Consider the following 57,671-nt stretch of genomic DNA (forward strand, 5'->3'; position numbering starts at 1 on the left):
AACCCCCCCCCCGGAATCTGGCGAATTTCCCAAAACTCGCCCAGCAAAAACAACACATCACCCGCCTCTGCCACCTTCTGGCTAGGGTCGACGAGGGGCCGAGTACCTGATCGACGGAGGCTCCCATGACACTGAACCTTGAAGCACGCGACGTGGCCCCGCGCCTTGCCACCGGCGCGTTCATCCTGAATTCAGGGTTGAGCAAATTGAAGGCGGACGAGGAGACGGCCACGGGCGTGCACGGCATGGCCTGCGTTGCCTATCCGTTCTTGAAGAAGCTGGACGCACAACGCTTCACCCGGCTGCTCGCCTGGTCGGAGATCGCAGTCGGCAGCACGCTGCTCGCCCCCTTCGTTCCGACGCGGCTGGCCGGCGTGGCACTGACCGGGTTCTCCGCGGGGCTGGTCGGTCTGTACCTGAGGGTCCCCGGAATGCGGGAGCCCGGCAGTCTGCTACCTACGCAGAACGGCATCCCGCTGGCCAAGGACTCCTGGATGCTCGGCATCGGCATCGGGTTCCTGGGAGCGGGTTCATCACGGGGAGGCAGAAGTGCGTCCCGGTGTCCGTGGCACCGGTGCGGACGGCACTGACGGGACGGCCTGCGCCGGACCGGCGGTCAGCGCCCGCTGTCGTCGAGGCGCGCGGCGCGCGGCGGGTGGTGCAACGCGTGTCGATGGCAGGGTCCGGGCGCGTGAGCGGCGATGGTGTTCGCATGAACAGCGCAGATCTTTTGACGGACGCGTTCACACGAATCCAGGAATCGGTGCACTCAGCGGTCGAGGGCCTGTCCGTCGACGACCTGCACGTCCGGCTCGATGACGGCGCGAACTCGATCGCATGGCTGGTCTGGCACCTCACCCGGATTCAGGACGACCATGTCTCGGATGCGGCCGGTGTGCAGCAGGTCTGGTTCTCCCAGGACTGGGCCGACCGTTTCGCCCTGCCCTTCGACAAGGGCGCCACCGGGTACGGGCACAGCAGGAAACAGGTCGCGGCTGTCCAGGTGGGCTCGCCCGAACTGCTGCTCGGTTACCACGACGCCGTCCACGAGCAGAGCGTCGAGTTCATTCGTGGTCTCCACGCCAGGTCCCTGGATCGCATTGTGGATGAGACCTGGTCGCCGCCGGTCACCCTCGGCGTGCGTCTGATCAGTGTCATTGCCGATGACCTGCAGCACGCCGGCCAGGCAGCATTCGTCCGGGGTTCGCTGGAGCGTCGGTAGAACAGGACACGGCCGGGCGGCGCGCGGCGGTGAACCGCGTACTCTGCCCGGCCCCGGCCATGGTGCCCGCGGATCACGAGTAGAAATTGCGCTGCCACCGGTGCTTGGCCAGCACGGCCAACTGGTCGGCGGTGAGCGGACGCCCGTCGCTCAGGGCCGTGTTGCGCTCGACATTGCGTACCGAGCGCATGCCAGGGATGACGGTGGAAACCGCCGGCGAACTGAGCACGAACCGCAACGCGTGCTCAGCGATCTCATCGGGATCGATGCCGAGGTCGGCGACGATCGCGGCCACCCGCTGTTCGACCTGTGCCGGGCGGTCGTCGCGGAAGTAGCGGTTGCGCCAGTCACCCTCGGGAAACGTCGTGCCGGCGGTGATCCGGCCGGTGAGGCCGCCTTCGTCCAGTGCCACCCGCACGATGACACCGACGCCGTGCTGCTCACAGGCCGGCAGCAGCGCGTCGGCGGGCGCTTGGTCGAAGAGGTTGTAGATGACCTGCACGCTGTCCACGGCGCCGCTGCGGACGAGGGCGAGTGCGTTGTCGGGCTGGTGGTCGTTGATGGAGACGCCGAACAGGCGGATCTTTCCCTCCTGCTTCAGTTCGGCGATCGTCTCCAGCCAGTCGCCACGGTCGACCCAGTCATCGCTCCAGACATGGAACTGCAGCACATCGAAGTGGTCCAGGCCGCTGGTGCGCAGACTGGTCTCCAGGCTCTTGCGGATGTGCTCGCCCGGGAATGCCTCGGCCGGGTCCAGGCCATCGGGCGCCGGCCACGTGCCGTTCTTCGGCGGAACTTTGGTCGCGACGAGCACTTCGTCGTCGGCCCGCTCGCGGACGGCCCGGCCGACGATCCGCTCGCTCTCGCCGTAGCCGCGTGCCGTATCGATGAAGTTCACGCCGAGGTCGATGGCACGGTGCAGGGCGCGTAGGGACTCGTCCTCCGTGGCACCCACCCAGCTGGACTCACCGATGCCCCACGCGCCGTATCCGATCTCGGACACGGACAGTCCACTGCGTCCCAGCTCGCGGTAGCGCACAATCATCCTCCACGTCATGGTCCTCGTCCTGACCGAGCCGAGGCCGCCGCCAGGAATCACGTTGACAATAAGCGACCTGGGCGGGCGGGTCAGTTGGGTTTTGCGGCGGCCGAGGTTTCCTGCGCGTGGGCCGAAGCAGGGATCAGCCTTCTTCCGCGATCGGTGCCCCGGTGTTGCCTGCGGCGTCATAGCGCGGCGCGTGCCGCGGCCAGGGCTTGGCGGCCTCGATCTGCGCGGCGAGTTCCAGCAGGCGCTTCTCCCCACCGGGCTTGGCGACGAGCTGCACCGCGACGGGCATCGCGTCGGCGTCCACGCCCACGGGGACGGCGAGCGCCGGCCAGCCCGCGATGTTCCAGGAGCCGAAGAGTGAGGCCGTGCGGGTGCTGACCGCCGAGGTGCGCAGCGCGCCGTGCTCGCCCCAGCGCTTCGCCTGCGCTGCCGGCTGGCTGAGCGCCGGCAACAGCAGCACATCGATCTGTCCGAAGAAGCGTTCTGCTGCCTCGCTGCGCCAGCGGTCGCGCGCGCGGTCCCCCTGCAGGTGTACGGCCGCCAGCGCCCTGCCGACAGCGGCCAACCGCCGCGTGCTCCGGTCGAGTTCGGTGCGGTCGAGGCCCTCGGCGCTCAGGCGCGCCGAGGCGTACCAGGAGCTCAGCGACGCGGGTCCCAGCCATGCCGGGTAGCGTCGGGTGTGCCGGGACACCGCGTGCCCGAGTTCTTCCAGCAGACTGCCGGTTTCCGCTGCGGCACGGCGGTATCCGGGGGCGATCGCAAAGCCCGGCGAAATCGTCCGGACCGACACGCCGATGCGCAGCGTTCCCGGGTCGCCGAGTTGCGCGAAGTCCGGTTCGTCGGCCATCACGGCCAGTCCGAGGGCGGCGTCCTGCACCGTGGTCGCGATCGGGCCGTTCTCGACCAGGTCGAACCAGGTCGAGTCGTCCGGTGCGTGCGGCACGACGCCGCGTCCCGGCTTGATCCCGATCGTTCCGCAGCAGGCGCAGGGGATGCGGATCGAGCCGAACCCGTCGTTGCCGTGCGCCAGTGGGACGAGGCCGGCGGCCACCGCTGCCGCGCTGCCGCCCGAGGAGCCGCCGGGTGTGCGCTGCTCGTTCCAGGGGTTGCGGGCGATCCCGTAGACGCTGTCCGCCATCGGGACCAGGCAGAGTTCCGGCACGTTGGTCAGACCGATCACCACGGCGCCCGCCGCCCGCAGCCGCTCGACGATCACGTGGTCGACCGCGCTGCGGTCCGGTGCAGTGGCGGCGGATCCGGAGCGGGCCTGCTCACCCGCGACCGCGATGTTGTCCTTGATGGCAACCGGGACCCCGGCGAGCGGCAGGGAAGCACGGTCGGGCCGCCGGTCCACCCTCTCCGCCTCCGCCTGCGCCTGCTCCGCCCGCACGTGCCGGAACGCGGACAGACCGGGATCGAGCCGGGCGATGCGGTCGAGGTGCTGTCGGGTGACGTCGGCCGCGGCGGCCCGTCCTTCACGTACGGCGGCAGCGATCTCGACGGCGGTGCGGCCGGTCCAGTCAGTCATGGTTGATGAGTCAACCTCGCGCCGCCCGCGCCGCCAATCCCTCTGCGCCTGTGTTACCGAACGGTAATCTCTTGCTGCGCGGCATGGGGGAGGCCTTTCGACGAGTTGTGAGCGGGTCGCCGTGGAGGAGACTGGGAGCACGAACGCGCTGACGCAGGACGAGGCTGGTGGGCATGGGTGCACCGGACGTCGAACACAGCACGGACCGGCTCGACGACCATTCGATGCGAAACCCGGCCCGGGCCGAAATCGGGGTGCGAGGCGTCATCACCGGATGGAGTCCGGAAGCCGAGCAGATGCTCGGATATCCGGCCGAGTGGGTGCTGGGCCGCCCAGCGGCCGAGTTCCTGGCCACGGCCGAGGAATCGGCCGGCGCCGATGGCGTCACGAGTGTGGTGCGCCATCGCACGGGCCGGCCGGTGCCCTGCAGGCTGTCCATCCGCCCCGTGGCATCGACTGGGGCAGGAAGCGGCTCCGACGCGCGGTGGACGGTGACGCTTCTCCCGACGGGTCCCCCGGAGTCGGACCTGGACCGGGCGCTGCTCGAGGCGCTGTTCACCCGGTCTCCGGTAGGGCTCTTCGTTCTCGACCCGCAGTTGCGGCTGGTGCGGTTCAGCAGCGCTGCGGAAGGCATGCACGGTACCCCCACTGAGGGAGCGATCGGCAATCGGCCGACCGAGGTATGGCCCGACTTCAACCCGGAGCTGCTGGAACGGGTGCTGAGTCGCGTGCTGGAGTCGGGCGAACCGGTGATCGGATTCGAGAAACGCGGTAGGCCGCCGGGGGACCCGGAGCACACGCACGTCTACTCGGTCTCCGCGTTCCGCCTCGAGGACGACGACGGTCGTGTCCTGGGCGTGGCTGACGCCGCGGTCGACGTCACCGACCGCTCCCTCGCGCAGGAGCGGCTCGCGCTGCTCGCCGAGGGTGGTTCACGCATCGGAACCGCACTCGATGTGATGCGCACGGCCCAGGAGTTGGCCGAAGTGGCAGTGCCCAGGCTGGCCGACAGCATCGGCGTCGAGGTTCTCGAGCCAGTGCTCATGGGCGAGGAAATCTTTTCCGGCCCGGTGCAGCCCGGCGCCGTGCTGCGCCGGGCGGCGTCGCGGTCCCGGCGGCCCGACACACCGCCGGGCGCCTACCCGGTCGGCGAGAACAGCACGTTCCCGCCGACGGCACCGTCCTCCCAGGCTCTCTCCGATCTGCAACCGCGCCTGATCAGCCCGCTGACCGCTGACAGCGACTGGGTGCTGAGCGATCCCGTTCGCGGCCGGCGGATGCTGGAGGAGAACATCCACTCCCTCATGTTCGTACCGCTGGTCGCCCAGGACCGCGCCCTGGGGATCGCCACCTTCTACCGCTGGGGGGACCAGGGCCCCTTCCAGCAGGACGATCTCACCGTGGCCACCGAGCTCGGCCGCCGCACCGCGCTCTGTCTGGACAACGCCCGCCGCTACCTGCGCGAGCACAACTCCCTTGTGGCACTGCAGCGCAGTCTGCTTCCGGGGGGACCGCCCCGGAACAACGGGGTGGACGTGGCCTACGAGTACGTGCACGGCGGGGGCGGCGGTGACTGGGTCGATGTCGTGCCGCTGTCGGGGGCCCGGGCGGCGCTCGTGGCAGGCAGCGTTCCCGGACGCGGCATGGAGACCGCCGCCGCCATGGGACGGCTCCGCGCGGCCGTGCACGCGCTCTCCGATCTGGACCTGGAGCCCGACGAGGTGCTCGCCCGCCTCGATGACCTGGTACGGCGTCTCGCCGACGACGCCGGGCCCCGGCCCGACGGCAACGAACCGCCGCACGAAGCGGGCTCCGACGCGCCCCATGCGCCCCATGCCGGCTCGGGCGCCGGGTGCACCTTGCTCTATCTGGTCTACGACCCCATCTCCCTGCGCTGCTCCGCGGCCGGCGCAGGCCATCCCGGCCCCGCTGTCGTCCACCCCGACGGGAGGGCGACGATGCTGGACGTTCCGTCCGCCGCCCCTCTCGGCCTCCCCGGGCCGCCGTTCGGGAAGACCGAGGTGACGATGCCGGAGGGCTCGTTGCTCGCGCTCCACACCAGCGGGCTTCTCCAGGCGCGCGGTGGCGACCCGGAGGAGGCCCGACTCGCAGACCTGCTCGCCCGGCCGTCCGGCTCGGTGCAGGAGGCGGCCTCCATGCTCACCGAGGCGCTGGTCCCGGGGCGGGCCCGCGAAGACGCCGCCGTCCTCGTCGCCCGTACACACGCACTGGATCCCGACCGGGTCGCATCGTGGGACCTGCCGACGGACCCGGCCATCGTCTCCACGGCCCGGTCGCTCGTCACCCGCCAGCTCACCTCGTGGGGCCTGGACGAGGCGGCGTTCACCACCGAGCTCATCGCCAGCGAGCTCGTCACCAACGCCATTCGGCACGCCAAGGCCCCCATCCGGCTGCGCCTGATCCACGACCTGGTCCTGACCTGCGAGGTCTTCGACGGCAGCAGCATCGCGCCACGGCTTCGACATGCCCGCACCACCGACGAGGGCGGCCGGGGACTGCTCCTCGTCGCCCAGTGCTCCGACCGCTGGGGAACGCGTTACACGAAGCACGGCAAAACCATCTGGACCGAGCAGAAGCTGGTCCATGAGGCCGGGGAGCCGGCCTGACAGCCCTGCACCGGTCGGCCACGCAAGTCCCCTCGCAGTCATGGCCGGTTGCCCGGAGACGACCCCGAGGGGATGCCAGGGATGGTTGCCTGGCGCATGGACAAGGTCAACAAGTAAGTCGCAAGCTCGCCCCAAAGCGCAGCACAGCACAACACTGAGGTGGTCACGAGTGCGCGCTGGGATGGCGTAGGGTTGGGTTTACCGACGCGGGGTGGAGCAGCTCGGTAGCTCGCTGGGCTCATAACCCAGAGGTCGCAGGTTCAAATCCTGTCCCCGCTACTGCTGGAAGGGCCCGGATCCCTATACCCGGGCCCTTTCGTTTTTTCCCTACTTCCGGCTCCTGCCCGAAGTGGTGGTCCCACGCATGCCGAGTGCGTCCAGACACCGCCCGGGCGACGCCGTCCACGGCGCAAGCGAGCGCGAACGGGGCATCCTGCGAGTTCCCGACCACGCAGACGCAACTCGCCGAGCTGGACCCGCGCGTGAGTGACCTGCCTTGACGTATCCATCCTGGAGTCGTCATCGCCCGCGCCCGCTTCTGGCCTTGTTCGAGCGCTACGGCCGTTCGAGTGCGACCGTCACCGCGGCCTCCCCGAGTGGATGCACCATGCGGATGTGACGGGACAGCGTGACAACGCCCCAAACCGCGGCTGTGCAGGTGTAGAAGCGAAGTCATGCCAGGTCGATCCGCACGGACCCAGAAGGCGGCGCGAGTCCTGACCCGCACGAAGCGGGTGGCGGTCCGGGCCACCGGCGAGCGGAACGCCATGGCGCTGCAACGCTATGACGTGGCCCGCAGTCGGCTCGCTGAACGTGTGCGGCGACTGGTACGACCTGGTCGACCTGCCCGGCGACTGCGTCGGCGTCGCCGTCGCCGTCGGCCACGGTCTTCGAGCCGCCGGCGTCATGGGCCTGCTCCGCAGCGCGCTCAGCGTTGCTTCCTGCGTCGCCGACGGCCCCGCCCAGGCCCTGGAAGTAGTCGACCTGTACGCCCGTTCGGTCGACGGCGCCGAGAACACCACTGTCACGACGTACATCGACTGGGACACGCACACCATCACCTACAGCAGCGCCGGGCACCCCCCGCCCGCACTGCTGCACACCGACGGCACTGTGGAGTTCCTCGACCAGGCCACCGACCCCCCGCTCGGTGCCCGTCCGGACCCCGTTCCCCGGCCCGAGAACGCCACCGCCTTCGCCGCGGGGGACGCCCTCGTTCTGTACACCGACGGCCTGATCGAACGCCGCCGCGAGGACATCGACGTCGGCCTCGACCGCCTCGTCGACTCCCTCGTCCGCCACCAGGGAATCGACCCCGAACCCCTTGCCGACGCCGACCTGCTCGAACTGCTCCCGCCCGGCGGCGCCATCGACGACACCGCCCTGGTCATCGTCCGGCTCTGACCGTCCCCGCCGGCCGATGTCCTGCCACGCCCCTGGCCCGGACCAGGCGCCGCGAGGCGTGGCTGCCTGCGTCCAGGAGCGGAACACCTGGCCCATGATTCCCTCATGAGTACACGTCAGCCGCCCGCCGAGCGGCATGCCTCCTGGATCGAGCTCTTCTTCGACCTGGTCGTCGTCGCGGGTGTCCTGCAGCTCTCACACCTGCTGCACGACGGTCCGACAGTCGCTGACCTCGGCCTCTACGTAGTGCTCTATCTGGCTTTCTGGATCGCGTGGGTCTGCTTCACCGTCTACGGGAACGTCGAGGGAATCCGCGCCTGGACGCCCGGTTTCCTGCTGGGGATGTTCGGACTGGCTGTCATGGTCGCGGCCGTTCCCGGTATCCGTACCGACCACGCCCTGGCGTTCGTGATCGCATACGCTTTCCTGCGCTGGCTGTCCGGCCGGCTGTGGCGGCCCGGACAGGTCGTGGTGGACTGGCCGCTCGCCCAGGTGGGCGGCGGAACGCTGCCCTGGATCGTCTCGCTGTGGGTGGATGCCCCGGTGCGGTACTGGCTGTGGGCTCTCGGCCTCGCGTTCGACCTGCTGATCAAGCTCACCGCCTCGGGCAGCCGCATGCTCCGAGATGCGCAGGCACGCGTGCAGCGCATGGTCAGGAAGCGAGGCCAGTCCGATCGGCGGCCGGTCATCGAGGCGGCCTGCTCCGATGTGCCGCACCTGGTGGAGCGACTGGGCCTCTTCGTCATCATCGTGCTGGGCGAGGGGGTCGTCCGGATCACCTCAGCGGCTGCGGACACCGCCTGGGACGTGCCCATGCTCGGTGTCGCGACCGGCGCCTTCGTCCTGCTCGTCGCGTTGTGGAGCATGTCCCTGCTGTACGGCTTCGGCGGCGTACCGAAGGCCGGCCCGAACGACCTACCGGTGCGGGTCACCCTGACGCTGCACTGTATGACGAGCTGCACGATCGCTGTCCTGGCCGCGGGCCTGGGGCTGGCCATCGCGCATCCGCACGGCCCCGCCCCGGACGAGGCACGCTGGCTGCTGTGCGCGGGCCTCGCCGTGTACTTCGGTGTCGGGGTGCTGGCCGCGGTGGTGGCCGATGCCCCATGGGGGCACACCCTCACCTGGTCGCTGCCCTGCCTGCTGCTGACCCTCGCGCTCGCCGGATTCGCCGGCCACTTCGGTGCAGTGGGCCTGGTCTGGGGACTGGCCGCAGCGGTGGTTTGGCAGATCACCTGCGTATCGGAGGTGGGCGCCCGGCTGCGCCTGCGGAGCCACGCCTGACCCGCGCGGGCAGATTGCTATACGCGTACAGAAAGCCGTCGCGGGGGAGGTGGGAGGGACAATGGACACGTGTCGGGTGCAGAGAAGAAGCAGGCGGCAGCCAGGCGGTCCATGGGACGGCCGCGCAGGCTGGACCCCGACACGATGGTCGCCACCGCGCGCCGCATCCTCGAGGAAGAGGGGCTGGACGCCCTGAGCATGCGACGGGTGGCGAAGGAGCTCGGCAGCACGCCGATGGCGCTCTACCACTACGTACGGGACAAGGACGAGCTGCTGATGCTCACGCTGTCCGGGACCGCGGGTGCCTTCCCGCGTCCCGAACTGCCCGAGGACCCCCGCGAGCGGCTGCTCGCCGTCTCTGTGCACGCGCATGGGGTCCTCAGCCGGATACCGTGGGTGCTCGATGTCCTGGCGCTGGGCGAGCTGACCGACAGAGACGCCCTGTGGATGGCGGAGGAGATCCTCGACTGTGCCCAGAAGTGCGGTCTCTCCCCGGCCCGGTCGGTACGTGCCTGCTGGACGATATGGCAGTACATCTACAGCGACCTGATCTTCCGCAGGGCCGCCGCCCGTCGTGCGGAGCATCCGCCGAGCAGGCACTACTTCCCCGAGATGATTACTGAGGAGGACGCGGAGGAGCTGCCGCGGCTCACCGCGATCAAGGACCAGTGGCGCGCCTACGCCGCCGACTACACGGTCGCCGACGAACTCGACGCGATCATCGAGGGGCTGATCAGCCGGGGAACTCGCGGACCGGACGAGGCCGCCCCGCCATCCTGAGGCTCTTGGCCCTCTCGGTCCCCTTGAGGCACAGCGCGCGGGTGTGGGCGACAATGGGAGACGCAGGCAGCGGACTCGCCGCCGCAGATCGTTGGCCGGAGCTCCTCATGGATTACCCGGAAAGTTACGAGCTGGTATTTCAGGCATCCGCCGTCGAGGACGACGCCGTGATCGTTCGGCGGACCGCGAGGGAGGGGGCCGGCGGCTATCCCGTCTACGAGGACGAGACAGGCATCGTACGCGCGGAGATCAGCGACAGCGGCGAGGTCCGGATGCTGGCCAGCGGCGGTCACCAGGTCCTCGGCTCACCGCTGGTCCGCTCGGTCACCGAGCCCTGAGCACCTCGTACGTCGTTCACAACTGCTCGCGTCGGTAAGGTCGGTGGCGTACGTCATCCAGTGGCCGCCGTTCATGCCCGCGCGGTGTCCCGGGGGCGGCGCCAAGACCGGTTCGCGGCTGAGCAACCATGCTCCGGGTGGCCGACGGCGGAGGCCGGGACCAACGGCAGAGGCCGATGGTTCGCCGCCCACTCATGGACAGAACGGCGAAACCATCGGCCTGTGCGTGGTGCGGTCCTACTTGTGCGGGCGCGTCTCGCCGCTCATGTTGCTGAGCTGCTCGCTCTGCTCCTGCAGCTTCCGAGCCTTCTCCTCGAGCCGCTGACGCTGCTCCGGATCGGTTGCGCGCTCCGCGGCCTCGGTCATGTGCTTGGCCTTCTCGCGCATCTGCTGGGCTCGGCCACTGGTTTCGCCTGCAACGCTCATCGTCACTCCTTGGACGCTAGGGAAGAGCGGGCTCCATCAGAGAACCAGCGTCGTGGGCACTCCGCATTCGGAAGCGTTACGCTGCGTTACCATCGGGGCTGCGTGGCCGTCGGCCGGCGTGACGCTGGCATGATCGGGGGCATGAACGAGCGCATGATCGCCGCGTGTGACGGGGCATCGAAGGGTAATCCGGGGCCTGCGGCCTGGGCTTGGGTCCTGGCCGATGCACAGGGGCGCCCCGAGCGTTGGGAGGCGGGTCCGCTGGGCAGCGCCACCAACAACGTCGCCGAACTCACCGCACTTCAGGAGTTGCTGGAGTCCACCGACCCGGGCGCGAAGATCGAGGTCCGGATGGATTCGCAGTACGCGATGAACGCGGTCACGAAGTGGCTGCCGGGGTGGAAGCGCAACGGCTGGAAGACCTCGGCCGGCAAACCGGTGGCCAACCGCGATCTGGTGGTCCGCATCGACGCGTTGCTCAGCGGCCGCACGGTGAACTTCGTCTACGTGCCCGCCCACCAGGTGGACGGAGACCCGCTCAACGCCCTAGCCGACCAGGCAGCCAGCGAGGCCGCCGTGGCGCAGCGGGTGGCGGGTTCCGCACACGGCTCCCCGCTGCCGATGCCCGCCGCCGCCAGGGCGTCGCGGGGCCGGAGCGGCGGTACGGCGGCGAAGAAGACGGAGGGTGCGGCACGCGCCGCGCGCACCGGGGGCACCATCCGGGCCAGGTTCGCGGGGCGCTGCCACTGCGGAAAGCCCTACGCGGCCAAGGACATGATCGCCAAGAACCCGAACGGCTGGGGCCACCCCGAGTGCCGGTCCGCGCCTGCCTGAGGCGCCCGCCTGCCGGTCCGACCTCCGGAGTAGCCCCGCAACAGCGGCTCTCCGTGCCATGATGCGGCTCCGACCGCAGCGTCCGCGGTGCCCCGCCGACGCTGCGGGAACGGCTGGACGCTGGGGGGGCGTATGGGATCCACAGGAACGGTGCTGCGCGAATTGCGCGGTGCACAGAAGACCGCCAAGGGTGTGTCGCTCTACTCGCGGTACGTGAACCGTCCGGCCGGCCGGGTGCTCGCGGCGGGCGCCTACCGGTTCGGACTGACGCCTAATCAAGTCACCTTGATCAGTGCGGCATTCACCTTCGCCGCTATCGCTTCGGTGGCGCTGGTCCGTCCGTCCTGGGGGCTCGCGGCCGCCGTGTACGCCACCCTGGCCGTCGGCTTCGCCTTCGACTCGGCCGACGGGCAGCTTGCCCGGCTGACCGGGCGGGGCGGGCCCGACGGTGAGTGGCTGGACCATGTCGTGGACTGCGCCAAGATGATCCTCGTACACGCCGCCGTACTGATCTCGTTCCACCGGTTCTTCGAGCTGCCCGGTGAGGGCTGGCTGCTGCTGCCGCTGGGCTTCCTGTTCGTCGCGGTGCTGACCTTCTGTGCCGGTCTGCTGCGCGAACAGCTCGGTAAGGCCGCCGCCCGCCCCGCATCGCCCGGCAGCGCCACGGCTCCGGTGTCCCGGGTGCGGGCCGTGGCGCTGCTTCCCGCGGACTACGGGGTGTTCTGCCTGGTGTTCCTGCTGCTCGGCGACGAGGACGCGTTCCGTATCGGCTATGCCGTACTCGCCGTCGTGCACGCGCTGTTCCTGGTGGCGTTCCTCGCCAAGTGGTTCAGGGAGCTGAAAGCGCTCCGGGCGGCGGGCTGACGAGCGTGTCCAGTACCCGGCGCAGCTGGGTACTGGACGTATGCACGGTGTACGGGAAGTAGACGACCTCCACGCCGACTTCGGCGAAGTCGCGCTCGAGCCGCTTCCCCTTCTCCGTGCCCCGCCAGTCGTCCCCCTTGAAGATCACGTCGAACCTGACCTGCTGCCACGTCTCGACCTTGTCGGGCACGGTCTCGACGAACGCTGCGTCCACGTAGCGCACGCTGCGGACGATCTCCAGCCGCTCCGGCAGTGGAATCACCGGCTTGTGGCCCTTGGCGAGCGCGGCCATCTCGTCCGAGACGACCCCTGCCACCAGGTAGTCGCATTGGCTGCGGGCGTGCCGCAGGATGTTCAGGTGTCCTACATGGAACAGGTCGTAGACCCCCGGCGCGTAGCCGACCCTGTGCACCATCCGTTCTCTCCCCCCACGGTGAACGTGACGTCCGTGTCCCGGATGCAGGTGTCCGGACATGGTGTCCGGTCCCACGGGATATCGGTATCGGTGTTGATGGTGCAATGACCTTACTGTGAAGACCACTTGCGCATCACGTGAACGGATAAGCTCACTTTTGGGGCTGTTCCCTGGAGGGAACAGAGGCTGTACCGGGGGGAAGGCGATCGTCCGATGTCCGATGCTGATCATCACAAGCCGTTCGAAGACCGCAGGCTCCTCGTGGTCTCGACCAACTACGCGCCGGAGCTGACCGGAATCGGTCCGTACGCCGCCCAGCTCGCCGAGCACTGGGCGGCGGGCGGGGCCGAGACCCATGTGCTGACCGGCATGCCGCACTACCCCTCCTGGCGCACGGACGCCGACTACCGGGGGGTGTGGCGGACCGAGGAGAGCCGCGCGGGCGTCGCCGTCCACCGGCGAAGACACTATGTGCCTCCCCGTCAGACCGCCCTGCGCAGGGGAGTTTTCGAGGCCACCGTGCTCGCTCACGGTCTGCTGGCGCCGCCGGGGGCACGACCCGACGCGGTGATCTCGCAAATGCCGAGCCTGGCCGGTGGTGTCCTAGGCGCCCGGCTTGCCCGCCGCCACCGGGTCCCCTACATACCCGTCGTGCAGGACCTGATGGGCGCCGCCGCCGCGCAGAGCGGCATCCGCGGCGGGGACCGGGCAGCGGCCGTCGCCGCGAAGGCCGAACGCTACGCGCTCCGTGCCGCAGCCCTCGTCGGCGTCATCCACGAGAGCTTCGTCCCACGGGTCACCGCCTACGGCGTGGACCCGTCCCGTATCCGCCTCGTCCCCAACTGGACCCATGTGCACGGTCCTTCGGCCGATCGAGCCACCACCCGGGCCCGGCTCGGCTGGCGCGAGGGGACCCCGGTGGTGCTGCACTCCGGGAACATGGGCCTCAAACAGGGCCTGGAAGTCCTGGTCGACGCGGCCAGGCTGGCCCCGGACGTACGCATCGTGCTGATGGGTGACGGCAACCAGCGCGAGGCGCTGCGCACGCGTGCGGCGGGCCTGCCCAACCTCGACTTCCTGCCGCCCGCCGGTGCCGGCGAGTTCACCGACGTCCTTGCCGCCGCCGACGTGCTCGCCGTGACGCAGCGTGCGTCCGTGCTCGATATGAGTGTCCCGTCGAAACTCACGTCGTACTTCGTCTCCGGCCGCCCTGTCGTCGCCTCGGTGGCCGACGAGGGGGGCACTGCCCAGGAGGTGCGCCGCTCCGGTGCCGGGGTGCTCGTCGCACCCGAGGACCCCGGCGCCCTGCTGGCAGCCGTCCGGAGGCTCGTCGACGGGCCGGCCGAGGCGGACGCGCTCGGCGCCCGTGGACCGGAGTACGTCGCACATCACCTCAGCCGCGAAGCGGGCCTCGCCCGGTTCGATGCCCTGCTCACCGAGGTCCTCGCCGACGCGCAAGGGAGACCATGCCGATGACACATCCGATCCGCGCCCTGGAGGACCAGGACGAACCCGCGCTCCTGCGCGACCAGTTCAGACAGCTGCTGCGCTACCGGTCGCTCCTCGCCTCCGGCGTGGTCGTCGGGCTGCTCGGCGGCGGCTGGCTCGCGCTCAGCGGTGAGGCGAGCTACACGGCCACCGGTGAGGTGTTCGTACGCTCCGCCACCTCGGACCCCTTCGCCACCGGAGCCTCCGCCGACAAGGGCATCAACATCGGCTCCGAACGGCAGACCGCGGTCAGCGACGCGGTCGGCACCATCGCCGCCCGCTCCCTGGCGGAACGCGACGACCGGGTGGAGGTCGGGAAGCTGCTCTCCGGCCTCCAGGTCACCAACCCGCCGAACACCCTCGTCCTGCGCTTCTCCTACACCGGCCGCACCCCCGCACTGGCCAAGCGCCGGGCCGAGGCGCTCGCCGACGCCTATCTGGCGATTCGCAGGGAGCGCACCGAGAACAGCATCGACAACATGGTCAACGGCTACCGCGCGCAACTGAAGCCGCTCACCGAGCAGCGCGACAAGCTGGCCGAATCGGCGAGCGCCAGCGGCGACGACGTGACCAGCGCCCGGGCCAACCTGGTCGTCGCGATCTCCGAACTGAGCAGAAAAATATCGGAGTTGCGCGCTCTCGACACCACACCCGGCTACCTCAACAAGAAGCCCGTCGCGCCGGAGAAGCCCACCGGGGCGGGACTGCCCCTGCTGCTCGGGCTCGGCGGCGTCGTCGGACTCGCGCTCGGTCTGCTGCTGTCCTGGGTGCGTCTCGTCTTCGACCCGGCGGTCCGCTCCACCCGCGAACTGGTCCGCTCTCTCGGCGCCCCGCTGCTGGGCACCCTCCCCAGGGAGCGTGGCTCCGCGGGCACGCTGCTCGCCATCGGCCGCACCGACAGCCGACTGGCCGAGGAGTACCGGGCGGTGGCGTTCCGGCTCGCCTATGACCCGTCGTTCGAGCAGCGCCGCCGGCTCCTCGTCACTGCCCCGCGCGGCGACAACGCCGCGGCCGCCGCCGCGGCGGTCAACCTGGCAGCCGCCTTCGCAGAGATGGGCCGCGACGTGCTCCTCGTCGAGGCCGATCTGCGCACCCCGGCACTGGCCCGGGACCTCGGCCCGGCCGTCCAGGGCCGGCCCCGCTGGGCCGCCGAGGGCGACGACCGCGCATGGCCGTCGGACAGCCGCACCAATGTGGACGTGCCCGGCTCCGGCGCCTTCACGCTGATCGCGGGCCGCCGGGTCGACAACGTCCCGCGCGCCCTGACCTCGGCGCCCGTCAGCCGCATCGTCGCCGAGGCCGACCGCCCCGGCGCCGTGGTCATCGTGCTGGCCCCGCCCGTACTGTCGTATGCCGACGCCGTCGCGCTGATCGACCGGGTCGAGGGCGTCGTCGTGGTCTGCGATCCGCGCGAGGTGCACCGCAGCGACCTGGAGCGGATCCGCGAGATCATCGGCGCGGCCGGGGGCTCCGTCCTCGGAACCCTGCTGCACCCGGGCCAGGGCCGCCTCGAGCGCCGATCCCACAAGAAGTCCAGCAGGCGCCGTAGTGGCGGGGCGCGGCCGGGCAACGACGACCAGGACGGCCGGGGCGGACCCGACGGTCCGGAACACACCGGCGACCCGACCGAAACGCTGGGCCTGCGCACCTTCGACACCCCCGCAGCCCGCAGGTGAGAGCACGCACCGCGATCGTCAGCTCCGTCGCGGACCAGGGGGTGGCGGCGCTCACCAACATCCTGGTGCTGGTGGCAGCCGCCCGGCTCTCCACCGTCGACGGCTTCGCCCGCTTCTCGTCGGTCTATCTCGTCTTCACGGTGCTGCTGGGGATCTCCGGCGCGTACACGGGGCAGCCGCTCGTGCTGCGGCGCGGCGGCAGCGACGACGTGCGCGGCGCGTGCCGGTCGGCGGTCGCCTTCACTCTGCTCGTCGCGGCGGCGCTCGGCGCCCTGCTCGCCGCGGGCTGTCTGTTCGTGCCCGGGGACACGGCGCGCGCCCTGCTGATGCTGGGGCTCGTCCTGCCCGTTGTCCTCGGGCAGGACGCCATGCGCTACGCCTTCTCCACCCTCCAACTGCCGCACCTGGCGCTGGCGGCCGACGTACTGCGGCTGGTCTGTGTGCTGGGCTCCCTGGCCGTCCAGCCGCACGGCGCCCCGGCCGCAAGGCTCGTCGTCGTCTGGGGGCTGTCGGCCCTGCCCGCGCTGCTGCTGTCAGCCGCCCTGCTGCACCGCGAAGCAGCGGGCACGCCACTGCGGCTGTCGGTCCTGCTGAAGCGAGGACACCTCGGGCAACGGTTCGTCGTGGAGTTCGGTGTGGGGAACGCGACCAGCCAGCTCTCCGTCCTCGGACTCGGCGTGTTCGGCAACCCCTTGGTGGTCGGGGCGCTGCGCGGCGCGACCACGCTCTTCGGGCCGCTCAATGTGCTCTTCACCTCCGCCACCAGCTTCGGCCCGCCGCTGCTGGGACGGCTTGGCTCCGAGCGGCGGCGGGTGCGCGCCACCGTGGGCCTGGCCGCGGTCCTGGCGGCGACCGCCGCGGCCTGGGCGACCGCGCTCGCCCTGCTGCCCGACACGGTGGGCCGCCATCTGCTCGGTGACACCTGGCCTGCGGCGTCGGCCCTGCTGCCGGCGACCGGCAGCCAGTACACGGCGATGGCGGTCGGCACCTGCGGGCTGCTCGCGCTCCGGATGCTCGACCCGCGCACCACCCTCTCCATCCAGGTGATGTTCTCGCTGGCCGCCGTCGCCTTCCTGGCCGGTGGTTACGCACTTGGCGGCGTGCCCGGCGCGGCCTGGGGGCTGTGCCTGGGATCCGTCTGCAAGGCGGTCGCGACCTGGACCCGGGTGGCACGGCTGCGCCGCCGCACGGCACCGGAACAGACGCCGGTCAGTGCGCCCGCGGTCCGCTCCGGCCCCTGAAGCTCGTGACCAGCAGCAGGCAGAGCACCCCGATGGCCAGCTTCCCGGCGGACTGCAGCAGAGGTCCGCGCAGCAGGATGAAGGTGTACCCGGCGATCAGCGGTGCCGCGATCGCCAGGACACTGCCGGGCCCGGGGCCGTCCCGGGAGACCGCGCGCGCGTAACGGCGGTCGGTACGGGCGGCGGCGTACCCGATCAGTGCGAGACCGCCGACCATCCCCGCGGCGCCGAAGTCGACCCACAACTCCGTCCACAGCGGCGCCGAGAGGTTGGTCATGTTCATCCCCATCCACTGGCCGACCCGGACCCCGGTGTCCTCCGGCTTGCCGCTCCACACCGCCCGCGGCACGAAGAACAGTGCGGAGCCCGCCAGTTGGCGGCCGTACGTGTGGCCGCGGGTGTCGACCCAGGAGATGGTGTTCGCGAACATCACCGTCTGGTCGTAGTCCTTCGCCGCCAGCGGTTCGAAGACCGACGACGACTGCACCGGCCGGTACCCGGCGTCGTCGTACCTGAACCGGTCCGCGTACGGGAACAGCACCAGCGCCCCTACCACCCCCATCGCGAGCACCGACCGGTACATCGCGGCGCTGCTCGGGAACGCGGTGAACAGAAGCGAGACCAGCACCGTCAGGAACCAGTAACGGGCGTTGGAGATCGGGTTGTTGACGATGGTGTTGAGGATCGCGAGCGCGATCCAGACCAGGACCGTCGAGGGGGAGCGCCGGGCCTGCCGGGAAGTGACCAGCCGGCGGGTGTAGAACAGCAGCCCCAGCAACGCAGGTACCGTACCGAACCCCTTGAGGAACGCCGAACCCACATTGGACTCGGACGTCGCCACCGAACTGACCGCGACCGAGGCGCTGATCTCCTGGCGGCTGGTGAAGAAGATCGCGGGCCCGCCGAGCTTCAGGATGTAGTAACCGCTCGCCGCGAACGCGAGCAGCACCAGCAGCCGGAGCCTGATCCGGTTCGCGGCGGCAGGACCGCCGCCGCTGCGCGCCGCCGTACGAGGGCGCAGCGGCCGCCGGGACGCGAGCAGCGCCCCGAGGTCGAAGGCCGCGCAGCCCACCAGGATCAGCGAGATCGCCGTCACCAGATCGGACCGGGGCCCCACCATGGGCGTCGGGGTCTGCCCGATGACCGCCTGGGCGAACGGCGCCACCCCCATGGCGATGTACACGAACATCCAGAAGACGCCCTGCAGGAGCCGGCGCCCGGTGGACAGGATCATCGTGGCCAGCCGCGCCCCCGCGTAGCAGGTCAGCACGAGCTGCAGCCAGTACGCGTTGTCGCGGACGCCCGTGCCCGGCTGGGCGGCGATCACCGCGGGCAGGAAGCAGACCAGACCGAGGATGAGGGGCACGGCCAGCGCCCGGGAGAGCATCGCCCAGGACATCGGCCTCGCCGGCGGCTGGACCTGCTCGGCCCGGCCGCCCCGCCGTACGGGTACGGACGGCGCCGTCTCATGCACGGACGTCATACGCCCCCCGTTCCGTGGACCGGTGAACACTCTAACGAATCAACCCACTTGGGGTAATCAGGATGACTACTCTGTGAAGAGTAGGCCGAGGTCGAGGGGAACCCTGGTGAAAATCCTGCACGTCGTCACACTGCACACTCCGGACCATGCGTTCGGCGGTCCGACCCGGGTGGCGCTCAACCTGTCGAAGGTTCAGCGCGCCCATGGTGACGACGCCCGGATCATGGCCCTCGGCGACGGCTTCGACGACGGGCTGCCGAGCGAGGTCGAGGGGGTGCCCGCCCACCTCTTCCAGGCCCGCCACCTGCTGCCGATGTTCGAGGTCAGCGGCATCACTTCGGGCGCGTTGCTGCTGGCCGCCCGCCGCATGATGCGCGGCGCTGACGTCGTCCATGTGCACCTGATGCGTGACCTGGTGACCTTGCCGGCCGCACTCCTTGCGCTGGCTCTGGACCGCCCGCTGGTCGTCCAGACGCACGGCATGGTGGACCCGACAGAGAAGCGCGTCGCCCAGCTGACCGATCTACTGGGGGTACGGAAGGTGCTGCGCCGCGCCGACGCGGTGCTGCATCTGACGGAGATGGAACGCCGCGATGTGAATGCCGTAGCCGCTCCGGTGCCGCTCACCCGTACCGTGCGGCTGGTCAACGGCGTGCGGCCGCAGGAGTGCAAGCCCGTCCGGGACCCCGGGCGGCCGCCGACGGTGCTCTTCCTGGCCCGGATCCAGGAGCGCAAGCGCCCGGAGGACTTCGTCGCCGCGATGCCCGCTGTTCTGGCGAAGTACCCGGACGCCACGTTCGTGCTGGCCGGACCCGACACCGGAGCACTCCCCGGAACGCTGGAACTGGCCGCGAGACTTGGCGTGTCGGAATCGCTCGACCATGTGGGACCGCTCGGCCACGAGAAGGTCCTCGCCGCCGGACGGGAAGCCGATGTGTACGTACTGCCGTCGATCGAGGAACCCCTCGGGGTCTCCGTCCTCGAAGCGATGTCGGTCGGCACCCCCGTGGTCATCACCCGCACCTGTGGACTGGCCCCCGATGTCTCCGGGGCCGGAGCGGGCCGGGTGATCGACAGCCGGGTCGGCGAGGACGACTCCAACGCCCAGAAGGTCGCGCAGGCGATCCTCGAACTCCTGGAGCCGGAGGCCAACACCGAAGCAGGGCAGGCGGCGTGGCAGCTGGTCAATGAGCACTTCACCATCGAGGCCGTGACACAGACCCTCCGGCGGACCTATGAGGACGTGGTCCGCCGGAAGGCCGCAGCCTGCTGACACCGCAGGCAGGTCACCCCACCTTGCCCTCACGGGACTTGAGTGCGATCTGCCACCGGTAGAAGCTCATCGCCAACGCGAAGTCGAAGCCCGCCCGGCCGTCGAGGAACCCCCGCCGGTAGACGTACATGTACGCGAACGACACCAGCGGCTTGAACGGCGCCTTGTGGAACAGCTGCCCCTGGCGCGACTTCACCTGCCGGACCTGCTCCTTGACGTCCGGATGGTGCTCCAGCCACGCCTCCCAGTCCGAGTAGCGGTTGTGCCGCTCGAACCACGCCGACACCGGATCGAGGTCCTGGTGCTCGATGGGGTTGCGCAGCGCGCCGGCCGTCGGTGCGACCGGCTGGTAGTGTCCCTCGACCTCGCCGATGCCGGGCGCCGCGAGATCCCCGACCTCCGGATAGTGGCACCGGGTCCGGTCGGTCAGCGACCGCTTACGGATGGTGTATCCGTGGCGCAGCCGCCGGCCCGAGAACCAGTAGCCCAGCGGTATGTCGTACGCCGCAGGCTTCGGCGAGCCGGGATCGGCGAAGATCTGCCGCAGCTCGGCCAGCAGACCGGGACTGAGCCGCTCGTCGCCGTCGAGCAGCAGGATCCAGTCCAGGTCCGTGCGGACGTTCTCCAGGCACCACTGCTTCTTCCGCGGATGCCCACCGTCCCAGGTGTACGTCAGCACCTCGGCGCCGCAGCTCTCGGCGATCTTCGCCGTGTCGTCCGTGCTGTGCGAGTCGACGACGACGACCGCCTCGAAGTGGCCGAGGACCGATTTCACCGCCTCGGCGATGTTCAGACCCTCGTTCTTCGTGGGGATTGCCACGGCTATCGGCAGCTTGCTCATCCCTTGTCTCCTTCGGGCAGCCAGGCGTAGCAGCCTGTGGAGGTGAAGGCACGGGCTGTCCCGGCGATGGTGATCCCCACCCGCTTTCCGGTGGCGGAGGTGCCCGATGCCAGGTTCTTGCCTCCCGCCCCGGTGATCTGCCAGGTGCAGCTCTTGGTGGGGGTGACGGCGTAGTAGCGTCCCGGCCGGATCTGCGTGCTCTTGTACGTGCCGTCGGCGTAGCCCAGAGCGGCCCGCTGCACCAGGTCCTTGTGCTCGGTGCAGAGGTGGGCGACGGCGGGCTTCGCACCGGCGACCTCGCCGGTGACGATGGCCGCGACAGCGGTGTCCTTGTCGACCTTGACCAGGTACGACAGTTTGTCGCAGGTCTCCTGGCCGGTCTGGAGGACGGCTGCCGGGTCCATGCCCTTCGGCACCCGGTCCACCAGGTACTCCTTCTGCTTCTTGGTGAAGGAGCCGGTGGCTGGGGTGAGTCGGTCGGTGGGCAGTTTCGGTGCTTTGCTCGTCTTCTTCGCCGACGGACCGGCGGACGCGCTGGCGTCGGGCCCGGCCGCCGGCCCCGCGACGGGGGACTCGGCTGCCGACGGCTTCGCGTCACCTGCATCGCTGTGGTTCCCGTCGGAGGACGAGCCGCAGGCGGCCAGCGCCGCCGTCAGTACGACGACGGCGGCGCCGGCCAGGAACGGATTCCTCATCCACCGGTCCTCAGGGCGTAGTGGGCACTGATCGTGGAGCTGCTGAGCGCGGTCGGATAGACGGCGGTCTCGTCGATCTGCCCGGCGAAGAAGTCGCTCGTCGGACGGTTCGGCCAGCTCGCCAGGTTGTCCCCGCCGACCCGCCAGTACCCGTTGTAGCTCTCGTTGCCGCTGAACAGGATGTTGGACGCACGCAGCTGCCCGTCCACGTACAGCGCCATACCGCTGCTGCCCTGCGTGGCGACGACATGGTGCCAGGCGCCGTCGTTGTAGGCCCCGGTGGTGGTGACGGTCCGGGTGCCGCCGCTGTAGACCCCGAAGACCAGCCGGCCGTCATTGCGCATGTACACATGCTTGTCGTACTGGTTGCTGTTCTGCATGGTCCGATTGCCGAAGCCGATGATCTTCCCTCCCCTGGTGGTGGTCGTCTTGATCCACGTCTCCACCGAGAACTTGATGGGCTGCGCGTGCCGCTCGTTGCTGTATGCGTACTGGTTGGTGCCGTTGAAGCCGATCGCCGTCGACGGTCCTGCGACCGCGGCCGGACTCTGCCGGTAGGCCGGGGTGTTGCGCAGGAAGCCGTTGTCCAGACCGGCCCCGGTGTCGGCGGCGAACGTCGACGTCCCCTCGTCGTAGCGCCAGTACAGCGACGCACCGTCGGCGAGAACCCTGGCCGGGTACGCCTCCGCGGCGGAGGCCACGGTGGCGGTCTGCGCCGGGGACTTGGCGCTGGTGTTGGTGCCGTCGCTCGCACTGATCCGGTACGTGTGCGTCTCGCCCGGAGCAACAGCGGTGTCGGTCCACCTCAGCTGCGGCCGGTCCCAGAACAGCGAGGACCCCGTCGTGGTGTAAACGGGAGTGGCGGCACCGTCCTTGTAGATCCGGTACGTGAGTTCCCCGTCGTCGGTGTCGAAGCTGGTCTGCCAGTTCACCTCGACCTCGCCCGCGGCGACCGTGGACACGCTGACGTTGGGCACCCACGGGGCCCCGGTGTCCGGGCCGTCGGCGAACCGGGTCAGACTCTGCTGGGCGGAGCCGTTGACGGTGGTGAACTCGCCGCCGACCCACAGGTAGTGATGTCCGCCCTGATCGGTCTGGGCCATCACCCGCGGTCCGACCGGCTCCCCGATGCCGTCGTTCGTGTCCGGGAACCACGGCAGCAGCTTGGGGTCGTTCACCGACTGGGCGAGGAGATGCTTGCGCGGCTGGTCGGGGAACTCGCCCATGCTGGAGCAGTCATGGGCGTGACTGCCGCTGTACAGCACCCCGTCATGGACCAGCACGGCCTGCGTGGCGCCGAGGCAGGTGTCCCGCCAGCGCTGCTCGAAGTCGCTGAGGTCCAGCGCGATCCGCCCGTCGAAGACACCGCCACCGGTGCCTTCGTTGGCGGTGTAGAAGCCGGTGGCGTCCGTGGTCAGGTCCTGCACCGTGGAGGTGTTGGGGATGAACCCCGGGTAGCTCTTGGTGACCGCACCCGTGGTGGCGTCCACGACGGCGAGGGCGTGCGAGGTGGTGCCGTTGACGGTGAAGAAGTCACCGCCGATCAGTACATGCTGACCGTCCGGTGTCACCTGTACGGCCCGGCCGACCTCGTCCGTGTTGGCCGTCCACGGCTTCAGATCGGCGCCGGTGGTGACCGCGGCGAACTTGTTGCGGGTTTCCCCGGCCACCGTGTTGAAGTCACCGCCCAGATAGACGGTGTCGTCGGTGACGGAAAGCGCCCGCACCGTCGCGGAGACGGAGACCTTGAAGTCCTGGCGCGGGGTGCAGGTCGCCGTGTCGATCGCGGCGATATTGCTCACGCCGACCCCGTTCACCGCACCGAACTGCCCGCCCGCGTACAGCGTCTTGTTGTCGGGGGAGAGGGCGAGGGCCCGTACGGTCGCTGTTCCGGAGGAGAGGGTGAACGACAGGCTGCAGCCGGTCGGCGCACCGGTCGCCGCGTCGAACGCGGCGAAGTTGACCGCGGGCTGTTCGGACGTGCCCGCTGCCGCGTCCGGCGGACGGACGGTGGAGAAGGTGCCGCCGGTGTAGACGACTCCGCCCGTCGCCGCCATCGACCAGACGATGCCGTTCGTCTGCCAGGTGGAGAGGTCGTCCGCCGTGAGAGAGACCGGCGGCGTGAGAGACGCCGCCGGGGAGGCCCCGACCGCGGTCACGGTCAGGGCTCCGGCGAGCAGGCAGAGCGCGGCGGCCGCGGCACGCACCCGGCCTCGTCCCACGGGTCTGCGCCCCGTACTTCCGTTCATCATTCAGCTCCGAAGGTGAGAACGAGCTGCGGCCGGTAGGCCGCGGTTGACACCTCGCTCGACCAGATGCGGAGACTGTCCGTCCCGCTGCTGGTCAGGGCGAGTGAGTAGACGGAGCCGAGGGCTCCGCCCAGTGCCGACGCGTTCAGTTCCACCGAATGGTCGGTGGAGACCGAGGTCGCGCCGGTGATGGTCCCGAGCACGGTCGAAGAGAGCGACGGCCGGGTGTTGTAGGTGACCGCCGACTCGGTCCAGGCGCCGGTGACCGGCGCCACGGTGTGGCTGTCGGAGGACCCCGCCGTCGAGTCCGAGGACGTACGGAAGGTGAGCCGGGCGCTCTTGAGGACCTGGCCGGCGGGGGCCGCGGGCACGGTGAAGCGCAGATAGCTCAGGTACGCCGTGGTGCCGCGCGAGGCGAGCTGGTTGTCGTTGTAATTGGTGTTCGGCGCCACACTGTTGACGTACGCGTCGTCGTCCGGCGTCAGCGCGACGGTGGAGTCGCCGGGGCCGGGCGGAGTGTCCGCCAGATCGTGATGCGCGGCGGCCTGTGCGGCGGTCAGCGCCGACGGGTAGATCGCGGTCTCGTCGACCTGTCCGGCGAAGTAGGTGCTGGTGGGACGGTTCGGCCAGGTGGTCGGCATGGCGTCGCCGCCCACGCGCCAGAACCCGTTGTACGAACGGTTGCCCGCGGTCGTGTTGGAGCCGACGGCCACCCCGTCCACGTACAGCCGCATGCCGGACGGTCCCTGCGTGGCGACGACATGGTGCCAGGCGTTGTCGTTGTAGGAAGCCGTCGTGGTGAGGGTGGGTCGACTGCTGGTGCTCCCGACCTGGACGCCGAAGGCGAGGCGCCCGTCGTTGGTCATGTACACGAGCTTGTCGGCGATGCTGCTCGTCTGGCCCTGGGCGGTGCCGATGTTGTTGCCGTACCCGACGATCCGTCCGCCGGTGGTGGTGTTGGTCCGGAACCAGGTCTCGATGGAGTACGGCGTCGGCGAGGTGTAGTGGTGCAGCCGGTCGCTGTACACGTACTCGTCCGTGCCATTGAGGGACAGGGCCGTCGACCCGGCCACGGCGGACGGAGTGGAGCGGTACGTCGGAGTGTTCATGTACACGCCGCTGTTGTCGCTGTCCGAGGCGTCCGCGGCGAACTGTCCGCCCGTCTCGTCGTAGCGCCAGTACAGGTCGGCGCCGTCCGCGAGTACCCGTTCCCGGTACGGGCTTGCCGAGGTGGCGGCGGTGACGGAGGCGGCGGCCGAGAGCGCGCTGGTGTTGGTTCCATCGCTTGCCGTGACCCGGTACGTGTACGTCCGGCCGGCCACCACATCGGTGTCGGTGAAGGTCAGCTGCGGCCGGCTGAAGAACAGCGAGGACCCCTGCGTCGTGTACACGGGCACCGAACCGCCGTCGCGGTAGACCCGGTAGGTGAGCAGGCTGTCGTCCAGATCCAGAGCGGACCGCCAGCTGACCCTCACCTGACCGGCCCGTGGCGCCGACACGCTGACAGCGGGCGCGGCTGGTGCCCCCGTGTCGGGCGTGTTGGCGAACCGGGTCAGTGACTGCTGGGCGACTCCGTTGACCGTGGTGAACTCGCCGCCCACCCAGAGGAAGTCGCGGCCGTCCCGGGACGCCACGGTCAGTGCGCGCGGACCGACCGGCTCACCTATGCCGTCGTTGGTGTCCGGGAGCCAGCCGAGCATCGCCGGGTCGTCGACGGACTGGGCGGTGAGGTGCTTGCGGACCTGGTTGGGGAAACCGCCCATGGTGGAGCAGTCGTGGACATGACTGCCGGCGTACAGCACCCCCTGATAGACCCGCAGCGCCTGTGTCGCCCCCTGGCAGGTGTCCCTCCAGCGCTGGTCGAACGTACCGAGCCGCATGGCGAGCCGGCCGTCGAAGGAGCCGCCCCCGGTGCCTTCGCCCGCGACGTACCAGCCGTTGGAGGCGGTGTCGGTGACGATGTCCTTGATCACCGCGGTCGACGGGATGAAGTTGCCGGTGTAGGCGCGGGTCAGCGCACCCGAGGCAGCACCGGTCACGGCGAGCGCATGCGAGTCCGCGCCGCCGACGGTGAAGAAGTCACCGCCGATCAGGACGTTCTGCCCGTCCGGCGTGACCTTGAGCGCCCGCCCGGGTTCGTCGACGTCCGGGTTCCACCCGGTCACCGCGCCGGTGGCGGTGACGGCGCCGAAGAAGCGCCGCGGCTGGCCGTTGACGGTCTGGAAGTCGCCTCCCGCGTAGACCGTGCCGTTCGCCGCCACGTCGAGCGCCCGCACGGTCGCCGAGAAGTTCGGCGCGAACCCCGAACGGAGCGTACAGGTGGCGGTGTTGATGGCCACCAGACCGTTGGCTGCCGTCCCGTTGACGGCGCTGAAGTAACCGCCGGCGTAGAGGGTGGACTTGTCGGGAGAGAGCGCGAACGCCCGGACGGTGGCGGTGCCGCTGCTGCGGGTGAAGGAGAGCGAACAGCCGGTGGGCGCGCCGGTGGCCGCGTTGAAGGCAGCGAAGTTGACGGCGGCCGTCGTACCGCTGCCGGCGGGGGAGCCGGCCGGCCGGACGTTGGCGAAGGTGCCGCCCGCGTAGACCACCCCGTTCGTCTCGGCGAGCGCCCAGACGATGCCATTGGTCTGATAGGTGGCGAGGGAGTCGGCGGTGAAGCCGACCGGAGGGGTCAGCGCCGCAGCCGGGGGAGCGGTGGCCGCCGAAGCGGTGAGCACGCCCGCGGCGAGTGTGAGGACCGTGGCGAACACGCCACTGCGGCTTCGTCTGAGACGTCCTGGCCCTCTCATCGGTCCACCCGCACGGCTGCTCCGGTGAGCTGATCGGCGAGCTGCCGGATGTCCGCGTCGACCATGATCCCGGCCAGCTCCTGTGCCTTCACGGCAGGCTTCCAGCCGAGCAGTTCCTCGGCCTTGGTGGCGTCTCCGATCAGCGCGTCGACCTCGCTGGGGCGCTCGTACTTCGCGTCGTAGCGGACATACTCCCGCCAGTCCAGGCCCGCATGCTCGAAGGCGTACTCCAGGAACTGCCGGACGCTGACCCCCTCGCCGGTGGCCACCACATAGTCGTCCGGGGAGTCGCACTGCAGCATCCGCCACATCGCGTCGACGTACTCGGGGGCGTAACCCCAGTCGCGTACGGCATCGAGATTGCCGAGGTGGAGGTGTTGCTGCAGGCCCGCCTTGATCCGGGCCACCCCGCGGGTGATCTTGCGGGTCACGAAGGTTTCGCCGCGGCGCGGGGACTCGTGGTTGAACAGGATCCCGTTGACCGCGAACATGCCGTAGGCCTCACGGTAGTTGACCGTCGCCCAGTACGAGTAGACCTTGGCGACGCTGTACGGGCTGCGGGGATGGAACGGGGTCGTCTCGTTCTGCGGCGGTGGGGTGGCGCCGAACATCTCGGACGACGACGCCTGGTAGACGCGTGTGTCGATGCCGCTGGCGCGGACGGCCTCCAGCAGCCGGATGGTGCCGAGCCCGGTGACGTCACCGGTGTACAGCGGCGCGTCGAACGAGACCCGGACATGCGACTGCGCGCCGAGGTTGTAGACCTCGTCGGGCTGGATGTCGCGCAGCAGGTTCACCAGCGCGACGCCGTCGGCGAGATCGGCGTGATGCAGGACGAAGGAGCGGTTCTCCTCCTCCGGGCCCTGGTAGATGTGGTCGATCCGCTCGGTGTTGAAGCTCGACGAGCGGCGTATGAGGCCGTGGACCGTGTACCCCTTTTCGAGCAGCAGCTCGGACAGGTACGAACCGTCCTGTCCGGTCACGCCGGTGATGAGCGCGGTCTTCGCCACGACTCCCCCCTTTTCTTCCCTTGGTCGCCTGAGAGGCTGTTGGTTCACCGAAATATCGGAATTGAGCGATCTGCGGCAAAACGTCACCGCGGCATACAGTTGCTGGCACAATCCGAGCCATGACGACTGATCTCCCCGGCCCTCCCCAGGAATCCGTCCGCCCTCTCCTACGTCCCGGCGCCCGCGTGTTCGTCGCGGGCCACCGCGGGCTCGTCGGCTCGGCAGTGGTGCGCCGCCTCACCGCCGAAGGCCACGAGGTGATCACCCGCGGCCGCGACAGCCTCGATCTGCGCGACGCTGCACCGACCGAGGCCTTTCTGCGCGACATCCGCCCGGACGCCGTGGTGCTGGCCGCCGCCAAGGTCGGCGGAATCATGGCCAACAGCACGTATCCGGTGCAGTTCCTCGAGGACAACCTGCGCATCCAGTTGAGCGTGATCGCCGGTGCGCATGGAGCGGGGGTCGAGCGGCTGCTCTTCCTCGGCTCGTCCTGCATCTACCCCAAGCGCGCTCCGCAGCCGATCCCCGAGGACGCCCTGCTCACCGGCCCGCTGGAGCCGACCAATGAGGCGTACGCGCTCGCCAAGATCGCCGGCATCGTGCAGACCCAGTCCTACCGGCGGCAGTACGGCGCCTCGTACATCAGTGCCATGCCCACCAACCTCTACGGGCCCGGCGACAACTTCGACCTGGATTCCTCGCACGTCCTGCCCGCCCTGATCCGCCGCTTCCACGAGGCGCGACACAGCGGCGCACCGGAGGTCACCCTCTGGGGCTCCGGCAGCCCCCGGCGCGAGTTCCTGCACGTCGACGACCTGGCCGCCGCGTGCCTGCTGCTCCTCGAGCGTTACGACGGTGACGAACCGGTCAACGTCGGCTGCGGCGAAGACCTGACCATCCGTGAACTTGCCGCCAACGTGCAGGATGTGACGGAGTATCAAGGTCGTGTCTCGTGGGACACATCGAAGCCCGACGGCACCCCGCGCAAGCTGCTCGACATCTCCCGCCTCTCCGCGCTCGGCTTCAAACCGCAGATCCCGCTGCGCGACGGCATCGCCCGCACCTATGCCTGGTGGCTGGACCACCAGGCAACCGACCGCTGACCGCTCCCAGCCGGTCCGCCGGGACCGGGCGGCCGCCGCAGCGCGACGGCCGCCCGTCCGTCCGGCCCCGCAGGGCCGGCCGACGTTCACTTCTCGCATTCGGTTCCCCGCCGCTCTCAGTACGCCCCGCGGCCGTCGGTGACGGCGCGCAGCGTACGGGCCATGAGTCCCAGGTCCGTGGCCACCGACCAGTTGTCGACGTACCACAGGTCGAGCGAGACGGTCTCCTGCCAGGACAGGTCCGAACGCCCACTGACCTGCCACAGGCCGGTCAGCCCGGGCCGGACCGCGAGCCGCCGGAGCTCACGCTCGTCGTAGTGGGACACCTCCTCCGGCAGGGGAGGCCGCGGACCCACCAGCGACATCTCGCCCCGGACCACATTGAGCAGCTGCGGCAGCTCGTCGAGCGAGGTCCGGCGCAGCACCCGGCCGACCCGGGTCACCCGTGGATCGCGGCGTATCTTGAACATCGGACCGTCGTTCTCGTTCGCCGTCGCCAGCTTCGCCTTGTGTGTCTCGGCGTCCTCCACCATCGTGCGGAACTTCCACATGGTGAACGGCTGGTTGTGCTGCCCGTGACGGATCTGGCGGTGGAACACCGGGCCGTCGGAGGTGAGGCGTATGGCCGCCCCGATCAGGAGCAACAGCGGTGTCAGCAGTACGAGTCCGAGGGCCGCACCGGTGCGGTCCACCGCGGCCTTCAGTGCCATCTGCGGTCCCCGGCGCAGCGGCGGCACGATGTGCAGCAGCGTCAGCCCGGCCGCGGAGGCCGGCCGCACCCGGCCTGCCGCGATATCCGAGAGGTCCGACAGCACGGACAGCTGGAGCCCGCCGTCGTGCAGCCCCCAGGACAGCCGTCGCAGCCGCTCCCCGGAGAGCTGCGGTCCGGGTACGACGAGCGCCAGGTCCGCGTCCTGGGCGAAGGCTCCACCCAGGACCGTCGTCACGTCGTCGTCGGCCGGTGCGGGTGCGAGCCGCCCCGGCACCGGAGCCTCACAGCTCAGTGACGCCGTCCCGACGGGTATGGCGGCCACCACGGTGTAGGCGTGGTCCGTACGGGAACCGAGCAACTGCACCGCCCGGTCCACACCCGGCGCCTCGCCGACCACCAGCACGCGGTGCCCGGCACGCTGTCGCCGTCCCGGCCACGGGAAGTGACGCACCGTCGACACGGCGACGGCCACCAGCAGGCCGGGCGCCAGCGCCGCGACCGCGGTCACCGGCTGGACCGGCTCCCTGAACACGGTCGCGAGCACGGCCAGCACGCCGATGAGCAGCAGCCAGTCCCCGGGAGCGGTCAGCGCGCCCCCGAAGCCCCCCGGCCGCCGGTCCGCGTACCGGCCACGCACGGCCCGGACGCCGACCCACGCCAACGCGGCCACCCCGGCGGCGAGTTGTGCCCGCGGTTGCCCGTAGGCGCCCAGTACGAGCCAGGCCGGTATCCCCAGTCCGAGCAGATCGGCGCAGATGATGAGCGGCAGGTACCGGCCCGGTCTTCTCTTCGGGCCGGGCCGGTGGTCAAGACGGTCGCGCTGTACGGTCGGGGCACTCCACAGCTGTTCGAGTTCCTTGCTGTGAGGCCGATGTGAAGCAGTCCGCGGACGTGGCGCCCCCGCCAGTCCCGCGGGTCCTGATATTTCGGATTCGGGTAGCTCGACATGCCCCATGAACCCCCCAGTCACAGTTGCATCTCCACAAACGGGACGCATCCGCCGATCCCGTGGACTGACGGATGCGCCCTCGCTCGGTGCACGATATCCACACACGTGCCATTTCGCTGGAGTTCTCGTGAAGTTCAGAACACCGAGCTGACGCTTTGATCTCGTCCCCATCCGGGCAGGATCGCAGGATCTGCAGGTGGCTGTTGGCATTTGGGGGGTTTCGCGTTGGGATTGTGCGCGGACATGTCACCACCTCATACGGTCGCTCGTGCGTCTGGGAGAATGGGCCGGAAGGCGGCGAGGGCCGGCCACGAGCGAAAGAGGACGTGCGGTGACTCCCGCGGAGAAGAACTGGGCCGGAAACATCACCTTCGGTGCGCAGCGGCTGCGCACCCCCCGCTCGGAAGCCGAGCTGCAGGAGATCGTCGCCACAGGAACGAAGGTACGGGCGCTGGGCACCCGGCACTCCTTCAGCACCGTCGCCGACACAGCCGGAGATCTTGTGTCGGTGGCCGCGCTGCCCCGCACCGTCGACATCGACCGGGAGGCGGGGACGGTCGCCGTCAGCGCGGGTCTGCGCTTCGGGGAGTTCGCGGATGAACTCCACGAGAACGGCTTCGCCCTGCACAACCTGGGTTCGCTGCCGCACATCTCGGTGGCCGGCGCCTGCGCGACCGGAACGCACGGCTCGGGGGTGGGCAACACCTCGCTCGCCGGTGCGGTCCGGGCGCTGGACATGGTCACGGCGGACGGGACGGCCGCCCGGCTGACCCGCGGAGACGCGGACTTCCCCGCAGCGGTGGTCGCCCTGGGCGCCCTGGGCGTGGTGACCCGGCTGACGCTGGACCTGGTGCCCGCCTTCGACGTACGGCAGTGGGTCTACGAGGATCTGCCGCAGGCCCGCATCGGCGACGGGGCCGGGTTCGACGAGGTGATGTCGGCCGCGTACAGCGTCAGCCTCTTCACAGACTGGCGGGGCGGTCCCGTCAACCAGGTCTGGCTCAAGCAGCGGGTGGGCGCGGACGGGCCGGCGGAAGCGCCTGCCGAGTGGCTCGGTGCGAGGCTCGCGGGCGGTCCGCGCCACCCGATCCAGGGCATGCTGGCCGAGAACTGCACGCGGCAGCAGGGTGCGTCCGGCCCGTGGCACAAGCGTCTGCCGCACTTCCGGCTGGAGTTCACCCCGAGCAGCGGGGACGAGTTGCAGTCGGAGTACTTCGTGGCACGGAGCGACGCCGCAGCCGCCTTCGAGGCGCTGGGCCGGCTCCGGGACCGGATCGCCCCGCTGCTGCAGATCGGCGAGATCCGCACCGTGGCCCGCGACGACCTGTGGCTGAGCCCCGCGAGCGGGAGAGACGCGGTGGCGTTCCACTTCACCTGGGTGCAGGACATCGCGGCCGTCACGCCGGTGCTCGGGGCGGTCGAGGAGGCACTGGCACCGTTCGGCGCCCGCCCGCACTGGGGCAAGGTGTTCACGACCGCACCCGAGACGCTGCGCGCGCTGTACCCGCAGTACGCTGCCTTCGAGAAGCTGATGGCCCGGTCCGACCCGGCGGGCAAGTTCCGTAACGACTTCCTGGACCGCCACTTCCCGCAGTGACGTCGGGCGAACGGCGCGCGGGGGTGGAGCCGGGGAACCCGGTCGGCCGGCGGTCAGTGGCCGTCGGGTCTGTCCTTGTACCGCGACGGCCACGCGGCCGCCGATCTGCCCGGCGCGAGATGGTCCACCACGTCGGCGAGCTCCACGCAGGCCTGCTCGATCCGGTGCCGGATGTTCAGATTCTCGGTGACGATCGCCGCCAGCAGGAGCGCCGTCAGGGCCACGGAACCATTGAAGACCGCCAGGTTGAGCATGACCTCGAGGACGGTGTGTCCGACGAACGGACCCGCCCCCTGCCCTCCCGCGATGACCGCCAGGACGGACACCAGCAGCGCGCAGGGCGCGCTGCCTGCCAGCTGGAAGCGCAGGGCGGCCCAGATGAGCAGGGGGAACACCAGATAGATCACCGACAGTTCGCTCCGCGTGGCCACCAGCGCGACCACGACGGAGACGACCGCCAGCGCGGTCGCCTCCAGCCATCTGTCGCCGGCCCGGGGCAGCCGCGCCTTGCGAAGGACGAGCATCAGCGGGGTGACCACGAGCACCCCCATGGCGTCCCCCGCCCACCACGCCGCCCAGGCCGGCCAGAAATGGCCTGCCGGCAGCCTGCCGTCGAGTATCAGGAGCACGCTGCCGAGGGTCGCACTGATCAGCATTCCGGCCATCGCGCCGAGAAAGACCAGGACGACACCGTCGCGCAGCCGGTCCAGCTCCATCCGGAATTCGAACCTGCGGAGCATGAAGTACGAGCAGACGGGCGCCGCGGTACTGCCCACCATGATGCCGTAGTCGGAGAGCGTGACCACGTCGGAGAGCGTGACGATGGTGAGCAGGGAGCCGAGGGTGATGCCGGGCCAGACGCCGATGCCCAGGTACAGCAGGCAGGCCAGGGCGATACCTGTCGACGGCCAGAGGGGCGTGACCGTGGCGCCGTGGATGGTCACCTTTCTGAACAGACCGATCTGTCCTGCCCCGTAATAGCCGGCGGCGACGACCAGGATGCGGAGCACAGCTGACCCCGTGCGTCTGGTTTCCTCGCTGCGGATCACAGACCTCATCAGACACTGCAGCCCGGGAGGCGCGGCTGCGTGACACGCTCGGCCCGGTCCACGGTCACCCGTGGTCGGCGGGGAAGCCTTTGTGGCGCAGGACCAGGACGGCTGCGTCGTCCGAGTGACCGGTGCGTTCCGCGGTCTGCATCACCTCGTCGGCCAGCGCCTCGGCCGACGCCGAGGCCCGGGCGGCCACCAGCCGCAGCACCGCGTCCAGCCCCTCGTCGATCGGGAACGACGGCCCTTCGACGACTCCGTCCGTGAGAAGCACGAACGCTCCCGGGGCGGTCAGCCGGTGCCGGGTGACCGGATACTTCTCCGCCGTGTGGACCCCCAACGGCAGTCCGCCGGCGTCCTGCGTGATACCCGCCCGTCCGTCGGCCGTGGCCCAGACGGCGGCCACATGTCCGGCCCGAGCCGTGCGGAGTTCCCCGGCGTGCGGGTCGAAACGGACGAACGTGCAGGTCGCGAGGAGGGCGGCGTCGATGGACAGCAGCAGATCGTTGGTCCGGCCCAAGATTTCGCCCGGATCGGCGGTGGTGGCGGCGATCGCCCGCATGCCGATGCGGATCTGCCCCATGAAGGCGGCGGCCTCGACGTCATGGCCCTGTACGTCCCCGATGGCGAATCCGAGTGTGCCGTCCGGCAGTGGAAAGCCGTCGTACCAGTCGCCGCCGATGTCCAGTCCGCTGCGGGCCGGTGAGTAGCGGGCGGCGCTCTGCAGCCCCGGGAGTGAGGGCAGACCGACAGGAAGCAACTCGTGCTGCAGTGCTTCGGCCAGCTCCACCCGAGCCTGATGCAACTGCACCTCGTGACGTGCCCGGGCGGTGAGATGCTGCAGCCTGGTGAGCAGCTCCTCGGCACTCGCGGAACGGTAAGGACGACGCCGGTTCATGGGCCGCTCCACACTGCACTCGTTCGCGAGCCGCACCACAGGTTCTGTTGGGGCGGATGGATCCTGGACGCCTCCCGCACCGTCCCGTGAGGCACAGTCCGGTCAGGAACTCCGGCGATGGCTTCTGTGGCAGTTGCCCTCTGCATCATATTTCGGCGGTGACACTCTCGCAGGGTGAGCCGCCGGTCACGGATCCGGCAGGGACCCGGGGCGGAACCGGCCCGGAGCGCGCGAGCCGGCCCTGCTGGGTGGATCCTGAGGACAGGACCGCGTTGTGGCGGCGGACTGCGGCCCGACGCGGGTGAGGGAGGTGCGCGATGACACGCACACTGGAGTGGAATGTCCACCTCGATCTCTCCGAGGAGGACGGTACGACCAAGGTCGAAGCGGTGCTGGACACCGGTTCCGAGAAGCTCACCGGTCATGGGGTCGCCCGCTGCAACCCGCAGGACGTGGACATCCCCACCATCGGTGACGAACTCGCGGCGAGCCGAGCCATGAAGGATGTCGCAGTCCAGCTGATGAGAGCGGCCGACCGCGAAATGGAGTCGGTGGGTGCCGGACCCCCGAAGGGACCCCTGGGCAAGCCTTACGCCTGGACGGATGTGACGAGCTGAAGCCGTAGGCCGCAAGGCATAGGGCTTCACCGGCCGACGGCCCATCGATGATCCCGAGTCCTGCCCTGGGAGCGGTGCTGCATCATGCGTGAGATCCTCCCGGCGCTGAGCCGCTGGTACGCCTCCGGGGAGCCGTTCGGGCTCGCCACCGTCGTGGCGGTCACCCGCAGCGCGCCCCGCGGCCCCGGTGCGGCGATGGCGGTGGGCCCCGGTGGCGAAGTCGTGGGCAGCGTCTCCGGCGGCTGTGTCGAAGGAGCCGTCTTCGACCTGGCCACGGAGGTCGTCGGGACCGGCCGGGCGCAACTGCGAACTTTCGGCTACAGCGACGAGGACGCCTTCGCCGTCGGGCTCACCTGCGGCGGTGAGATCACCCTGCTCGTACGCCCTGTGTCGGCCGCGACCGACCCCGCGTTCGGCGAGGTCGCCGCGTCGGTCGCCGAACACCGTCCGGTGGTGGTGGCCACCGTGACCGACGGCCCTGCGCCGCGCGGCGCCGCGCTCGCCGTATGGCCGGACACCGTGTCCGGTTCGCTCGGAACCAGCGGCCTCGACGTGGCTGTCACTGCCGACGCACGGGGTGAACTGGCCCAAGGGGCGACGGGCCTGCGCCACTACGGCCCGCACGGCGAGCGCCGTGAGGACGACGTCACCGTGTTCCTGCAGTCGTTCGCCCCGCCCCCGCGCATGCTCGTCTTCGGCGCGATCGACTTCGCGGCCGCGGTCGCCCGGATCGGCGCATTCCTCGGTTACCGGGTCACCGTCTGCGATGCACGCCCGGTCTTCGCCGACCCCCGGCGCTTCCCGGACGGAGCGGAGGTGGTTGTCGACTGGCCGCACCGCTATCTGCGCTCCACGGACACCGACGGACGGACCGTCATGTGCGTGCTCACGCACGACCCGAAGTTCGATGTCCCGTTGTTGGAGGTGGCCCTGCGCTCCCCGGCTGCGTACATCGGCGTGATGGGCAGCCGCCGGACGCACGAGGACCGCCTGGCACGGCTGCGGGAGACCGGCCTGGGCGAGACGGAGCTGGCGAGACTGCGCTCGCCCATCGGCCTCGATCTCGGCGCCCGCACTCCCGAGGAGGTGGCCGTCTCGATCGCGGCGGAGATCGTCGCACTGCGCTGGGGCGGCACCGGCGCCCCTCTCGCCGACACCGCCGGGGCGATCCACCGGCCGCGACCGAAGTCCGTGTGAGGAGAGGCCGCCCGGGGCCGGCGGTGCGGGAGCGCAGGGGGCCGAGCCGATCGATCTTCTGCGTACGGCGGGCGATCCGCTCGCCCGACGCGCGGCAACCGCCCTCGCTGTGGCCGCACCGGCCGCAGCTGCACTCGTTCTCCTCCGCAGAACCGGCTGCCGGTGGGCCGGTCACGATCACGGCCGGTGCCGGTGAAGGACGAGGCCCACCCCGGCTGGGTGGGCCTCGTCCCGTTGTCCCGGACCTGGCTGCGTCAGTCGACGTAGGTGATGTCCGAGGGGGAGTAGATGCAGTTGGTGCCGTCGACGCCGGTGCCGATCTTGGTGGGTTCGCCGCTCGTCACACCCTCGTGCTTGGTGCAGATGTCGATATCGGCGTCGGCGTCGTCATAGATCGTGATGCCGGAGAACCGGGCCGTGTCACCGTAGTTGGTGTTGATGCCCACGATGGTGTCACCCGGCGAGGTGATCCAGACATTCTGCACCTGGACGTGCCGGCCGTACACCGTGGAGCAGTTGCCGCACGAGCGGTACAGCTTGCCGAAGTCCTCGACCTGGAAGCTCTTGATGATCAGGGTGCCGGCGCCGTTGTGCTGGAACACCTTGTCGTCCGCCAGCCGCGCGCCGCCGCCGTCGACCGTGCGGACCAGCGAGGAGGAGCTGCCGAGGAAGGTTGCGGCGTCCTCGCCCACGTCCTCCCATCACACGTTCCTGAGCGTGCAGGCGCCGAGGCAGTGGACGCCGTCGGCGGCAGGGGAGTCGAGGATGACGTTCTGCAGCGTGGCGCCGTCCGCCACTTCGAACATGGCCGGCTGCTCCTCGTCCTGGCCGCCGCTGCCCAGGTCACCGCTGCCGTAGAAGCGCTTCAGTCCGCCGTCGTAGGTACCGGACACCGCGATGGTCGCCGGCACGGCCTGACTGCCGTTGGCGGTGGGCCATGCGGGCGGCGCCCCGGGGGTCGTGGGCGGCGTCGTGGGCGGAGTGGTCGGGGGAGTGGTCGGTGGATCGGTGGGGACGGAGCCCACCGCGGTGAACGTCCAGCGCTTGCTGGTCACCGAATCGCAGGAGTTCTGCTGGACCACGGCGTCGACCGCGGTCGAACTGTCCTTGGTGTTGAGGCACTTGCCGCCGTTGCTGTTGACGACCTGGTAGGTGTTGCCGCTGACCGGGACCAGCGTCCACACCTGACTGGCGACGCCGCTGCAGGTCTGCTGCTCGACCGCCTTGCCCGCACTGGTGGAGGCGTCACGCACCCCGGCGCACTTGCTGCTGTGCGAGGCGGTCAGGGTGTAGCCACTTCCGAAGGCCGTGAGCCGCCATGTCTGCTGGGCGGCGCCGGTGCAGGTGTTCTGGCTGAGCTGGACGCCGTCGGAGGTTGCCGAGCCGGGAATCTCCAGACACAGTCCGCTGCCGGCGTTCGACAGGCTGTACGAGCCCGTTGCCGGTGCGGCCGTGGCCGAGCCGGTGGCGAACAGTGCTGTGAGGGCTGCGGCGATCAGTGAGACGACCGCGATGAACGAGGCGGCTGCCCGGCCGCCCTGCCGTCTGGCATGCTGATTCTCTGTGCGCACTCGGTGTTCCTTTCACCGCCTGCGGTGTCCTCCGCAGGCACCCATGAGGTGGTTGGTGCGGTGGTAAAGGCAGTCCCTCGGCCAGGGAACCACGTTCCGTATTCTGAACCGAGTTCTTGTACGCGAACAGCGGTGACGGTACGTCAACCGGATCCGACGGTCAATGAGTTGGTGCGAACGAGCGCGAACGGGCGCGCGTGACCAGGGCCGGCCGTACCGCCGACCGGCACGAAGCCGGGCAGCGACAGCCGGCGGGCGCCTTCCGCCTCGATGGCCCAGGGGCCCGGCTCGGACCGATCCGGGTCGTCCTGGCGTAGGCGTTCCATGTGTATATCCCACCCGTGACCTGCGCTGACCGTCACGAACCTACCCAGCGGGCGGTGATGTTCCGGAGGGAGATGCGGGCGGGGCGCCGGTCATGTCCCCTGCGGAGGCCCTAGCGATGCCCGTGTGCCAGAGATCGACCCGCACAACTTCGGGGCCAGGGTGACGTCATGTGCTGGAGTGCGACTGCCGACCTGGTGGCCGGTTCCGGCATCGCCGCCATCGGAGTGGTCTGCGTCGCCCGCACCCGCAGGGCCCGCGATCTGCCACTCGCGGCGCTGCCGCTGCTTCTCGGCGTCCATCAGATCATCGAGTCGTTCATCTGGCGCTCGGGCGGCGGCACCGGCCCCGCCACGGTGGCCTGGGCCGTCATCGCCCTTCCGCTGCTGGCGCTCTGGGTGCCGCCGGCCGTGCTGAGCGCCGCGCCGCCGCGGGCCCGGCGCCGGCTGCTGCTCCCCGTCGCGGCCGGAGCCGTGACGGCCGCCTCCCTCGCGTACCGTCTGGTCAGCCGTCCCGTGACCGCAGAGATCCGCGGTCACACCCTCGGCTACGTCCTCGACCTTCCGCACTCCGAACTGCTCGTCGCGGGCTACCTCGTGGCCACGGTCGGCTCCCTGCTGCTCGCCGGTGACCGTCTGCTGCGGCTCCTCGGTGTCCTCGTCGGCGTCGGAGCCGCGATCTGCGCGCCGCTGTGGCGGCTGGAGTTCATCTCCACCTGGTGCGCGTTCGCTGCGGTGTGCTCGGTCGTCCTGCTGGGCTGGACGCACCGTCGGCCGGTGACCGCGCGGGCGTCGATGCCGGACCGCTGAGGATCACTTCACCGACAGGCGTGGCAGGCCGAGGGGATTGGGGGAACGGCAGCACCTTCGCATGCAGCACCTGCCGGATGGGCAGCTCCAGCGCGAGATCGCGGCTTCATGGGTGCCAACCCCAGGAGTGTCCGGCGGACTTGCGCTGGGTTGGCGCCCGGCCGATCGGCCCGGCTTGATCCGCCGGTCGGCCCCCGGGCTTCAGCGCCCGCCGAAGTGCCGCTCCACGATCGCGGCGGCGTCCGTGCCGCGCGGCAGGATGCCGTACTGGTGGCCGCGGTCCTCGCCCAGGCGGGCGGCGACGAACGCCTCGGCCATGGGCGCCGGAGCATGCCGCAGCATCAGCGAGGACTGCAGGGCCAGCGCCATGGACTCGACTGTCGCCCGGGCGCGCGTCTGGGCGGCAAGGGGCTCGCGCAGGTCCTCGGCCAGCTCGCGACGTACCCGACGGACATGCCTGTCCAGTACGGCACTCGCACCGGCGGTGGTCTCCAGCTCGGCCCAGAACGCGTCCAGCGACTGCGGCGTCCTGGCGATGCCGCGCAGTACATCGAGGGCGATGACGTTGCCTGAGCCCTCCCACACGGCCATCACCGGCTGTTCACGGTAGCGGCGGGCCAGCGGCCAGTCCTCGGTGTAGCCGTTGCCGCCCAGGCACTCCAGCGCCTCGTAGGCGTGGTGCGGGCCGCGCTTGCAGATCCAGTACTTGGCCACGGCCGTGGCCAGCCGGCGGAACATCGCCTCGGACTCGCCGCTGCCTGTCTCGTACGCCTGGGCGAGGCGCAGCGAGGTCCAGGTCGCGGCCTCCGTCTCCAGGGCCAGATCGGCGAGGACCGCCGACATGGCCGGCTGGTCGACCAGCCGGGCACCGAAGGCGCTGCGGTGCTCCGCATGCCAGATCGCCTCGGAGACCGACTGGCGCATGCCCGCGGTGGTGCCCAGGACGCAGTCCAGCCGGGTGTGATTGACCATCTCGATGATGGTGGGAACGCCGCGCCCCGGCTCACCGACCCGCACCGCCCACGTGGAGTCGAACTCCACCTCGGAGGAGGCGTTCGACTTGTTGCCGAGCTTGTTCTTCAGCCGCTGGATACGGACGGTGTTACGGGTGCCGTCGGCCAGCACACGCGGTACGAGGAAGCAGGTCAGCCCTGCCGCGGCCTGGGCCAGAACCAGGAAGGCATCCGACTGCGGGGCCGAGAAGAACCACTTGTGGCCGGTCAGCAGATGGGCCCGGCCGTCGGGGTCGGAGGCGACCGGGACCGCGCGCGTGGTGTTGGTGCGGACGTCGGAGCCGCCCTGCTTCTCCGTCATCCCCATGCCGAACGTCAGCCCCGACTTGCTGCCCGGGGCGATCAGCCGCGGGTCGTAGGAGCGACTGAGCAGGCCCGGCAGCCAGTCCCGGCCCACTTCGGGGTCGCGCTGCAGGACCGGCACCACGGCGTGCGACATGGACATCGGGCAGGCGTGGCCCGGCTCGACCTGGGCGAACAGCATGAACGACGCCGCCCGGGCCACCGCGGCGCCCGGCTTCGGGTCGGCCCACGCCGCGGTGTGCGCGCCATGACGCACGGCCGCGCCGATGATCTCGTGGTATGCCGGATGGAAGTCGACCTCGTCGACCCGGTTGCCGTACCGGTCGTGGGTGCGCAGCACGGGCGGGGACGTGTGGGCGAGCTCCGCATCGGTCTGGAACTTCGTAGAGCCGACCAGGCTGCCGATCTCGTGGAGCTCCGGCTCGTGCCACGTCGCGCCGAACGTCCGGACGGCCTCGGCGAGCGGCTGATTGGTGGCGTACTCGTCGAGCCCGGTCCGGGGCGGAGCCTGGTTGGTGACCTCGTGGGTGGGATGCGGTGCGGGGGCCTCGGGTTGGAGGCCGGTCGGGGGTGCGGTGACGGTCATCGCGGGGATCCTGTCTGACGTCGGCTGTCTGGTCGGCCGTACTGCGGGGTGACGGTGGGGTGCGGGGGAGCGGTCAGTCGCCTGCCGCTCCCACGGCTCTGAGACAGAGCGTGGCGATACTCGCCACGACCGGCTCCGGTTCGGTCCGCTCGCCCACCGGGGACAGTGGGCCGAGCAGCGCCTCGCTGACTGCCCCGATTACGGCGGCGGCCGACAGCCGGGCGTTCTGCGCAGGCAGCTCACCCGCTTCGATCCCGGCGGTGATGACCGTCTCGGCGAGGGCGTGATAGCCGCGCCTATAGGTCAGCCGTTCCGCCTCGACCAGCGGATCGACGGGCTCGGCGAGCAGCGCCCAGGCCGTACGGGGCGTGCGCAGTGCCCGGAACGCGAACACCTCGACCAGGGCGCGCAACTGCTCCGCCGCCCCGCTCTTGGCGTCCACTGCTTCCTGCACCGCGGTGAGTTCATGGCCGGCGACATGCCGGAAGACCGCGGCCAGCAGCTCCTGCTTGGAGGTGAAGTGGTTGTAGACGCTGCCGGTGGCTACCTGGGCGCGCTCGGCGAGCGCGGAGATGCTGGCCGCGGCGTATCCGCCCTCGGCCAGCAGCTGCCGTGCAGCGTCCAGCAGCCGCTGACGATGCGCGAGCCGGGTCGCCTCGGTGCGGGCGGTGGAGCGGTACGCCATGATGATCTGAACCTCGATTCATAGCTTTAGCTCCCACTGAATCACTGTTGCGCTCCCCGCGCAATGATCAGGAGCGCTCCGCTGCGAACACAGGAAGGTAGAACTCCCTTTCCCTTTCCTGCGGTTAATAGAAAGGGCGTTCGAGGTGGGGTGAGGGGTGGCTGTTACAGAAATTGGCGCCTGTTGCACAGGGTGAGCCATGGCGCACACCGGGTGGCGTGATGGTGGGTGAAGTCGGACGTACTGGTACCGAACGGGTGGGTGCAGCGGTCAGCGATTGACGGGTGCCCGGGGATTGGATGCGTGCGGAGTGCAGGCGCGTGTGACGGAAATGTCTGCATTTCGTAACACGTATCGGGGCGTCTGTAGCGAGTCGGGCGATCGGGCCAAAGTGTGCGTTCTCGGCATCACGCCGGGATCGAACAATGCTCGGACCTTGCGGCCCGGGCCAGCATCTGAGAGGTCTTCATGTCCCGTTCCGCACGGCGGTTCACCGCTTCCGTTCTCGCGGCCGGCGCCCTGGTGGCGGCCGCAGCACTCCCGGCCGCCGCCGACGACCACGGCCACGACCGAGGTCGGTACACCTCGTATTCGGCCATTGTCCTGGGGAAGATCCAGTACGACAGCCCCGGACGCGATAACGGCTCCAACCGCAGCCTCAACGACGAGTGGGTCACCGTCACCAACACCAGCCGTCAGACGGTCGACCTCCGTGGCTGGACGCTCAGTGACGAGAGCCGCCGCACCTACCGGCTCGACCTGCTTCTGGCCGGTCGCTCCTCGGTGCGGGTCCACACCGGCATCGGCCGCGACAACCGCTACGACGTCTATCAGGACCGCCGCCGGTATGTCTGGGACGACAGCGACACCGCGACCCTGCGTGACAGCCGCGGCTACAAGGTCGACTCCGAGTCCTGGGGCCGCCACCACGGCGGCTACGGCCACGATCACGGCCGCGGGCGCGATTACGGACGTGACCACAGGCGTGACGACCGGCGCGACCACGGCCGTGACGACCGGCGTGACGACCGGCGCGACCACGGCCGTGACGACCGGCGTGACGACCGGCGTGACGACCGGCGCGACCACGGCCGTGACGACCGGCGTGACGACCGGCGCGACCACGGGCGTGACGACCGGCGTGACCACGGGCATGACCGCGGTCACGACCACGATCACGGCGGTCGCCGTTGACCCTCTGACGGCCGCTCCCTGACCCGGGAGCCGCCCCCCCCGCCTCTCGCTCGCGGCGCACCACGGTCCCCGGCCGCGGTGCGCCGCACTCGTCATGGCGGCCGACGGCCGTTTCGTGCTCCGGGCCCGGCGCCCGGCATCGTCACCCGGGGGCGGGGACCTCCTGCTCGGTCCAGAGCGCCTTGCCGTGCCGGCCGTACCGGGTGCCCCAGTGGGTGGCGAGCTGGGAGACGATGAACAGCCCGCGCCCGCCTTCGTCGACGGTCCGGGCGTGGCGCAGATGCGGTGCCACCGGGCTGCTGTCGTGGACCTCGCACGTCAGCGACCGGTCCAGGATGAGCCGCAGTTGCAGGGGCGGGGTGCCGTAGCGGACGGCGTTGGTCACGAGCTCGCTCACGATCAGCTCGGTCGCCTGGACCGTCTCGTCGTCGAGGTTCCAGCCGTCGAGCCGGTCGCGCACGAGGGTACGGGCGACGGCGGGCGTCGTCCGGTCGTGGGCCAGCTCCCACGTGGCGACGCGGTCGGGCGGCACGGTGCCGGTACGTGCGAGGAGGAGAGCCGCGCCGTCGGGGAAGCTGTCGGCCGACAGGGTGTAGACGACACCGTCGCACAGCTCCTGCAGGTCGCGGTCCGGGCGAGCGAGCACGCTCCGTACCCGCGTGGCGGACTCGTCGTCGGGCAGCAGGGCGAGGGTGGCGAACGCCAGGATGCTGCCCTCGTCGATGTCGAGGGTGGCGGTGGCGAACGGGGCGCTGTCGGTGGAGAAGAGCTCAGGCCCTTCGGGTACGTCGACGTCGGACGCGCTGCCGTCGGGTGCGATGACGATCGGCGCAGGATGCCCCGCCCGGGCGACCGTACAGGTGCGGGAGAACGGGTCGTAGACCGCGTACAGGCAGGACGCCTTCAGCGCCTCCTGGTGCAGCGAGTCGCCCGGCGGCAGCGCGGCGCGCTCGTCGGCCAGCCGGTCCGCCGTGTCGTTCAGGCGGGCCAGGACCTCGTCCGGCTCCAGGTCGAGACCGGCCAGCGCCTGGATGACCGTACGCAACTGCCCCATGGTGATGGCCGTTTGGAGACCGTGGCCCGCGACATTGCCGACGACCAGCGCGGTGCGGGCGCCGGACAGGCCGATGGTGTCGAACCAGCATCCGCTGTTGCGGCCGGGCAGCAGGACATGCGCGGTGTCGACGGCGATCCTGGGGCTGTCGCCCTGCGGCAGCAGGCGGCGCTGGACCGTCGACGCGACCACATGGTCGCGCTCGTACCGGCGAGCGTTGTCGAGGCTCAGCGCGACATGAACGGCCGCGGACTGCGCCAGCGTGATGTCGTTCTCGTCGTAAGGATCCGATCCCGGGCACCGGTACAGGCTCACCAGCCCGAGGACCGCGCCGTGCAGCTTCAGCGGGACCACCATCAGCGAATGGGCCTCGAGCGCCCGGATGACCCGGGCGGTCTGCGGATCCGCGGCGAGCCACGGGGTGTCCGCGTCGAGTGCGACATGCCGGGGCTGCAGATCCGACACCGCCAGGGCAAAGGGGGTACGGGCGGGCAGTCGGCGCGTGTCACCGACGAGCCCTGCCTGGTCGCCGGCGCCCTTGACACCGCGAAGCGCGGCCCGGCGCAGTGGGACGTCCGGCCCCAGAGGGCCCATCGGAGGATCCGCGCCGCGCAGCACATCGTCCACCACCTCGACCACGGCGAAGTCGGCGAACCCCGGCACGACGGCCTCGACGAGCGACTGGCACGTGGTCGCCACATCGAGGGACCGGCCCACGCCCTTGAGCAACCTGGCCCGGTACATCGCACGGGTGCGTGCCTTTTCGCGTTCGGTGACATCGACGACGGCGGCGAGCAGGCCGAGGATCTGCCCCTGCTTGCCGTTCAGTCGGTAGACGGTGACCAGGAAGCTGCGGCTCGGACCGGGCGCGCTTTTGATACGGCCGTGGACCAGCCGATCGTGCACCGGCACACCCGTGTCCAGCACGCGTTGCAGCAGCTTTCCTGTGTGGGTGGGCCGCTCGAGATGGTACGCATCGGTGAAGCGACGCCCGATCACCTGCTCGGCGAGGTCGGAATCGGCCAGAGAGCTGATCCGTACCACCCGCAGTTGCGGATCGAGTACATGAAGGCCCACCACGGACTGGGTGAACAGCCTGTCGAGGAGCGCCGCGTCCATACCGTCGTCGTTCACCGACGCGTGGACGGGTGCACCTGCGTCCGACACGGTGTCACCCCCATCAGGCTCTGTGCACCCCCGCGATTCGTCACGTATGTGATCAGCGTCCGGGTTCCCCGTGCGCCCCGCCACCAAGGAGCGGCAGCCGAGTGAATACCGCCGTAGCCCCGGGCGAGGGACCGGGGCGAACACCCCCGCACGTTCTGGCGCGGACACGGCAACCTTGTGGCGTCCGGTGGTGACTGACGTTCCGCAACGCGTCGGGATACGTGCTGAGCGGACCCGAGTACCTGACCATGTTCAACGGCCTCACGGGCGCGGCCATGGGCACCGTCGGCTACGTCCCGGCCCGCGGAACGGTGTCCTCGTGGGGCGACTCGTACGGCAACCGTGTCGACCGCTTCCTCGCCGGTACGGCCTGGAGGAGTTCAAGTCCGACGAGGACGGCTCGAAGCCGTCGTCGTGGATGGCGGACGCGAGGACCGGTCAGATCCTCTGGTCCGCCCCCGCCGACGGGGACGACGGCCGGGTTGTCTGTGACGACATCCGGTCCGGCAGCGCCGACGCCGACCGGCGCATCGGTCCGCTCCAACACGGGACCAGGGCGACCTCCGTCACTGTCCGATGGCGACACCGCCACGGCCGACCGTCTCCGTGCCATGAGTGCGTTTCCGTACCCATAGGTGTATTTCCGTCAACTCCGCACGCGTGTCGCGGAAATGTTCATGCGTTCGGGCGCTGTCCGGTAATAATGCGTCGACCGGGGGGTGCGGAGACATGTGCGTTACCCCGCGGAACTGGCGGTTCCTGAGGAACCACTTGATCTCCAGGGGGAGACTTGCACAGACATGTGAAGAGCGCATGCGTATCCACCCTTGCCGCGGCAGCCGCCGTGGCGCTCGCGGCGGGGCTGACCACCCCGGCCGCGGCGACAGTGGATCGCACGCAGACGAGGGCCAGGGGCGCACAGTTCGTGGCCCCGCACCACATCACACTCATCACCGGTGACCGCGTCTCCGTGGATGCCAAGGGCCGTGTCGTGACGTTCGAGCCCGCCAAGGGGCGCGAGCACATACCCGTGGCCACGCGCATACGCGACGGGCACACGCTCCTCGTTCCGGTGGACGCCCAGCGGCTGATCGACGACGGCAAGCTCGACAAGCGGCTCTTCGACGTCACCGAGCTGAACCGTGCGGTGAACCGCAAGGCGCAGAAGGCGGGCCTCAAACTGATCGTCGGATACCGGGGCGGGCAGGCCGCCGCCGCAAGGGCCGAAGTCCGCGAAGCGGGCGGTACGAAGGTCCGCCGGACCTTGAAATCGCTGAACGCCGACGCGCTGACCACCCCGAAGAGCGACGCCAAGGACCTCTGGCAGGCGCTCACCAGCAAGCGCGCGGGCAGCGCCGAACGCACCACGGCCTCCGGTGTCGACCGGGTCTGGCTGGACGGGGTGCGCCGGGCGAGTCTCGACAAGAGCGTGCCGCAGATCGGTGCGCCGGCCGCGTGGCAGGCCGGTTACACGGGCAAGGGCGTCAAGATCGCAGTCCTGGACACCGGTGTGGACGCCACCCACCCCGACCTCCAGGGCCAGATCGTCGCAGAGAAGAACTTCTCCGCGTCGGCCGACGCGGTCGACCGTTTCGGGCACGGCACCCATGTCGCGTCCATCGCGGCAGGTACGGGCGCGAAGTCGGACGGGAAGTTCAAGGGCGTGGCTCCGGACGCCAAGCTCCTGAACGGCAAGGTGCTCGACGACAACGGCTACGGTGACGACTCCGGCATCCTGGCCGGCATGGAGTGGGCGGCCGAGCAGGGCGCCGACATCGTCAACCTGAGCCTGGGCGGCCCCGACGGCCCCGAGATCGACCCGCTCGAAGCCGAAGTGAACAAGCTGTCGGCGGAGAAGGGCGTCCTGTTCGCCATCGCGGCGGGCAACGAGGGCGAGGGCGGGGCCGGCACGGTCGGCTCGCCGGGCAGTGCGGACGCCGCGCTGACCGTCGGCGCGGTCGACGACAACGACAAGCTGGCCGAGTTCTCCAGCCGCGGTCCGCGTATCGGCGACGGTGCGATCAAGCCCGATGTGACCGCACCCGGTGTGGACATCACGGCCGCCGCCGCACCCGGTTCCGTCATCGACCAGGAGGTCGGGCAGAACCCGCCGGGCTATCTGACGATTTCCGGTACGTCGATGGCGACCCCGCATGTCGCGGGCGCCGCGGCACTGCTCAAGCAGGAGCACCCGGAGTGGAAGTACGCCGAGCTGAAGGGCGTGCTGACGGCGTCCACGAAGCCGGGCGCGTACACGCCGTTCGAGCAGGGATCGGGCCGGATCGCCGTCGACCGGGCCATCGGCCAGAGTGTCGTGGCCGATCCGGTCTCGGTGGGCTTCGGCGTGCAGCAGTGGCCGCACACCGATGACACCCCGGTCGCCAAGAAGGTGACGTACCGCAACCTCGGTACGACGGACGTCACCCTCGACCTGGCGGTGACGGCCACCGGCCCGCAGGGCAAGCTCGCCCCGGCCGGCTTCTTCTCCCTCGGCGCCGACAAGGTCACCGTCCCCGCGGGCGGTACCGCCGACGTACCGCTGACCGTCGACACCAGGCTCGGCGGCACGGCGGACGGCAGCTACTCCGCCTATGTCGTCGGGACCGGCGGCGGCCAGACGGTGCGCACCGCGGCCGCGGTCGAGCGCGAGGCCGAGTCGTACACCGTGACGCTCAAGCACCTCGACCGGCAGGGGAAGTCCGCCGCGCTCTACGACACGAGCCTCGTCGGTATCGGCGGGGACGTGGCGGACGTGTGGCTCGACCCGACGGGACCGACCGGAACGGTGAAGGTCCGTATCCCCAAGGGGACTTACGCGGTCAACACTGGCATCTATGTGGACCGGGCGGACTTCACCAAGGGCGCCGACTGGATCTTCCAGCCCAGGCTGAGCGTCACCAAGGACGTCACCGTCACGCTCGACGCCCGCAAGACGAAGCCGGTGAACATCACCGTGCCCGACGCGGCCGCGAAGTCGCAGTTCGCTGCGGCGGACATCCAGATCGAGACCGAGCAGAGCGGCTACGGCTTCGGCTGGTGGCTCGACTCGTTCAAGGGGTTCCGCACCGCCCATCTGGGCGCGCAGGTCACCGACGGCTCGCTGTCCCAGTTCTGGTCCGGCATCTGGGCCAAGGGCTCATCGACCGGCTACAACGTCGTGCTCGGCGGGCCGGTGAAGCAGGCAGCGACCGGCTACACCAAGAAGTTCACCGGTGGACAGCTGGCCAAGGTGAAGATCGGGCTCGGCGCCTCCGCCGCCGGGAAGACCGGTGGGATCGCCCCGTGGGGCTATGTGCCCGGATCGTTCTCCAACATCACTGTCTCGTCGGAGCAGAAGCTCCCCGCCACCCGCACGCTCTATCTCTCGACTGCGAACAAGGTGAAGTGGAGCTTCGACTTCGAGCAGCACAGCGGGGTCGACTCCGACGGCTTCCCGGTGACCGACGCGTTCTACACGCTGGGCGCACCGCAGACCTTCGCGGCGGGCAAGAGCTACGGGAAGACCTTCAACACGGCTGTGTTCGGCCCGAGGATGGACAAGTCGTACGGTCTGTTCCGTGAGGGGAACGACCTCATCGGTGTGCTGCCGCTCTTCGCCGACGGCAAGACCCACGCCGGCTCGTCCGCCTACACCTCGGTGAAGACGTCGCTGTACCGCAACGGCACCAAGGTCGCCGAGAACGCGGACGCGCTGGACGGGCAGAGCTTCTTCAAGGTCACTTCCGGTGACGCCGAGTACCGGCTCACGACCTCCGTGAAGCGATCGGCGAAGGTGGCGTCGGCGTCCTCCCGGATCGACGCCAGCTGGACCTTCCGGTCGAAGAAGACCTCTTCGGTCGTACAGCTGCCGGCCTCCACGGTGCGCTTCTCTCCCACTGTCACCCTGGACAGCAAGGTCACCGCGGGCAGGACTGCGTCCGTTCCGGTGACGGTGCTGGGTGCAGCCGCCGGGAAGAACCTCAAGACGCTGACGGTATACGTCAGTTACAACGCCGGTACGACCTGGAAGAAGGTCACCGTCAAGTCGGGCAAGATCTCGGTGAAGAACCCGGCCAAGGGGAAGTCGATCTCCTACAAGGCCAATGTCACGGACAAGAAGGGCAACAAGTCGTCCGTGTCGATCTACAACGCGTACTACGGGAAGTGACAGCGCTCAGCCGCTGAACTCCGTGTGAGTGGCACGTGATCCAAGGCGGCCTGCCGGGACGGTCCTCCGTTCCGGCAGGCCGTTCGCGTGCGCGCAGACGTCGGTGCCGCTGCGTGGATGCCGTGCCGGGCGCCCGGCACGGCAACGTCCACGGGTCACCGGCGCCGCTCAGGCGGACGAGGAACCGGCCGGGGACGCGTTCCCGGAGACCTGGGCCACCGCGGAGGTCTCCGGCATCACGGGCCCGGGAGGCGGCTCCGGGGCCGACCGGGACGCCGGCGACTCGATGACGGGCGGCGCGCTGGAAGGCTGCTCCGGGGAAGGCGGGGGCTGCGGCCCGGACGGTTCAGCGGACGGGGACTCGGTGGACGGGGACTCGGGGGTCGGAGATCCGGGGGCCGGGGGCTGCGGCGAGACGGATTCGGGGGTCGGGGACTTCGCTGTGTCCGAGGCCGGCGGACACGGCTCGGCGGACGTCCCCTCGGGGGCCGACGGGCATGGCGACGGCGTGTGCTCGGCCGGCGGCTTCGTCTTCTTGTCGCTGCCGCCGGTGTCACCCGCATCGCGGGCGAACCAGTCGCCGCTCTTCGGGTCGTACATGACGAACTTCTTCACCACGCGCGGCGCGGGCTCCACCACCACGACGTTCGAGGGACGGTACCCGGGCCAGGGCTCGCCCTTCACCTCGGGACTGCCCTTCAACGGAACCGGCTCCAGCAGCGGATTGCCGCACGCGCAGCGCACCCGCGGTACGCCGCGGTCGTCCACGAGCACGGCCGTACCGGCCTGAAGCACCGCTTGATAGCTGGTGGCGGAGCCGTCCCGGAACCCGTGGTTGGTGACCCGTGTGTCCAACCGCAACTGGACGGGGGTCAGCCCCCGCAGATAGGCGGGGACGTCGGCCGGATCGATCCCCAGGACCCCGGCGAAGGCATTGTTCTTGTCCGGTTCGGCCGTCAGCGCCTCGATCTGCTTCTCCACGTCGCAACTGGCGACCTTACGAGTCCCGCCGTACAGGCCGGGGGTCGAGCCGTCCACGCCCTGCGTGACGTTGGCCCCGGTCCTGGTCGGCGTGGGCGCCGTGGCCGGCGTCGCCGGGGCGCTGCTGCGCGCCGTCGAGTCGGTGAACGGGTCCTGGCCGGGCGAGCCCGCCGGCTGCAGGAAGATCTCGCCGCGCGCCGTCGAACCGCCGTCGGGGCGGGTGAAGACGACGGCCAGTACCACCGCGGCGACGATCACGGCTGCGACAGCCGCCACCTTGGGTACGGACTGCCACCACGGGCGGCCGGGGCCGCCCCCGGACCCGCTCGGCCCGCCGGGCCCGGAAGGGCGGCCGGGTCCGCCGCTGCTGGGCGGCCCGCCGGAGGAGCCGGACGCGGCGCCGGGCGGTGGCGGCACGGACGCCGGTTGCGTGGGGCCCGAGAGCGGGCCGGTAGGGGGTCCTGTCGGGCGGTCGGACGACGGCGGTTGGCTGCTCACGGCCTCTTCTTCCCCACGTAAGGATCAGTCCCCCTTTCATCCCCTATGTGCTCATTGTGTGCGCGCGGACCGCACGGCCCGCAAGCTGACGCTGTCGGCCCCTTCCAGGGAGCGCTCCGCCCCGCGTCTGCCTAGCGTGGCAGCGTGAGCCAACAGGCATCCAGCGACCGCAGCCGTGCGCCGCGCCCCGCGCACGGCTGGGGTGACGCGCTCCTGGTGGTGCTTGCCGGGCTGGTGGTCATGGTTGCCGCGGCCGCCCTCGGCCTCTGGGCGGCGGGCGCCACCGGCCTGCCCGGCAGCGGCTTCGTGCGCGTCGTCGCGGCCGTCGTCGTCATGGCGGCAGGCGGATCCGTCGAGCTCTCGGGCAGCGCGGGGGACCTCGCCAGAACCCAGGCGGAGTTCTCGGTGCTTCCGCTGTCGGTGACCTTGGCCGGCGCCCTGGTGATCGCCGCCGGATTTCTGCGGCCGCTGCGCCACAGGGCCGTCGCGGGCACGCGCGAACTGGCAGGCTGGGCCGCCCGGGTGGCGGTGCTGTGGGCGCTGGTCCTCATCGGGCTGTCGGTCCTGGCCAGGGCGAGCTTCGACATTCCTGTGCGGGACGCGACGGACGCGGCCATCGCGGACCTGCTGGGCGTCGCCCCGAAGGTCGGGTTCCGGACCGATGTCCCCCTCACCCTGGTGCTCGGACTGATCTGGCTGGCGGGCATCCTCGTCCTGGCCCTCGTCGTCTCGCGCAGTGCCCCGCTCCCGGGCCGCCTGGTGCGCTTCCAGGAGTCGGTGCGCCCGGCCGCGTACGCGATGGTGGCGCTGCTGCTCGGGTACGTCGTCGTGGGTCTGGTCGTCGCACTCGTCGTCCTGGCTGTCCGGGGGCACCCGTCCGAGACGTTCGCCGTGATCCTCCTGGGGTTGCCGAACCTCGTGTGGCTCGGCTACACGCTGGGGCTCGGCGCGTCCTGGGAGGGGAAGGTGGACGGCCCCTTCGGGCTGCCGATGCCGCAGGTGCTCGACTCGGTACTGCGTACGCCGGACATCTCCACCGTCAATGTCGCCACGCTTGCCGAGCAGGACGGACGGGCGTGGTGGCTGGTTGTCGCCGCCGCGGTCCTGACCGTCGCCGCCGCGTTCCTCATGGCGGTCCGCTCACCGGCCGGGATGCGGCCCTGGCAGCATGCCGTACACATGGCGGTGGCGCTCGTCCTCACCGTGCTGGCCATCTGTCTCCTTGCCAGGGTCTCCGCGCACTACGGCCTGTCGCTGCTCGGCATCGGAGACCTCGGCGGCGGCCTCGGCGGGGAGGTGACGCTGCGTCCTCGGCTGTGGTCCGCACTCGCTGTAGCCGCCCTCTGGGGCCTGGTCACCGGTTTCCTCGGCAGCCTGCTCGCCTCCAGGGTCGAGCGGCGCGGGGAAGTGCCGGCGGACAGCTGAGACGGGCGCGACCACCGGCTACCGTACGAGCCCCGGGAACACGGGAAGCGCCCACTGCGGCGGCGCGGGCGGTGGTTCGGGTCCGGTGGCCCATGCACCGATGCGCCGGTCCACCTGCGTCAGGGGATGGTCCTCCCGCACCGTGCTCCGCGCCGCCGAGCGCAGCGCGGCCACGAACTGCAGACAGGAGTCGTACCGGTCGTCAGGGCTCTTCGCCAGGGCCTTCGCCAGTACGTCGTCGATCGCGGGCGGGAGACCGGGCCGCCGGCCGGTCAGCGGCGGCGGCGGATCGAACTGATGGGCCCACAACAGCGCCATGTCGTCGTCCCGCTGAAACGGCGGAACTCCGGCCATCGTCTCGAACACCACACAGGCCAGGCTGTAGACATCGCACCGGCCGTCCACCGGGCGGCCGGAGATCTGCTCGGGCGCCACATAGTCCAGCGTGCCGACGAACTGGCCCACCGAGGTGAATCCGGTCAGCGACAGCGACTTCTTCGTCAGCCCGAAGTCCGTGAGGTACACATGCTCCGGGTGGTCGCTGTCCGTGCCCGCGGCAACCAGGATGTTGCCGGGTTTGACGTCCCGGTGCACCAGATCGTGGTCGTGTGCGGCGTCGAGCGCGGAGGCCACCTGCGCGGCGATCCGGACCGCTGCCGCGATCTGCAGCGGCCCTCGGCGGTCGATGAGCGCGCGCAGGTCCTGCCCGGCGACGTAACGCATCGCGATGTAGAGGATGCCCTCGGTCTCCCCGGCCTCGAAGACCGGCACGATATGCGGATGGTCGATCGCGGCGGCCACCCTCGACTCATGGGTGAACCGCTTCCTGAAGGTGTCGTTGCGGGCGAGTTCGGGGGCCAGCAGCTTGAGCGCGACCGTCCGGTCCAGCCGCAGATCCCTGGCGCGGTACACGACCGCCATGCCGCCGCGGCCGATCTCACTCTCCACCAGGTAGCCCGCGATCTGTCTGCCGAGCAGATCGGACGGCCGGCCCACTGGCAGCGCCGTGTCCTGCCGCGGGTCGGGGGAGTGCGGGGGGCCCGGTGCGGCGGCGGAGGACATCATGCGTCACCCGTCCGGGTGGGCGGATGCGCGCTGTCCGCCCCGGGCTCGTCGGCGGACCGCAGGATCTGCGTCGGCTCGGCATCGACGGGATCCGCCGGGCGGTACGCGGCCACCTGCGCGGGGTCGACGATCTGCGTCGGCTCAGGCTCCGGTGCGCGGACCTCGTCGGTATCGGGGTCCGCGGGGGCCGTGCCCGGGCGGCCCGGACCGGCCGGGGCCGCGTAGGTACTGAGCCGTGTCCCGTCGCAGTACACCCAGCGCTCGTGCTCGGCGTCGTACAGCCACACCGCCTCGCCGTCGACCACCATGCCCACCCGCAGCCCCTGGGTACGACGGCGGAAGGTCTCCCCGTCGATCCGTCCCTCGGCCAGCTCCTCCGAGGCGCGCCGGTACTGGGTCAGTGACTCCTGGACCCGTGCCATCAGCGGCCGGGGGTCCGCGGCGCGTGCGAGCGGCTGTCCGGGTCCCGGCGGGCCGTGCGGTACGGAGACGAGCAGTCGGCCGTCGACCCATGCCGACCAGCCGTTCGCACAGAGGATCTGCCCCCAGTCGCCACGCCGGCCGAGCAGCTGGACGGGAAGCAGCGGGTCGAGCGGCTCGGCCGGCCGGGACACGTCGGGTGCTTCCCAGGCGGACATCCCGTCCGGGGGGACTACGTGTGTGGGGCGGAACTCCGGTGTCGCCATGGGCTCCCGCCTCCGTTACTTCCGCATGATGACGGGCTCGTGCCGGCGGAGCAGCCGCGCCACCGCCAGTCCGAGGACGACCGACAGCACCACCAGCATCCCCATGTTCAGCAGCCACGCCGCCGCGGAGTGCTCGAACAGCGGATCCGAGCTCACCTTTCCCGGCACGATCCTGCCGAGCCCGATGGTCCCGCCCATCGCCGCGAGCGCCCACCGGGAGGGCACCAGCCACGCCAGCTGCTCCAACCCGGGCACCCCGTGCAGCTTCAGCAGCGCACCGCAGAACACGACCTGGACGATGGCTAGGAGGACCAGCAGCGGCATGGTGACCTCCTCCTTGCGCACCAGCGCGGAGACGAGCAGACCGAGCATCATCGCCGTGAACGACAACATCGCCACGGCCAGCGTGATTTCGGCCAGCGGTGGCAGGAGAACGCCCTTGCCGCCCGGGGCGTTCAGATCGACGCCCACCAGACCGACCAGGGTCAGCACCACGGCCTGCAGCACCGTAATGGTGCCCAGGACAACCACTTTGGACATCAGATACGCCGATCTGGACAGCCCGACGGCCCGCTCCCGTTGATAGATCGCCCGCTCCTTGACCAGTTCCCGTACGGCATTGGCAGCGCCGGTCAGCACGCCGCCCACACAGAGGATCAGCAGCGCGTTGATCGCCGTGTCCTGGGTCAGCCGGCTGCCGGCCAGCGCCCGGGTCATCGCGCCCATCACGAACGGCAGCGCGATCATGATGGCCAGGAAGGTCCGGTCGGCGCTCAGCGCGGCGGCGTACCGGCGGACGAGCGTCCGCAGCTGGGCGCCCCCGCTCCGGGTCTTCGGCGGCGGCGCGACCGGGGCGACCGCGGCGTGCGGCAGCCGGGGCTGCGCGGTGGAGTTCGCGATGTACTGCCGGTGGAACGGGGACGAGAGGAACTCCGCCGACCAATCCCGGTCCCGGTCGTTCTCGAACGCCTCGAACGCCTCGGGCCACTGCTCGAACCCGAGGAAGGGGAGCGCGTCGTCCGGCGGCCCGTAGTAGGCGATCTTCCCGCCGGGGGCGAGGACCAGCAGCCGGTCGCAGGCATCGAGGCTGAGCACACTGTGCGTGACGACGATGACCGTACGTCCGTCGTCGGCGAGCCCCCGGAGCATATGCATGACCGAGCGGTCCATGCCGGGGTCGAGCCCCGAGGTCGGCTCGTCGAGAAAGAGCAGCGAGGGCTTCGTCAGCAGCTCCAGCGCGACGCTTACGCGCTTGCGCTGGCCGCCGGAGAGGCTGTGGATCGGCTGCTCCGTCCGCTTTTCCAGACCCAGCTCACGGATCACTTCGGTGACCCGGGCCCGGCGTTCGGACGGGTCGGTGTCGTGCGGGAAACGGAGCTCGGCGGCGTACCCGAGGGCGCGGCGCACGGTCAGCTGGGAGTGCAGGATGTCGTCCTGCGGGACGAGCCCGATGCGATGACGCAGCTCGGCGTAGTCGTGGTAGAGGTCGCGGCCGTCGTAGAGGACGCTGCCCTCGTCGGCCGGGCGGAGACCGGTCAGTGCGTTGAGCAGGGTGGACTTACCGGAACCGCTCGGACCCACCACGCCGAGCAGACACTTCTCGCCCACCGGGAAGGAGACATGGTCGAGCAGACTCTTGCGGCCCCGGTCCACGGTGACCGCCAGGTCCTGCACATCGAGCGAGACCTCACCGGTGTCGACGAACTCCTGCAGCACGTCGCCGACCAGAGAGAACTCGGAGTGACCGATGCCGACGATGTCACCGGCGGCGACCGGGGCGCGGCCGACCATCTGGCCGTTGAGAAACGTGCCGTTGTGCGAGCCGAGGTCGACGATCTCGTACGTGCTGTCCGGATGAGCCCGCAGTTCGGCGTGCCGGTGGGAGACGGTCAGGTCGTCGACGACGAGGTCGTTGTCGGGGCTGCGGCCGATGCGCACGGTATGGACAGGCCGTGGGCGCACGGTGGTCGGCTGCCGGAACGTGCCGGTGGCCGCGGGCATGGAGACGGCGGTCGGCCGGTCGGCCGGATGCAGCGCGGGGGCCGGCGGTTCCTGGCCGACCAGAACGGCGCACGGCCCGTCCGCGGGATGACCGAACCGGATGACGCTGCCGGGGCCCACACCCGACTCATGGATGCGCTTGCCCCCGGTGTACGTACCGTTCGTGCTGTTCTCGTCCTCCAGGGACCAGTGGTCGGCCACCGGCCGGAGCACCGCATGGTGCCACGACACCCGGACATCGTCGATGACGATGTCGCTCAGGGGGTCGCGGCCGACGTGGTAATCCCGGCTCGGACTCATCACCGTGGGTCCTGCATCGGTTTCGAGCACAAGTTCGGGCGCAGTCGGCGCGGCAGGCCGCTCTACCATGCTCGAATTCTATCTATTGGTCCCTTTATCTGCTTGTGGGTCACTGCCGACGCTTCCGGATACCGCGGCACGTACTCCCGTCACTGAAGAGCCGCCTCCCGCGACGGCCGAGGTCACGGGAGGCGGCTTCCTGACCGGACTCAGGCGCCCAGGGCCGCCGAGACGACCGCCCTGGCCTCGTCCTGCACCCGGCCGAGGTGATCGGAGCCCAGGAACGACTCGGCATAGATCTTGTAGACGTCCTCGGTGCCCGAGGGACGCGCGGCGAACCAGGCGTTCTCCGTGGTCACCTTGATCCCGCCGATCGGTGCGCCGTTGCCCGGAGCCGAGGTGAGCACCGCCGTGACCGGTTCGCCGGCCAGCGTGTCGGCCGTGACCTGCTCCGGCGAGAGCTTGGCGAGTACCGCCTTCTGCTCACGATCGGCGGGGGCGTCGATACGGGCGTACGCGGGCTCACCGAAGCGCGCGGTGAGCGCCGCGTACTGCTCCGATGGAGACTTCTCCGTCACCGCGAGGATCTCCGACGCCAGCAGCGCCAGGATGATGCCGTCCTTGTCGGTCGTCCAGACCGAACCGTCACGGCGAAGGAACGACGCACCGGCCGACTCCTCGCCGCCGAACCCGAACGACCCGTCGACCAGACCGTCCACGAACCACTTGAAGCCGACGGGCACCTCCACCAACTGCCGCCCGAGATCGGCGGCGACCCGGTCGATCATCCCCGAAGACACCAGCGTCTTGCCGATGCCCGCCGCGGCCGGCCACTGTGCGCGGTGTGCGAACAGGTAGTTGATGGCTACCGAGAGGTAGTGGTTGGGGTTCATCAGCCCGGCGTCCGGGGTGACGATGCCGTGCCGGTCGGCATCCGCGTCGTTGCCGGTGGCGATCTGATACCGGTCGCGCTGTTCGATCAGCGACGCCATCGCGTACGGCGAGGAACAGTCCATCCGGATCCTGCCGTCCCAGTCCAGGGACATGAACCGCCAGGTGGGGTCGGTCAGTGGATTGACGACGGTCAGATCGAGCCGGTGCTGTTCGGCGATGCGGCCCCAGTACGCGACCGATGCGCCACCCAGCGGGTCCGCGCCGATCCGTACACCGGCGGCACGGATCACGTCGAGGTCGAGCACGGACGGCAGATCCGCCACATAGCTGCCGAGGAAGTCGTACGTCGAGGTGGTCGGCGCCGCCAGCGCGCGGACGTACGGCAGCCGCTGCACGTCCTTCATGCCGGCCGCGATGATCTCGTTGGCCCGCTCCTGGATCCAGCCGGTCGCCTCGGACCCGGCCGGGCCGCCGTTCGGCGGGTTGTACTTGAACCCGCCGTCGCCGGGCGGATTGTGGGACGGCGTGACCACCACACCGTCGGCGAGACCCGACGTACGGCCCCGGTTGTGGGTGAGGATCGCGTGCGACACCGCCGGGGTGGGGGTGTAGCCGTCGGCGGAGTCGATCAGCACCGTCACGTCATTGGCGGCGAACACCTCGATGGCGGTGACCCGCGCAGGCTCCGACAGCGCATGGGTGTCCGCCCCGAGGAACAGCGGCCCGTCCGTGCCCTGCCGGGCCCGGTACTCGCTGATGGCCTGGCTGGTGGCGGCGATGTGGTCCTCGTTGAATGCGGTGGCCTTCGATGAACCGCGGTGGCCGGAGGTGCCGAACGCGACCCGCTGGTCCGGCTCGGCCGGATCGGGGTGCAGCGTGTAATACGCCGTCACCAGCCGTGCCACATCGGTGAGGTCCTCCGGCCGCGCCTGCTGCCCCGCTCGTTCGTGCGGCATCTGCCCACTCCTCCGTATCGGTCGGTCGTCATGCTCTGCCCGCCGGATCATTTTCGCCGGTGGCCGTCCCCGGCCGACGGCTGCCCCGCCGTGCGGACGGCCACCGCAGCCGCATAGCCCGCCGGAACCAGCACATCGCCGACCGTCCAGCCCGCCGGGCCCGGCCGCGGCACGGGCCCGGTGCCCAGATGGTCGAGGGAGAGATCGCGGGCCAGCCCGATGCCCTCGCCCTTGAGATACGCCTCCTTGCGCGTCCAGGCCCGGGCGAACGCGACGGGCCGGTCCGCCTCGGGGAGCACCGCCAGCTCCCGGGACTCCGCCGGATGCAGCATCGCTCCGACCTCCGCCGCGGCTTTCCTGCCCGGTACGGCTTCC

General features: G+C 70.3%; 42 protein-coding genes, 1 tRNA gene and 4 pseudogenes (1 of these 47 running past the window's edge). 23 read left to right on the forward strand and 24 right to left on the reverse strand.

All coding sequences use genetic code 11. The annotated features are described in order from the left end of the window. Window positions 1–125 precede the first annotated feature (125 nt). Window positions 126–590, forward strand: coding sequence for a hypothetical protein (locus tag ABZV38_RS24825; protein WP_356330343.1), 465 nt, complete (start codon window positions 126–128; stop codon window positions 588–590). Window positions 591–712: 122 nt separating this feature from the next. Then, on the forward strand, window positions 713–1,222 hold the full coding sequence (locus tag ABZV38_RS24830; RefSeq protein WP_356330344.1) for a DUF664 domain-containing protein: 510 nt from the start codon (window positions 713–715) through the stop codon (window positions 1,220–1,222). Between the two features lie 73 nt (window positions 1,223–1,295). Here the strand turns inward: ABZV38_RS24830 and ABZV38_RS24835 are convergent, their stop codons facing one another. Both ABZV38_RS24835 and ABZV38_RS24840 read right to left on the reverse strand, forming a co-directional pair. Continuing rightward, complete coding sequence (locus tag ABZV38_RS24835; RefSeq protein ID WP_356330412.1) at window positions 1,296–2,261, reverse strand: aldo/keto reductase; 966 nt, start codon at window positions 2,259–2,261, stop codon at window positions 1,296–1,298. Window positions 2,262–2,403: 142 nt separating this feature from the next. Then, window positions 2,404–3,798, reverse strand: coding sequence for an amidase family protein (locus ABZV38_RS24840; RefSeq protein ID WP_356330346.1), 1,395 nt, complete (start codon window positions 3,796–3,798; stop codon window positions 2,404–2,406). A 173-nt stretch (window positions 3,799–3,971) separates the two neighbouring features. On the opposite strand from ABZV38_RS24840, the gene ABZV38_RS24845 reads away from it, so the two are divergent. The 6 genes and pseudogenes from ABZV38_RS24845 (at window position 3,972) to ABZV38_RS24870 (ending at window position 10,231) form a co-directional block, all read left to right on the forward strand. After that, window positions 3,972–6,425 carry a SpoIIE family protein phosphatase gene (locus tag ABZV38_RS24845; RefSeq protein ID WP_356330348.1) on the forward strand — a complete coding sequence of 818 codons (2,454 nt, stop codon included), beginning with the start codon at window positions 3,972–3,974 and terminating at the stop codon, window positions 6,423–6,425. Between the two features lie 205 nt (window positions 6,426–6,630). Next, window positions 6,631–6,704: transfer RNA gene (locus tag ABZV38_RS24850), tRNA-Met, on the forward strand. Window positions 6,705–7,217: 513 nt separating this feature from the next. Then, window positions 7,218–7,829, forward strand: a pseudogene (locus ABZV38_RS24855) (PP2C family protein-serine/threonine phosphatase); the annotation flags it as partial. Window positions 7,830–7,934: 105 nt separating this feature from the next. Next, window positions 7,935–9,113 carry a low temperature requirement protein A gene (locus ABZV38_RS24860; protein ID WP_356330350.1) on the forward strand — a complete coding sequence of 393 codons (1,179 nt, stop codon included), beginning with the start codon at window positions 7,935–7,937 and terminating at the stop codon, window positions 9,111–9,113. Between the two features lie 69 nt (window positions 9,114–9,182). Then, entirely contained in the window at window positions 9,183–9,893 is a 711-nt protein-coding gene (locus ABZV38_RS24865; protein ID WP_356330353.1) for a helix-turn-helix domain-containing protein, read from the forward strand. 107 nt (window positions 9,894–10,000) lie between these two features. Beyond that, window positions 10,001–10,231, forward strand: coding sequence for a DUF6296 family protein (locus ABZV38_RS24870; protein ID WP_356330355.1), 231 nt, complete (start codon window positions 10,001–10,003; stop codon window positions 10,229–10,231). A gap of 237 nt (window positions 10,232–10,468) precedes the next feature. Here the strand turns inward: ABZV38_RS24870 and ABZV38_RS24875 are convergent, their stop codons facing one another. Further along, entirely contained in the window at window positions 10,469–10,657 is a 189-nt protein-coding gene (locus tag ABZV38_RS24875; RefSeq protein WP_030973195.1) for a DUF6381 family protein, read from the reverse strand. 141 nt (window positions 10,658–10,798) lie between these two features. Here ABZV38_RS24875 and ABZV38_RS24880 point away from each other — a divergent pair, with 141 nt between their 5' ends. After that, window positions 10,799–11,491: a ribonuclease H gene (locus ABZV38_RS24880; RefSeq protein ID WP_356330357.1), complete on the forward strand. Its 693-nt coding sequence runs from the start codon at window positions 10,799–10,801 to the stop codon at window positions 11,489–11,491. Window positions 11,492–11,623: 132 nt separating this feature from the next. Further along, complete coding sequence (locus ABZV38_RS24885; RefSeq protein ID WP_356330360.1) at window positions 11,624–12,355, forward strand: CDP-alcohol phosphatidyltransferase family protein; 732 nt, start codon at window positions 11,624–11,626, stop codon at window positions 12,353–12,355. On the opposite strand, the gene ABZV38_RS24890 is transcribed toward ABZV38_RS24885, so the two are convergent. Next, window positions 12,321–12,770 carry an adenylyltransferase/cytidyltransferase family protein gene (locus tag ABZV38_RS24890; RefSeq protein WP_030973202.1) on the reverse strand — a complete coding sequence of 150 codons (450 nt, stop codon included), beginning with the start codon at window positions 12,768–12,770 and terminating at the stop codon, window positions 12,321–12,323. The genes ABZV38_RS24885 and ABZV38_RS24890 overlap by 35 nt on opposite strands. A 213-nt stretch (window positions 12,771–12,983) precedes the next feature. Between ABZV38_RS24890 and ABZV38_RS24895 the strand changes: the two genes are divergently transcribed. The 3 genes from ABZV38_RS24895 to ABZV38_RS24905 are packed head-to-tail and all read left to right on the forward strand — an operon-like array spanning window position 12,984 to window position 17,175. After that, window positions 12,984–14,246: a glycosyltransferase gene (locus ABZV38_RS24895; RefSeq protein ID WP_356330362.1), complete on the forward strand. Its 1,263-nt coding sequence runs from the start codon at window positions 12,984–12,986 to the stop codon at window positions 14,244–14,246. Then, window positions 14,243–15,934: a lipopolysaccharide biosynthesis protein gene (locus tag ABZV38_RS24900; RefSeq protein ID WP_356330364.1), complete on the forward strand. Its 1,692-nt coding sequence runs from the start codon at window positions 14,243–14,245 to the stop codon at window positions 15,932–15,934. The genes ABZV38_RS24895 and ABZV38_RS24900 overlap by 4 nt, the downstream gene beginning before the upstream one ends. Beyond that, entirely contained in the window at window positions 15,931–17,175 is a 1,245-nt protein-coding gene (locus ABZV38_RS24905; protein WP_356330366.1) for a hypothetical protein, read from the forward strand. Before ABZV38_RS24900 ends, ABZV38_RS24905 begins: the two co-directional genes overlap by 4 nt. Here the strand turns inward: ABZV38_RS24905 and ABZV38_RS24910 are convergent. Then, window positions 17,144–18,574, reverse strand: coding sequence for a hypothetical protein (locus tag ABZV38_RS24910; RefSeq protein ID WP_356330414.1), 1,431 nt, complete (start codon window positions 18,572–18,574; stop codon window positions 17,144–17,146). The two genes, ABZV38_RS24905 and ABZV38_RS24910, sit on opposite strands and share 32 nt — an antisense overlap. Before the next feature lie 190 nt (window positions 18,575–18,764). Here ABZV38_RS24910 and ABZV38_RS24915 point away from each other — a divergent pair, with 190 nt between their 5' ends. Beyond that, window positions 18,765–19,931, forward strand: coding sequence for a glycosyltransferase (locus tag ABZV38_RS24915; RefSeq protein WP_356330368.1), 1,167 nt, complete (start codon window positions 18,765–18,767; stop codon window positions 19,929–19,931). Between the two features lie 13 nt (window positions 19,932–19,944). Here the strand turns inward: ABZV38_RS24915 and ABZV38_RS24920 are convergent, their stop codons facing one another. The 5 genes from ABZV38_RS24920 to gmd are packed head-to-tail and all read right to left on the reverse strand — an operon-like array spanning window position 19,945 to window position 27,515. Further along, entirely contained in the window at window positions 19,945–20,772 is an 828-nt protein-coding gene (locus ABZV38_RS24920) for a glycosyltransferase family 2 protein (protein ID WP_356330370.1), read from the reverse strand. Next, a complete protein-coding gene (locus ABZV38_RS24925) occupies window positions 20,769–21,467 on the reverse strand; it encodes a hypothetical protein (RefSeq protein WP_356330372.1) in 699 nt (232 codons plus the stop codon). Before ABZV38_RS24925 ends, ABZV38_RS24920 begins: the two co-directional genes overlap by 4 nt. Next, window positions 21,464–23,719 (reverse strand): LamG domain-containing protein, encoded by a 2,256-nt coding sequence (locus ABZV38_RS24930; RefSeq protein WP_356330374.1) that lies wholly within the window; start codon window positions 23,717–23,719, stop codon window positions 21,464–21,466. Before ABZV38_RS24930 ends, ABZV38_RS24925 begins: the two co-directional genes overlap by 4 nt. Further along, a complete protein-coding gene (locus tag ABZV38_RS24935; protein WP_356330376.1) occupies window positions 23,716–26,505 on the reverse strand; it encodes a DNRLRE domain-containing protein in 2,790 nt (929 codons plus the stop codon). The genes ABZV38_RS24930 and ABZV38_RS24935 overlap by 4 nt, the downstream gene beginning before the upstream one ends. Further along, window positions 26,502–27,515 carry a GDP-mannose 4,6-dehydratase gene (gene gmd / locus ABZV38_RS24940; RefSeq protein WP_356330378.1) on the reverse strand — a complete coding sequence of 338 codons (1,014 nt, stop codon included), beginning with the start codon at window positions 27,513–27,515 and terminating at the stop codon, window positions 26,502–26,504. The genes ABZV38_RS24935 and gmd overlap by 4 nt, the downstream gene beginning before the upstream one ends. A gap of 119 nt (window positions 27,516–27,634) precedes the next feature. Between gmd and ABZV38_RS24945 the strand changes: the two genes are divergently transcribed. Continuing rightward, window positions 27,635–28,618 (forward strand): GDP-L-fucose synthase, encoded by a 984-nt coding sequence (locus tag ABZV38_RS24945; protein ID WP_356330380.1) that lies wholly within the window; start codon window positions 27,635–27,637, stop codon window positions 28,616–28,618. A gap of 116 nt (window positions 28,619–28,734) precedes the next feature. Here the strand turns inward: ABZV38_RS24945 and ABZV38_RS24950 are convergent, their stop codons facing one another. Beyond that, window positions 28,735–30,285 carry a sugar transferase gene (locus ABZV38_RS24950; protein ID WP_356330417.1) on the reverse strand — a complete coding sequence of 517 codons (1,551 nt, stop codon included), beginning with the start codon at window positions 30,283–30,285 and terminating at the stop codon, window positions 28,735–28,737. A gap of 325 nt (window positions 30,286–30,610) precedes the next feature. Here ABZV38_RS24950 and ABZV38_RS24955 point away from each other — a divergent pair, with 325 nt between their 5' ends. After that, window positions 30,611–31,876: an FAD-binding protein gene (locus tag ABZV38_RS24955; protein ID WP_356330382.1), complete on the forward strand. Its 1,266-nt coding sequence runs from the start codon at window positions 30,611–30,613 to the stop codon at window positions 31,874–31,876. 53 nt (window positions 31,877–31,929) lie between these two features. Here ABZV38_RS24955 and ABZV38_RS24960 read toward each other — a convergent pair whose 3' ends face one another. Beyond that, the gene (locus ABZV38_RS24960) at window positions 31,930–32,925 is read right to left on the reverse strand and encodes an MASE1 domain-containing protein (protein WP_356330384.1); all 996 of its coding nucleotides are present in this window, start codon (window positions 32,923–32,925) and stop codon (window positions 31,930–31,932) included. 64 nt (window positions 32,926–32,989) lie between these two features. Further along, entirely contained in the window at window positions 32,990–33,823 is an 834-nt protein-coding gene (locus ABZV38_RS24965; RefSeq protein WP_356330386.1) for a PP2C family protein-serine/threonine phosphatase, read from the reverse strand. A 317-nt stretch (window positions 33,824–34,140) separates the two neighbouring features. Between ABZV38_RS24965 and ABZV38_RS24970 the strand changes: the two genes are divergently transcribed. Together ABZV38_RS24970 and ABZV38_RS24975 are read left to right on the forward strand one after the other, a co-directional pair. After that, window positions 34,141–34,440, forward strand: a complete 300-nt coding sequence (locus tag ABZV38_RS24970) for a DUF1876 domain-containing protein (protein ID WP_356330388.1) — start codon at window positions 34,141–34,143, stop codon at window positions 34,438–34,440. Window positions 34,441–34,524: 84 nt separating this feature from the next. Further along, the gene (locus ABZV38_RS24975) at window positions 34,525–35,637 is read left to right on the forward strand and encodes an XdhC family protein (protein WP_356330390.1); all 1,113 of its coding nucleotides are present in this window, start codon (window positions 34,525–34,527) and stop codon (window positions 35,635–35,637) included. 254 nt (window positions 35,638–35,891) lie between these two features. On the opposite strand, the pseudogene ABZV38_RS24980 reads toward ABZV38_RS24975, so the two are convergent. Beyond that, window positions 35,892–37,208 (reverse strand): annotated as a pseudogene (locus ABZV38_RS24980) (pectate lyase). Window positions 37,209–37,351: 143 nt separating this feature from the next. Further along, window positions 37,352–37,534, reverse strand: a complete 183-nt coding sequence (locus ABZV38_RS24985; RefSeq protein ID WP_356330392.1) for a hypothetical protein — start codon at window positions 37,532–37,534, stop codon at window positions 37,352–37,354. A 168-nt stretch (window positions 37,535–37,702) separates the two neighbouring features. On the opposite strand from ABZV38_RS24985, the gene ABZV38_RS24990 reads away from it, so the two are divergent. Then, window positions 37,703–38,341 (forward strand): DUF6629 family protein, encoded by a 639-nt coding sequence (locus ABZV38_RS24990; RefSeq protein WP_356330393.1) that lies wholly within the window; start codon window positions 37,703–37,705, stop codon window positions 38,339–38,341. Window positions 38,342–38,542: 201 nt separating this feature from the next. On the opposite strand, the gene ABZV38_RS24995 is transcribed toward ABZV38_RS24990, so the two are convergent. Both ABZV38_RS24995 and ABZV38_RS25000 read right to left on the reverse strand, forming a co-directional pair. Next, window positions 38,543–40,243, reverse strand: coding sequence for an acyl-CoA dehydrogenase family protein (locus ABZV38_RS24995; RefSeq protein WP_356330395.1), 1,701 nt, complete (start codon window positions 40,241–40,243; stop codon window positions 38,543–38,545). A gap of 73 nt (window positions 40,244–40,316) precedes the next feature. Then, window positions 40,317–40,928, reverse strand: coding sequence for a TetR/AcrR family transcriptional regulator (locus ABZV38_RS25000; RefSeq protein ID WP_356330397.1), 612 nt, complete (start codon window positions 40,926–40,928; stop codon window positions 40,317–40,319). Window positions 40,929–41,396: 468 nt separating this feature from the next. Here ABZV38_RS25000 and ABZV38_RS25005 point away from each other — a divergent pair. After that, window positions 41,397–41,858, forward strand: a pseudogene (locus ABZV38_RS25005) (lamin tail domain-containing protein); the annotation flags it as partial. A 406-nt stretch (window positions 41,859–42,264) separates the two neighbouring features. Here the strand turns inward: ABZV38_RS25005 and ABZV38_RS25010 are convergent. Continuing rightward, window positions 42,265–44,295 carry a SpoIIE family protein phosphatase gene (locus tag ABZV38_RS25010; protein WP_356330419.1) on the reverse strand — a complete coding sequence of 677 codons (2,031 nt, stop codon included), beginning with the start codon at window positions 44,293–44,295 and terminating at the stop codon, window positions 42,265–42,267. A gap of 251 nt (window positions 44,296–44,546) precedes the next feature. On the opposite strand from ABZV38_RS25010, the pseudogene ABZV38_RS25015 reads away from it, so the two are divergent. Together ABZV38_RS25015 and ABZV38_RS25020 are read left to right on the forward strand one after the other, a co-directional pair. Further along, window positions 44,547–44,866 (forward strand): annotated as a pseudogene (locus tag ABZV38_RS25015) (hypothetical protein); the annotation flags it as partial. Between the two features lie 267 nt (window positions 44,867–45,133). Next, window positions 45,134–48,490 carry a S8 family serine peptidase gene (locus ABZV38_RS25020; protein ID WP_356330398.1) on the forward strand — a complete coding sequence of 1,119 codons (3,357 nt, stop codon included), beginning with the start codon at window positions 45,134–45,136 and terminating at the stop codon, window positions 48,488–48,490. A gap of 168 nt (window positions 48,491–48,658) precedes the next feature. Here ABZV38_RS25020 and ABZV38_RS25025 read toward each other — a convergent pair whose 3' ends face one another. Next, window positions 48,659–49,969 carry a DUF6777 domain-containing protein gene (locus ABZV38_RS25025; protein WP_356330400.1) on the reverse strand — a complete coding sequence of 437 codons (1,311 nt, stop codon included), beginning with the start codon at window positions 49,967–49,969 and terminating at the stop codon, window positions 48,659–48,661. Between the two features lie 144 nt (window positions 49,970–50,113). Between ABZV38_RS25025 and ABZV38_RS25030 the strand changes: the two genes are divergently transcribed. After that, window positions 50,114–51,394: a streptophobe family protein gene (locus ABZV38_RS25030; RefSeq protein WP_356330402.1), complete on the forward strand. Its 1,281-nt coding sequence runs from the start codon at window positions 50,114–50,116 to the stop codon at window positions 51,392–51,394. 18 nt (window positions 51,395–51,412) lie between these two features. On the opposite strand, the gene ABZV38_RS25035 is transcribed toward ABZV38_RS25030, so the two are convergent. The 5 genes from ABZV38_RS25035 to ABZV38_RS25055 all read right to left on the reverse strand — a co-directional run. Continuing rightward, window positions 51,413–52,456, reverse strand: a complete 1,044-nt coding sequence (locus ABZV38_RS25035; protein WP_356330421.1) for a serine/threonine-protein kinase — start codon at window positions 52,454–52,456, stop codon at window positions 51,413–51,415. Continuing rightward, window positions 52,456–53,145 (reverse strand): hypothetical protein, encoded by a 690-nt coding sequence (locus tag ABZV38_RS25040; protein WP_356330403.1) that lies wholly within the window; start codon window positions 53,143–53,145, stop codon window positions 52,456–52,458. Before ABZV38_RS25040 ends, ABZV38_RS25035 begins: the two co-directional genes overlap by 1 nt. A gap of 15 nt (window positions 53,146–53,160) precedes the next feature. Next, the gene (locus tag ABZV38_RS25045) at window positions 53,161–55,515 is read right to left on the reverse strand and encodes an FHA domain-containing protein (protein ID WP_356330405.1); all 2,355 of its coding nucleotides are present in this window, start codon (window positions 55,513–55,515) and stop codon (window positions 53,161–53,163) included. Between the two features lie 140 nt (window positions 55,516–55,655). After that, window positions 55,656–57,296 (reverse strand): phosphoglucomutase (alpha-D-glucose-1,6-bisphosphate-dependent), encoded by a 1,641-nt coding sequence (gene pgm / locus ABZV38_RS25050; RefSeq protein ID WP_356330407.1) that lies wholly within the window; start codon window positions 57,294–57,296, stop codon window positions 55,656–55,658. Window positions 57,297–57,343: 47 nt separating this feature from the next. Beyond that, a protein-coding gene (locus ABZV38_RS25055) for a 4'-phosphopantetheinyl transferase superfamily protein (protein WP_356330408.1) crosses the window boundary here: on the reverse strand, window positions 57,344–57,671 show its end. Its footprint extends 419 nt past the window's final position; the window shows 328 of its 747 coding nt (coding positions 420–747); the start codon falls outside the window, past its right edge; it ends in the stop codon at window positions 57,344–57,346.

This window comes from Streptomyces sp. NPDC005181, assembly GCF_040608395.1.
Taxonomy (GTDB): domain Bacteria; phylum Actinomycetota; class Actinomycetes; order Streptomycetales; family Streptomycetaceae; genus Streptomyces.

Coding starts and splice junctions, on each gene's coding strand:
- ABZV38_RS24945 (WP_356330380.1), top strand. CDS start 27,635: ATGACGACTGATCTCCCCGGCCCTCCCCAGGAATCCGTCCGCCCTCTC.
- ABZV38_RS24920 (WP_356330370.1), bottom strand. CDS start 20,772: ATGAGCAAGCTGCCGATAGCCGTGGCAATCCCCACGAAGAACGAGGGT.
- ABZV38_RS24860 (WP_356330350.1), top strand. CDS start 7,935: ATGAGTACACGTCAGCCGCCCGCCGAGCGGCATGCCTCCTGGATCGAG.
- ABZV38_RS24985 (WP_356330392.1), bottom strand. CDS start 37,534: ATGGAACGCCTACGCCAGGACGACCCGGATCGGTCCGAGCCGGGCCCC.
- ABZV38_RS24975 (WP_356330390.1), top strand. CDS start 34,525: ATGCGTGAGATCCTCCCGGCGCTGAGCCGCTGGTACGCCTCCGGGGAG.
- ABZV38_RS24880 (WP_356330357.1), top strand. CDS start 10,799: ATGAACGAGCGCATGATCGCCGCGTGTGACGGGGCATCGAAGGGTAAT.
- ABZV38_RS24840 (WP_356330346.1), bottom strand. CDS start 3,798: ATGACTGACTGGACCGGCCGCACCGCCGTCGAGATCGCTGCCGCCGTA.
- ABZV38_RS24965 (WP_356330386.1), bottom strand. CDS start 33,823: ATGAACCGGCGTCGTCCTTACCGTTCCGCGAGTGCCGAGGAGCTGCTC.
- ABZV38_RS24825 (WP_356330343.1), top strand. CDS start 126: ATGACACTGAACCTTGAAGCACGCGACGTGGCCCCGCGCCTTGCCACC.
- ABZV38_RS24845 (WP_356330348.1), top strand. CDS start 3,972: ATGGGTGCACCGGACGTCGAACACAGCACGGACCGGCTCGACGACCAT.
- pgm (WP_356330407.1), bottom strand. CDS start 57,296: ATGCCGCACGAACGAGCGGGGCAGCAGGCGCGGCCGGAGGACCTCACC.
- ABZV38_RS24830 (WP_356330344.1), top strand. CDS start 713: ATGAACAGCGCAGATCTTTTGACGGACGCGTTCACACGAATCCAGGAA.
- ABZV38_RS24970 (WP_356330388.1), top strand. CDS start 34,141: ATGACACGCACACTGGAGTGGAATGTCCACCTCGATCTCTCCGAGGAG.
- ABZV38_RS24930 (WP_356330374.1), bottom strand. CDS start 23,719: ATGATGAACGGAAGTACGGGGCGCAGACCCGTGGGACGAGGCCGGGTG.
- ABZV38_RS24925 (WP_356330372.1), bottom strand. CDS start 21,467: ATGAGGAATCCGTTCCTGGCCGGCGCCGCCGTCGTCGTACTGACGGCG.
- ABZV38_RS24950 (WP_356330417.1), bottom strand. CDS start 30,285: ATGGGGCATGTCGAGCTACCCGAATCCGAAATATCAGGACCCGCGGGA.
- ABZV38_RS25010 (WP_356330419.1), bottom strand. CDS start 44,295: ATGGACGCGGCGCTCCTCGACAGGCTGTTCACCCAGTCCGTGGTGGGC.
- ABZV38_RS25035 (WP_356330421.1), bottom strand. CDS start 52,456: ATGTCCTCCGCCGCCGCACCGGGCCCCCCGCACTCCCCCGACCCGCGG.
- ABZV38_RS25040 (WP_356330403.1), bottom strand. CDS start 53,145: ATGGCGACACCGGAGTTCCGCCCCACACACGTAGTCCCCCCGGACGGG.
- ABZV38_RS24990 (WP_356330393.1), top strand. CDS start 37,703: ATGTGCTGGAGTGCGACTGCCGACCTGGTGGCCGGTTCCGGCATCGCC.
- ABZV38_RS25000 (WP_356330397.1), bottom strand. CDS start 40,928: ATGGCGTACCGCTCCACCGCCCGCACCGAGGCGACCCGGCTCGCGCAT.
- ABZV38_RS24910 (WP_356330414.1), bottom strand. CDS start 18,574: ATGTCCTGGGCGATGCTCTCCCGGGCGCTGGCCGTGCCCCTCATCCTC.
- ABZV38_RS24875 (WP_030973195.1), bottom strand. CDS start 10,657: ATGAGCGTTGCAGGCGAAACCAGTGGCCGAGCCCAGCAGATGCGCGAG.
- ABZV38_RS24935 (WP_356330376.1), bottom strand. CDS start 26,505: ATGAGAGGGCCAGGACGTCTCAGACGAAGCCGCAGTGGCGTGTTCGCC.
- ABZV38_RS24895 (WP_356330362.1), top strand. CDS start 12,984: ATGTCCGATGCTGATCATCACAAGCCGTTCGAAGACCGCAGGCTCCTC.
- ABZV38_RS24890 (WP_030973202.1), bottom strand. CDS start 12,770: ATGGTGCACAGGGTCGGCTACGCGCCGGGGGTCTACGACCTGTTCCAT.
- ABZV38_RS24885 (WP_356330360.1), top strand. CDS start 11,624: ATGGGATCCACAGGAACGGTGCTGCGCGAATTGCGCGGTGCACAGAAG.
- ABZV38_RS24870 (WP_356330355.1), top strand. CDS start 10,001: ATGGATTACCCGGAAAGTTACGAGCTGGTATTTCAGGCATCCGCCGTC.
- ABZV38_RS24900 (WP_356330364.1), top strand. CDS start 14,243: ATGACACATCCGATCCGCGCCCTGGAGGACCAGGACGAACCCGCGCTC.
- ABZV38_RS24995 (WP_356330395.1), bottom strand. CDS start 40,243: ATGACCGTCACCGCACCCCCGACCGGCCTCCAACCCGAGGCCCCCGCA.
- ABZV38_RS25045 (WP_356330405.1), bottom strand. CDS start 55,515: ATGGTAGAGCGGCCTGCCGCGCCGACTGCGCCCGAACTTGTGCTCGAA.